This window comes from Dickeya oryzae, assembly GCF_009372235.1.
Taxonomy (GTDB): Bacteria; Pseudomonadota; Gammaproteobacteria; order Enterobacterales; family Enterobacteriaceae; genus Dickeya; species Dickeya oryzae.
Genome location: NZ_ML762923.1, coordinates 111,829 through 169,499, shown reverse-complemented (window position 1 = coordinate 169,499; position 57,671 = coordinate 111,829). Strand labels below are relative to the sequence as shown.

Genomic DNA, 57,671 nt, shown 5'->3' with positions numbered 1-57,671 from the left:
GGACGGTTTCAGTTTCGGCAGTTGTTGCCGCAGAAAGGTAATGATTATTTTCAACATAAGTGACCATTCAACTCCGAATGTCTTATTTCCTGCGGGACGCGCTCAGCCGCTCCAGTCGGCTGACCATTCCCGGTTCCCACTGCATCAGGCCCAATCGCTCGCTTTCCTGCCACAGGTGCTGATAATGCTGTGCCGCCAGTGCTTTCATGCCTTCTTCCGCCAGTAAATCTGCCAATACCAGCTCGGCCAAAAAACGCTCACGCGGTTCTTTCAAACGTCGAATACGTTCATCCAGTAGCGACAGCGCGGCACTCAGCCCTTGCTCGGCGCAGCACGCTGCCGCCTCTGCCGCCAGGTCATCCTGTCGCTGAATGCCACCGCCACCACGCCCTGGCTGTGCGGATTGCAGCCACTGGACGCATTTGGCCGACAGAAACGGCGACCCATCGCTAAACGACAGTTCGCGCAATTCCGGCAGCCGGGTGAGAAACGCCGACAGTTCATCGGCGATGGCGCTGGCGACAGCGCCATGCCCCAGCCGGGTCGCTACCGTCGCTGACAGCATGTGGCCGTCAAACCAGTACGGTGCCAGCGTCAGGCTCTGTTCAATCTTGTTCCACAGCGCCAGATCTGCCTGTCCAAGCGCGCTGTGGTATTCATCCACCCGGTCAGGCGATACCGGCGCTAACTGGGTTTTGTTACCCCGCGCCGCCATCGGTGGGGTGGTAATACCCGCCCAGATAGCATTGCGGCGCAGGCGATACCCCACCGGCGCTTCCGGCTGGCGTTCTACCAGCAACGCCGCCACGGTAAGTTGCGTCTGCTTCCAGCTACGATCGTCCGAACTGTTGATATCGACCGTCGCCGCCACACTGGCTGTACTGCTGTGACCACTGTTCCCGGTACCCCCCTCCGCGCTGGTTGCACCTTGCGCGCCCGACGTCGGTGCCGCCGCCGCTTGGTTGGCTTTTTCCTGCGCCTGATGGCGTTGCCGGGCACGCTGAAGCGCCGCCACCAGTTCATCGGTGAGGTCCGCGTTGCTGGCCGCAAGCCCACGCCAGCGCGAGGCCAGCTGTTCCGCCAGCTGATGCAACTGGCCTAATTCCGCCCCCGAGGCCTGCTCCGTCATACGGGGCAGCACGCCTTCAAAACGGCGGATGATTTGCACCATCAGCTTCTGTTTTTGTGCCGGACTGGCCGGAAACGCCACCGTCCAGTAAGCCTCCAGCCAGCTATCGAGCAACATGATGGCGGTGGCGAATGGCGTCGCCTTGGCCGGGTGTTGCAGACAACGCAGTAGTTGCACCAGCACCCGCATGTCTTTGGTTCGGCTCTCCAGCAACGTCAGGCATTGACCCGCCACCGCGTTAAGGTCCACCTGGCTGTGCGCCAGCGATCCCAACTTGACCAGCTCGGTTTCTACCTGCTCCCACAGCGGGTCATCCGCCGCTACCGCTGCGCGCAGCGCCTCATCAGGCAATGACGTCAGTAATCGTTTACACCAGGGGTGTGCATGCATACTCATCGTCCCTACCAGCGACACTGCTGGCGCAGCGGTGTCAAGGCGTCACCCAACCCGGTGAGGTCGATACGCAACATCTGGTTTTGTTCGCCGTTGAGCACCAGTTCCTGATGGCCGACCCAACGCTTGAGCGCGTCGATAGCGGGCAGACCACGGCCAAATTCCAGCAAGGTGCCACGATTACGCACGAACCAGTTATCCGGTGCGCTGGCTCCATCCAACTGAGAGGTCACGTTGTCACCTGACCACGGCTGGCTCAGCGTCAGCCGCAGGTGGGTAATGCTGCTGGCGCAACTGATAACCAGCGTGTTGCCATCCGCCAGCGTGCGCGTCAGAGTGATATCGCCATTGGCCGCCTCGCGGTTAAGACGAAACGCATTTTCCCCCGTACCGCCATGACTCATCGCGGACGACGGGTCGTTTGCACGCGCGCTCTCGCGTCCCAGCGCGTCATAACAGGCCAGACGCACCTGCGGCGACGTCTCATTACGGCACTGTTCCCACGGCGATTGCCACGCAGGGTCGGGCGAGCCGACTGCCGCCATCAGCAACGGCACCATCGTCAGCATCATCAATTGACCTCCAGTTTCTGGCACTTGTGATCCAGGGTTCGTTTAGGAATATTCAGGCTTTCCGCTACCAGCAGGCGGTTACCCTGAAACTGGCGCAGACGCGCGGCAATCACCGCCGCCTCGTACTGTTGGGTGGCGATACGCAGGTCCTGAATATGGTGGAACGCGTCGCTGTCGGCGGCAGCGCTACCGCATACCCGCTGGTGTAATTCAGGCGGCAACGACTCCAGGCGGATCGGCTCACCTTCCGGCGTATGGGCGCATGCCACTTCCAGCAGGTTGCGTAACTCGCGCACATTACCGGGGAAGTCATACCCCAGGAGTTGCTTAAGAAAGGTGCGATGCAGCGGCCCCAACGCTTTTTGCTGTTGTTGGGCGAACTGCCCGATAAAGTGCTCGCACAACAGGCTGATGTCGTCCGGTCGATCGCGCAGCGGTGCCACCTGCACCAGACACTGGCACAGCCGGTGATAGAGATCCTGACGGAACTGCCCTTCCACGACCCGCTGCTCCAGCGGTTGATGCGTGGCGGCGATCAGCCGAAAATCGGAGTGACTCTCCTGCCCGGCACCCAGCGGGCGGAAGCTGTGTGTTTCCAGCACCCGCAACAGTTTGGCCTGCATCAACGCTGGCATGTCGCCCACTTCATCCAAAAACAGCGTGCCACCGTTGGCCTGTGCCACCAGCCCAACTTTGTTGCTCTGTGCGCCGGAAAACGCCCCTTTCTCATAGCCGAACAGCTCGCTTTCAATCAGGTTTTCTGGAATAGCGGCACAGTTGATGGCGATAAATGGCCGCTCGGCGCGGTCGGAGCACTGGTGCAACAGCCGGGCCACCACTTCTTTGCCCACCCCGGTTTCGCCGTGAATCAACACCGCCAGACGATGAGCGGCCGCCTGACAAATCTGTTGATGTAACTGCCGCACCGCGACGGACTGCCCAATCAACGCGTCTGCCACCCGTTTTTCCCGTTCCTGTCGCAGTGCGCCTTCGTCTTTCATCTGGCGTAACGAATCACGCAATGCAGTCTGTTCACGCTGGCTGCGCCCCAGATCGCGGATCAGCGCCAGTTGGCTGCAAAATATCTGCGCCAGTTGCACGTAGTCATCACGTTGCCCCAGCGCCTGTAACCGCTCCGGCGTATCCAACAACGCCAGTACCGCCAGTGCACGGCCATCCTCGGCCAGCAACGGCATGGCATGCAAGCCACAGGCGGTGCCTGCATCTGCCAGTAACTGGCGAAACCCTTCGTGTTCAACACGGGCACCGCCGTACAGCGATGCCCAACTGCGAACCTGATTCTTAAGCAGCACATAGGCCAGCGGATGGCTGAAATCATCCACCCCGAGCGACAGCGACAATGGCGTGCGATGCACCCAGCCGTTACAAACCAACTGACGCCCGCTAACGTCCACCATTCCCAGCAACACCCCTTGCGGCTGCCATGCCGAGCGCAGCGTGCCGAGCAGCCAGTCACACAGACCGGCTTCATCCCGGTGGCGGGTTAGCGAGAACGCCAGAGAGAGGGCCGCTTGCATGCTCAGCCCTCCACCTCAGACCGGAACTGACCGTCTTCCACCCGGAAATGAATACGGCTGACCGGCTGACCGGCTGACAGACGTTGCAGCAACTGCAACGACACCGGCGGCAGCAGCGCACCGTCGATCACCGACTCCAGCATGCGCGCCCCGTTCTCGCTGCGGTTTGCCAGACGCAGAATTTCTTCCGGCACGGCGTCGTCGATGACTACTTCGGCACCAAAGCGCTGTTGCAGCAACGTCACCAGACGGGACAGCTTGCCCTGTACAATCTCAACCAGTGTGTCGTGGTCCAGCGGCAGGTAAGGGATCACTTCCATGCGCGCCAGCAACGCCGGTTTGAAGAACGCCGCCAGTTCCGGGTAGAGCGCATCCAGCAGCTCGCTTTGCCGATCTGCAAAATTAACAATCGTCTGGAACCCGAGGTTGGAGGTCAGGAAGAACACCACATTGCGACAGTCGATCAATCGCCCTTCGCCATCGGCCAGTTCGCCTTTATCAAACGCCTGATAGAACAGATTGAGGACATCCGGGTGGGCTTTCTCCACTTCATCCAGCAGCACCACCGAATAGGGTTTCTGGCGAATCGCTTCGGTCAGCACCCCGCCTTCGCCAAAGCCGACATACCCCGGCGGCGAGCCGATCAGGCGAGAAACCGTGTGCTTCTCCTGGTACTCGGACATGTTGATGGTGGTGAGGTAATGACGACCACCGAACATCAGATCGGCAATCTGCACCACGGTTTCGGTTTTACCGACCCCGCTCGGCCCCACCAGCAAAAAGGCCCCCAGCGGTCGGCCGGGACGGCGCAGGTCGGCACGGGCGGTCAGCAGGTGCTTGTGCAACTGGGCGATAGCCAGTTGCTGCCCTTTGATGCTGTCGCCAAGGTAATCCGGCAGGCGGGTGACCACGTCCAGCTCGCCCTGAGAAATGCGGTTTAGCGGCACACCGGTCCACTCGGCGATCACCGAGGCAATCTGGGTTTTATCCACATGCGGTGACACCAGCACTGACGGCTGTTGCAGTTCAGCCAGCGCCCGCTCGTTATCGGCCAGCTCCACCGCCGCGGCGGCGGCATCAAAATCCTCCGGCGGCGCATCATTGAGCAGCGCGGTACGCAGGGCGACAATCTGCTGCACCAGCGTTTTTTGGTGTTGCCAGTCGGCTTCCAGTTGCGCCAGTGTCGCGGCGTCGGTTTCACGAGCCTCACGCAGCGTGACCAGCCGCTCCTCTGTATCCCCCAGGCCAATGCGGCCCTGACGTTCCAACTGGGCGATTTCCAGCGCCTGTTGGTGCAGGCGGGTCTGCAACTGGCTGACCGCGCGCGGTGGTGTGGTCAGATTGATGGCGACACGCGCACAGGCGGTGTCCAGCACGTCGATAGCTTTATCCGGCAACTGACGCCCGGAGATATAGCGCGCAGACAAATTGGCCGCCGCCTGCAAGGCTTCTTCGTCAATCAACACGCCGTGTGACTGTTCGTAAATGCTGCGCAGCCCACGCAGGATCACCGTGGCTTGTTCGACGTTCGGCTCCCCCACCTTCACCAGTTGGAAGCGGCGTGACAGCGCGGCGTCTTTTTCCACGTATTTCTTGTACTCGCTCCAGGTGGTCGCCGCGATGGTACGCAACTCCCCCCGAGCCAGCGCCGGTTTCAGCAGGTTGGACACATCCAGCCCCCCGGCCTGATTACCGGCACCAATCAGTGTGTGCGCCTCGTCAATAAACAGGACAATCGGCTTTGGTGCCTCTTTGACTTCCTGCATCACCCCTTTAAAGCGCTTCTCGAACTCGCCTTTCACCGACGCACCGGCCTGCATGGCACCCAAATCCAGCGTCAGCAATTCCACATCCCGCAGCCGTTCCGGCACCAGACCCGCGACGATACGCAGTGCCAGCCCTTCAATCAGTGCGCTTTTCCCTACCCCGGCCTCACCGACCACGATCGGGTTATTTTTACGACGGCGCGAGAGGATATCGATCATCAGGTCGATTTCGTGATCACGGCACAATACCGGGTCCAGCTTGCCCTGACGGGCCGATTCGGTGACATTCTGGGTATAACGGGAAAGCTGGGTGGTCGCGGCGGCGGCCTGCTCCGGTGCGATGCCCGTGGCGGTCACCACCTCGGTTTCCGCCGAGTCTTTCACCCACTCGTCAAACTGCTGGCGCAGCAGTTCACGGTTGATTTGCGCTAGCTGGCGGGTTACCGCAGCGGACAGATAACGCGTCGGCGTCATCAGCAGCACCAGCAGCAGTACGCCACTGCGCAGGCGGGCGTGTTGAAGCTCGGCCGAAGCCAGCAACCAGCTGTCTTGTAACCACTCCACCAGCAGCGGTGAAAACGACGGGTAGCCTGACTCAAAGCCTTTATCCGCCGCATTGGGTTGCAGCAATGCCGCCAGTTCGTCGGCCTCTACCCCAGCGCGTTTGAGGATCTGGCGTACATCGCACAACGGTGTTTCCAGCATTTTCAGCAACAGGTGCTCAATGCGGATCTCCGCGCCCTGATGCTGAATACACAGCGCGGCCGCTTCTTCCATCATGTGGCGGCACAGCGGGTTGAGTCGCTCAACCAGGATCGGCAGTTCGATTCGAATCACGAGAATACGCTCCTGTTATTGTAATAATTCGCCCAGTTGACGCAGCACGTCCTGGGTCTGGTTGGTTAGCTGGTAGTGATACAGGCCAAACGCCACCGCCATCACCACACACAGGCCGAGGAACAAGGCGCGCAGCGAAATCTGTTTACGCAGGTGGTAACGGGAAGATTGCTGTCCCAGATTGAGGTGAAACACTGTCGGTGAGTTTTCCGGCTCCGGGCGCAGGGTGTCATGCAAGCGGCGCACTACCCGGTCCAGCTCTTCTCGCCCTTGCGTCATCACCCGGTAACGGCCTTCAAAGCCAAGGCACAAGCACAGGTAGATAAACTCCAGAATGTCGCGGTAACGCACCGGGTCATCCAGCAGTTTTTCCAGCAGCACGAACACCTTCTCGCCACCCCAGGTTTCATTGTGAAAGCGGGTCAGCAGCGAATGGGCCGACCACACGCTCTGGCCTCCCCACTCCCGCCCCATTACCGCTTCATCGATAAAGGTGCACAGAATGTAGCGAAACGACAGGATCACGCCGTTTTCGTAACCGTGGGAGTGCAGTTCCTGCTCGATGGCCTGAATCTCGGACTGCACGCGCTGGTACAACTCCGCTACGCCGTCGTATTCAGACAGCTGGCGCACCCGCTCCACCATGCCCAGCAGCGGGGTCACGGCGTCGATCATCGGGTTGATGCTCTGCCCGCGCAGGCGGAACCAGTAATCGGAATCCATATCCAGTTGCCGGGCGTTGTCATACAGCAGGTCGCCTAACTGGTCATTTTTAATGATGTCGGTACTCACAGCTTCCTCCTGTTAACTACTGGCCGCGGATGGCCCACAGTTGCATATCCAGTTCCGGGAACTCGCCAGCGATGTGGAACGCCAGCGTGTTGCTGGTGACCAGCGATTTCCAGGCCGGGCTTTGCCTGTCCAACTGGAAGTAGCTGTAACCGGCGTGGTACGGCAACTGACGCGGTGCCACCGGCAGTGGCAGCAACGGTACGCCAGGCAGTTGCAGACTGATGAGTTCGCGGATTTTGTCGCTGGAGGCGATCTTGGTTTGTTGCAGCAGTTGCTTGCGCAAATGTTCTTGCGGCATACGGGCGCGTACCGCCAGCACAAATTCGGCACTGGCCATCAGTTCGGCGTCTCCCACCAGCGCCACCCTGACGCCGTAAGGCTGTGCCTTCATCTGAATCGACACCGCACGCGGCGACAGCACGGTGCTCAACGCCTGACGCAACGCCATCATCAGTGGCTCAAAGCTCGATTGCTGATGCTCATGACGATAAGCGGGAAACTCCGGCGGCAGGCGTGATTCATCGGTAAAGGTCATCAGCTCGCCGCACAGTTGCACCAGCGCTTCATGCAACCGCTCCGGGTGTAACGTGCCGAGGCGCGCCAGATGCGACAGTTGCGGCTGGGCACGGTTAAGCAGTTGCAGCATCATGAATTCCGCCACATCCGCCACCCCTTGCTGACCGGGCGCAGCGATACGCTGGGCCAGGCTGCGGGCGCGTTCAGCCACCAGACCGGCCGATTCCCCCAGAAAGCGTTTCAGGCTCGGAATCGCCGTGACGCTGATGCTGCACGGCATAAAGTTAGGGTCAAGAACCAGCCCACCGTCTGGCCGTTTGTCGAGGATGTTGGCGATCGCCAGCGACGCGTAGGCACTGCGGTCATCACGCTCCAGCATCAGCCGCAGGCTGACCTTGCCCACTTCCACCGACACCACGTCACCGCCTTCGCTGTGCAAGTCACGCACATCATGCCGGTGGGATTGCAGACGGGTGGCAATACCGGCTCCGGCCTGCCCGACTTCGCTCACACCGTTCACCGCCAGCGGCAGCGCCAGATAGACCTTCTGGTTCGCCAGCGCCACATCGGTAATCTCCAGCGGTTGCGGCAACGCATCATCCCCTGGGATATTGAAGACCGTGCCATCCGGCATCACGCCGGTGGCGTTCACCAGCGCGATACGCCCGAAGTTAAGGTACTCTTCGTTAATAGCCAGCGATTGCAGGCCGTAGAAATAATCACTGAGCGCGCTAAGACGAGCGTGCAGTGCGTAGTCGGTGTGTCGTTGCTGTTGCTGGAAATGCTGCGGCTTGATGAACAGCCCTTCCCGCCAAATAATCCGATTTCGGCTCGACATAGTTATTCTTCTTCTTGATCTTTCTTGATTTCGACTTCTTCACGGCGCAGATGCACCAGAAGCTGATAAGTGCGGCCGGTGTTTTTCAGTTTGATAACCTTGCGCCACTCGGCGCTGTCCGGGTCGGCGTATTTGGCAATCACCCCGATGTAATGCACTTTCTCGTCCAGTTTGACCGGCGGCAGGTATTTGAACTGCCCTGGCAGCAGCGTGTAGTCCTGGTGGCTGACGTAGTTTTTAGCCAGCGCTTTTTCGATGTCGCCGGTCACCTGGTCATAGTCGGTCGCCAGCAGGCGGGAGTCTTCCGCCAGCATCACTATCTGAAACTCGATCGGTGCCGCGTCGCCGCTTTCACTGGGGTTAACGTCCGGCTCGGCCAGCAGACTAAAGCCGACGGTCGAAGGCTGGTTATCATTGCTGCCAATCTGAATATCTGGATTGGCCACCACCTTCGCCATCTTGCCGAGCGTGGTACAACCGGGAAGCAGCAGCATCAGGACGCATAACCACCCGGTTCGCCGCATTAAGGCTCGCAGCATTATTTCTGCTCCTGTTGCTGACGAACGGCGCGGTCATACGCCTGCGCATACACCTGATGGAACAGTTTCTGGAACCCTTGCTGACGCGGTGAGGTCAGTTCGCGGTAATAGTGCTGATACATCTGCCACGCCCAACCGTCATCCAGCGCCTGACGCTCGCCGCTGCGGCGATAATGCTCGAAACGCCCCAGCAACGCCGCTGGCGAAAACGCCTGCAAAATGCTCTCCAGCGCCACAGCGATCGCCTGCTGATTAGCCCTGTGATGCGCCTGCATATTACTCAGCACTTCACTGATGGCGGCCGGGGCGGACAGGTGCACCGGGCTTTTATCGTCAGCGAACAGTAGCGACAGGGTATCGGTATAATCCAGCCCCAGGCGCAACGGGTTATCTTCGATCGGCCGTAAATGGGTATCTGCCAGCGCGGCCTGATCGGCCTGCAACGTCAGCAAGCCTTCCACCATCGCTTTGAGGCTTTTGCCCATCTCTTCGAGCATCTCGCGCAGTTGTTGCTCATCGCCGGTATTGAGTGATACACCCAGCCCACGCAACAGTGGTGCCAGCGTCACCGCATCTACCGGTGCGCCAAACGCGGTACCGGCATGCGGATTGTTAATGTGCGGATTGTCAATGGTCGGTAATTCCACAAATTTCTGATCCATGGTGTCCTCAACGGCAGAAAAAGAAGAAAACGAGGTCGGCAGTTCATCACCGCGCTCAGCCTCCGTTGCCAGTGGCGAGCGGCTCTGTTCCTGCTGCAGCGCCCACAACGGGTCATTAAATCGGTCCGCCGCCGTTTCATCGGCAGGCGCACGGCGTTGTTCTTCCCCAAGCCATCCTTCCAGCACGTCACCGGGGCGTTGCCCCAGCACCTGATCGATATCCTGCTCGAAAGCGGGATCGTCGAGGTAAACCCCGAGCCGGAAGGGGCCAATCACCAGTTCGTCACCCTGCGCCAGACGTACCCGGCGATCACGACCGATGGGCGACAACGCGCCATTGATGAAGGTCTGGCCACTCAGGTCGCAGACGCAAAAATAGCCATCCTGTAATTCGATACGTGCATGCTCCGGCAAAACCGCACCGAGCCGATCGCGCAACTGCCATTGATCTTTTTCCGATGCGCCCAGCGTGCCGCCACGGTGGTCAAAGCGGTGTTGCACCTGCGAGTTGATATCCAGTTGTTCGCTGTTGAGCACCACCAGAGTGAGTGGGTTGTTTTCGTTCACAATTACTCCTGCACACAAATCGTCACATACGGGTCGGCGGGCGGCTGCCCGAGAAAGCTGCTCCATCCCAGGCGGCTGCTCTGGTCATCGCCCAGTCTTAGCCCTCTGGCCTCCCCTTCGGCGAAACCGAGGCGTAAGTCCCAGGCCAGTTGATCACGCAAAATGAAGGAAACAAAACGCACCAGCGGTTGAAAATGTTCGCCGTTGGGCAGGAAACTGAGAAAACGGCTGAAGCTGAGGTTATCCACCTTGAGCAGGAATTTACCGGCGCAGTCGTTCACTTTGTCGCCGATGACAAAATCCCCGCCCAGCAGGCTATTCGCGCGCCCAAGGCGATTTTGCTGGTCTTCAAAAATCGGTACTTTGCGGTGTTGCCAGGCGATGACTTCGACGTCTTCCAGGTCAAAGCAGTGAATCACCAGACCAGCCACCACTTCCGGCGAACGGCTGGGACTGGCCAACAGACCGGCGTAAGACAGCATCTTGGCGCGGTTGACCGGCAGACTGTCGCGCACCGCGTCGTTACCCAGCCCCACCAGCGCGAACATCAACCGGGAGAAGCCATCTTCGCCATCATTCTGGAAACGCACGTGATAGCGGTACTTACGCCAGGCACGGTGCAATAACGTCAGCAATCGGTGATGAAAGAAATCGAGGAACACCCCCAGTTTCTGCTCGCCCTGAGCGTATTCCCACGCCAGCTCTTCAAGGTAATACCCCGGCATCGGCGACTGGCTGCCATGCAGCCCGAGAAACGCCACTTCCAGCTCCTGCCTGCCGTCGGTATCTTCCCCCACCCGCAGCACATCACTGGGGTGAAAGCCAATCGAGGCGGTGGAGCGAAAGCGAATGCGCTCCAGTTCCGGCCGGAAGTCGAGCGCCTGCTCCAGATCGACGCCTTCCATCTGGTTGAGTAACTCCACCAGTTGGAAAAAGTTGAAGTGGCGCGCATCCTGGCGAAACATCGCCTGCCCTGCGGTCACATCATCGAGTGCTGACCTATCTGCACCGGCCATCGGTAGCGCTCCTTGTTATCGATGTTGACCACTTCCAGCAGGTGGAAGGCGTTAACGCTGGCGTACAACGAGAAGAAATGTGCCAGCACGGTGCTAAACAGATAGAGTTCGCCTTCACTGGCGAACGCCGACTGCCGCACAGAGAGAACTGATTTGAGTCCGCGTACCGGCATCCCCTGTACCAGCCGGTCGACCGGTGTGGTCTCAATCGTTTCAATCCCTGCCAGCCGTTTGCGCGATGCCTGCTCGGCCTGTTTGTCATGCAGTGCCGGGAAGTCGTAGGTACGCAGGATCTGCACCAGCGCATCGCGTCGCAGCAGCGACACGTAGTTCAACGACAGGTTGGAGATAAGCGTCCAGTGCAGGCTGCCATCGAGTGCCGGGCGCAATGGACGGGTCGGCCGAATCAGGTTACGGAAGGTGGCAAAAGACGGTGAGCTGCCGGTCGGCACACAAATCGCGCCCACGGGCAACTGCGCCGCCCGCGAACGGTTGGTGCAAGTCAGGCTCACCGAAATGGACTCGTCCAGATCGATGACTTCTTTTTCGTCGCCCCGCACGAACGACAATAAGTGATCGAAACCATCACCGTTGACGGCTTCGCGCACCCGAATGCGGTAATACAGCGCCAGTCGACCTTTGGCCCGCTCGATTTGGTGCTGAAAACTCTCGAAAGGTTGGTAAAGCCGTGGGATACCGCGCGCGCGCCCACTGTTACCTTCCACCCACCCCTCCACTTTATCGATGGAGAAAATCTCGAAACTGTCGGCGTGGCGGTAACTGGCTTTCAGCGGGTAGTCCGTCTGGCGACCATCCAGGTTGATCGGTTCGCTGTCATGGCGGAACAGGTTGATAGCCGGTACGCAGTTGAGCATGAACGAATCCGGGCGGATTTTCAGTTCCGCCGGCAGTGGCCGGTCAAAGCAGAAATGCAGTTTGAAATCCGTCACCATCAGCGGCTGGTCAGGCCAACTGGCACCAGCCAACTGAAAGAACAGGAAACTTTCCGGAAAACAGAAATACTCCTGCAAGATACGGTAGCCGGAGTACACATTACCGGGATACGGCAGCATCGCGTCTTCACGCTCAAAGCCGACGGTTTTGAGTACACTCGCTTCCTGACGAAAGCGTTTCCCGTCCACTTCCAGCTCAATGTGTGACAGTTGGCTGGCTATCCAGAAATAGAGTTCGTAGGCGGTATAGCGGTCGCCCCCCAGGAAGAAGCGCAGTTTATCCAGCTGCAAATCCCCCAGCGCCACCGGCCCGTGCAGACCAATATCCAGCGTGATGGCGGACATGTCGTTGCCGCTTTGCGCGTTGATCTGGCGGATATCCGCCGGGTAGATCCAGGCATCGTGGCTGGTTTGGAAATGGCAGACCACATCGTCTATTGGCAGGCTGTCCAGCTCGCAGCCACGCGCTACAAACGCCGGTTGCGCGATAGCACCGGGCAGCACCGAAAATTGCATGATGGTCATGCTGGGTACCGGGCGCAAATAGTTCGGCCACAGCATGCCCAGCAGGCCGTGAGTCAGCTCAGGAAATTCATCCTCGATCTTCGCCCGCAGACTGCCGGTCAGAAAGGCGAACCCTTCCAGCAATCGCTCGACATCCGGATCCGTGGTCTGTTCTGACAAAAATCGGGTAAGTTCAGGGTGTGCATTGGCAAATTCACGGCCTTGCAGACGCAAATAAGCGAGTTCATCCCTGAAGAAATGTTCCAGCGACATAATCACATCATTCTGTAATGGCGGTGGCTGTCCATATGAATATTGAAGGAGGTGACCTGTTCCAGTTCTTCCAGCCGCACATGGGCGGTGACCTGAAACGACATCTCCAGCGGATTGGACAGATAGTCCGATGCACTGACGTCCACATGGACAATGCGCGGTTCAAAGCGACAGATACACTGCCGGATCGCCTCACGGATTTTGCCCCGGATATCCGCGCCGCCCTGCGTAGCGTCATTAAAATCAATCACGCCAAGCTCAGGTGCGCTGCGACAACTGCCGGGACGCGTATTCAGCACTTGATCAAGCTGGCGTTTCACCGACGCGATCAAGTCTTCTAGTTCCGTTTCGGGGGAGGAGCGACGCTCCTCTCCCCGGATGCGATCAAACAGGCTGGCCGCAGATCCCCGCTCCCAGGCAGAGAGCGACGGCATCAGTCGTTATTCCTTATCCAGACGACCAACCAGGGACAGTTCAAAGTTCGCCCCCATGTACTTGAAGTGTGGACGCACGGCCATGGTCACCTGGTACCAGCCCGGTTCGCCTTCTACGTCCAGCACTTTGATTTGTGCCGCACGCAGCGGACGACGGCTGCGGACATCAGCAGGCGGGTTTTCCTGATCAGCGACGTACTGCTTGATCCAGTTATTCAGCTCGCGCTCCAGATCCTGACGCTCTTTCCAGGAACCGATCTGCTCGCGCTGCAACACTTTGATGTAGTGCGCCAGACGGTTGATGATGAACATGTACGGCAGCTGCGTACCCAGTTTGTAGTTGGTTTCCGCCTCTTTACCTTCTTTGGTATTGGCGAACACCTTGGGTTTCTGCACCGAGTTGGCAGAGAAAAACGCGGCGTTATCGCTGTCTTTGCGCATGGTCAGCGTGATGAAACCTTCTTCGGCCATTTCGTATTCACGACGGTCGGTGATCAACACTTCGGTCGGGATCTTGGCCTGCAACTGGCCCATCGCTTCATACACATGCACTGGCAAGTCGGTGATAGCACCACCGCTCTGTGGGCCGATGATGTTCGGACACCAGCGGTACTTGGCGAAGCTGTCGGTGATGGCGGTACCCATCAGGTACGCGGTGTTGCCCCACAAATAGTTTTCGTGACTGGCGCTGATGTCTTCCTTGTAGTTAAACCCTTTGATGGGGTTTTCTACCGGGTCATACGGCAAACGGGCCAGGAAACGCGGCGCAGTCAGCCCCAGATAACGGGCATCTTCCGACTCACGCATTGAGCGCCATTTGGTATAGGTCGGGCCTTCAAACACCGACTTCAGGTCTTTGATCGATGGCAGGTCGGTAAAGCTGTCTACACCGAAGAAAGTCGGTGCAACGGAGGAGATAAACGGGGCATGCGCCATCGCGCCTACCGCGCTGACATACTGCATCAGCTTGATGTCCGGCGAGCTTTGGGTCAGCGCATAATCGCCAATCACCCCGCCGATCGGCTGGCCGCCGAACTGGCCGTAGCCGCTGGAATACACGTGTTTATAGAAACCGGATTGGGTAATTTCCGGTGCAAACTCAAAGTCTTCCAGCAGCTCGTCTTTGGTCGCGTGCAGCAGCAGGATTTTGATGTTTTCACGGAAATCGGTGCGATCAATCAGCAGCTTCAGTGAACGCCAGGAGGATTCCAGTTCCTGTAGCTCCTGAGCATGCAGAATCACGTCGATTTGTTTGCTGAGTTTTTTGTCCAGCTCAACGATCATGCTGTCGACCAGCGCTTTGTTCACCGGCTCGGCTGCGTTGCCGCTATCCAGAATGTTTGCTACCAGTGCGGCAATACCCTGTTTGGCGACGTTATAACCTTCATCCACCGGGGTAATGCGCGCCTGCGCCATGATCTCTTCAAGCAGCGATGATGAACCACCGGCCGCGCTTGTCTGGGCCTGTTCTTCAACCATTGACATGTTTGTTTCCCTTCTCGTCAGTGACAATCAATTATTCGGCGGGTTTCACCAGATCCAGCTCTTTGAGCAGCTGCTCTCTGGCTTCTTCGCTGGACAACAGGTCCTGCAGGCGATTACGGAAAGCGGGAATATTACCCAGCGGCCCTTTCAAGGCGACCAGTGCTTCTCGCAATTCCAGCAATTTGCGCAGTTCCGGCACTTGCTGTGCGATACGATCGGGAGAGAAATCATTCAGCGAAGCAATGCTGAGTTTGACGGGAAGGTCATCCTGGCTGTCTTCTTCCAGACGGTTAGGTACGCTGAAATTCAACTCCAGGTTGGCCTCTTTCATGACCGAAGTGAAATTATTCTTATCGATAGACACCGTCTGACGTTCTTCAATCGGCGTCTCTTCTGTGCGTCCTTTCATATTTCCCACCACCATCAGCGTAAGCGGGAGTTCAATTTCCGCCTGCTGACCACCAGTGGCCGGGACATATTTGATATTAATACGTTCCTTTGGTGCGACAGATGCACCGTCAGTTCCTTTTGCCATATTTCAATACCAACGTGAGGGCACCCTGGCCCGAAAAAATAAGGTCGAATCCTACTGAAAACCCGCCAGAATCCATGACAGACCGGGCTATTCAGCGAACAAATAGACTATTTGTTTTTCGACCAACGATATGCACGAAATAGAACCCGCCGCCTCGGCGCATTCACTTACCGCATTCTTAAACCGTATGGAATCACTAAGCCAAATAAAAACGACAGAACTGTATTCAAAATGTGTAGATATATTTCTGCTTCGTTAGCCAATCATACACATAACGCCAACGCGTGGTCAACGCCAATGTATTTTTAACACTCTGAAGCTCCAAATAAACAAAACACATTAAAAAACAATAACATAATAAAAATACCAGTCCCAAAACACGAAATAAACCCACCAAATCACAGGCATAATTCCAGATTACAATTTTCTAAAAAGCGGGTATTTTTGGCCTCTCTAATTCCGTTAGATTCGAAAACAATTACCATACTAATCAATTTTAAGAATAAGCCTATTTTTAATGTGTGATATTATCGATTCAAAAAAACCGATTATCTTCATGCTATAACACCCTATCAGAGAACATTTCACCACTACTTATGCCGTGAAAAACAAATAAAAAACCAATGTGTTTTTCAATTTAAAAACGTGACAAATAGGCTAATCACCGCATAGGACACTTCATCAGTAAAAAATCGGGTGACATTACATAAACTGACAATACCCATGGGGAAAAATGGCTGTTTTATTTTCCGTTATTGCAATTTAAGACAAGAAGAAAATAAACAATCACTTTATGGAAAAATAGTTTCCATTACCTACCTTAAATTACTCGCATGACGTCATAACCTGTAGCATTGCTTAACAACACAGTCTGTTGTCCACGATAGGACGTTTCCACAAGCGCCCTGAGTCGGCTTATCGCCTGGTCCAACACTCGTCTGGCCCAATACCCCACAAAAAAGCACAAAAAAAACGGCCCATTCCAACAAGGGCCGTTAGCAGTGATGGGTATCGTCAGGGATTTCGCTGCCATCAGGCAGAACGACACGGAGTACGTGAGGAGTTCGAGCACTGCCCAGGGCCAAAATGGCCGGTGAAACAGCCTTAATGGGATAGGCTCTTAGCTAATTGCCAGGCGTTTTTCCACCAATGCTACCCACAAGGCAACGCCATGTGGAATGAGCGCATCATTGAAATCATAGCAGGCATTATGCAACGGGTGAGACGGCGTATCCCCATCAGCACCTAACCAGAAATAGGCACCGGGACACTGTTCGAGCATGCAGGCAAAATCTTCGGACGCCATTGACGGCGCAATATCCCAGTGCACCTGGTTTACGCCACATGTTATTTCGGCCACCTCCCGCACGGTTTGTGCGACCTGTGCGTTATTGTGGGTGACCGGATAGCCGGGATAATAGGTTATGGCACCGGTGACGCCGAATGTCTCTGGAATTTGCGCCACGAATTGGGCAATGAATGCCTTGACCTGATCACGCACTGAGGATTGCAAGCAGCGCAACGTACCTCGCAGCACGACCTTTTCCGGGATCACATTGATAGCTTCGCCCCCGGCAATCTGCGTGATGCTGATCACCGCAGACGACTGGGGCGACAGACGACGGGAGGGAATAGTTTGTAACGACAGCACCAGTTGAGAAGCCGCCATAATCGGGTCTGCGCCGTTTTCCGGCATCGCCGCGTGACAGCTTTTTCCCGTCAGGATAATTTCAAACGAATCCAGAGAGGCCATCATCGCCCCACTACTCAGCCCAACATGCCCGACAGGTAGCCCCGGCCAATTATGCAATGCATAAATGTCGTCCATTGGGAAACGCGTAAACAGCCCTTCTTCTACCATACGACGCGCGCCCCCCAGGTTTTCTTCCGCAGGCTGGAATATGACGTGTACCGTACCGCGAAAACGGCGGGTCTCACCAAGGTGGCAGGCGGCCGCTAGCAGCATAGCCGTATGACCGTCATGGCCGCAGGCATGCATCACACCAGGGTGTCGGGATTGATAGGGGGTGTTGCCCAGCTCGGTGACCGGCAGCGCATCCATATCGGCACGCAACCCAATGACCGGCCCCGGCTCATTCTCCAGCGTGCCTACCACCCCCGTTCCCGCCAGTCCGGTATGAACCTGAAAACCAAACTGGGTCAGTAATTCAGCCACCATCTGGGATGTCTGGTGTTCCTGATACCCCAATTCCGGGCTGGCATGCAGAGTGCGGCGCCATTCAATGGCCCGTGTAATCAGCGCTGGAGCAATGCTCATACGTCTCTCCTTATTCATTCACACCTCAGCCACCTGCTGTGGTGTTTATTTTCCCATCCAGAGCGGCGCTCAGGGAATAATCTACTCTACCCCAGCCCTCCCTACCGGCAAAGATTATCTACCGCGCAATAATGATGTTTTGGGTATAAGGCACGGGCATATTCGCTGTAAGGGAAATATCATGCTGTGTGAAGATGGCTGGAGAAGAAGAGCGAAAAATCGGATAGTAAAAATCGAATAGGTAAAAATCGGATAATGCCAGCGCCAATAGAGCAAATGCCAATTCACGCCAAATGAGAAACCAGGAGAGTATCAATGATCAATTTCTTAAAGACGCTTTTTGGCGGCAAAGAAACCGGTGCCACTCGCGACACCGTAGTGCTTACAGACCCCCACCTGACGATTGCACGCGCAAATCACGAGATGCAATTGCGTACACAAGCCGCCGTGGAGATGTGGGGTCTTGATGTGGCTGAAGGATGACCCCGGCTTTGCATGAAAGCACCGGGGTGTGAACTGGCGAACGGGGAAGGAGCCTGCAACTGCGCCCCCACGCAGCCACGCGGGCATAACGCCCTGCAACGGAGGCCGTCAGGTCGAAGGACTGCCCGACGATGCAGTGTTCTCAGTCTGCCTCATCCGTGAGCAGGTCACGTTCATAGTTCTGACCACCGTGCCAGATACCCAGTACCGTTACCCGCTTTTTCTCATCCTCCACCATAAAGGCAATGACCGTTCTTTTACGGTAGTTCGTTACCCGCAACCCTGCCAGAAGGTCATTACGGGTGCTTCCCCTCTCCGGGAACAGGGATAATGATTCACAGTAATCAACCACGCTTTCCGTGTAGCTGAGTGCCGTATTGGGTGTCGCAGCCTCCGCGATATAGCGATACAACGCCGCCAGTTGCTCTTCTGCTTCGGGGGCGAACACCACTTGATACTCCATTATGACTCTCCGGTCGCCTTCTTGTGCTCGGCTTTCAGTCTGTTTCTGATGTCGCTACCACTGAGGCTGTCCGTTTCTTGCAGCGCATTCCAGGCCGGAACAACCTGCTCTTGCAACCATTTTTCCACCGCATTATCACGTGCCAGCAACGCCCGAAGACCCTCACGGATAACTTCGCTTTCCGACGCATATTCGCCGCTGGCGACGCGCGCTTTGACCAGTGCCGCCATCTCATTCGGCAACGTGATACTCATCTGCTGTGTCGTTCTCATTGGTAACCCCCTTCTCCCGCCACGTAGGATTTAATCATACTCGCTCTTTTAACCCTTGTCAGGGCTGTACGCGTCGTTCTCTTTCGGCATGACCGCCGTTTCTGCTCTGTCGGAGCGCTTTACCCGTGTCGGCTACCGACCGGTTAAAGGCAACCACGACACCCCCGCCATCACCCTGGCAGGCCACTGGCTGAAGGAAGCCGGGTTCTGCACCGGGCAGCCGCTGAAGCTGCGCGTGATGCCCGGCTGCATTGTCATCACCACGCAGGATATCCGCTCACTGTGGCAGGACCTGCACGCGCTCAGTATTGCCGCGTTCGATGAACAGGCAGTGGCTCGGTGGCTGAGGGGGTTTCCCGGCGGGCTGGATGTTGGGGGTGTACAATGAGCGTCGATATTGATATTGCATGGCAGCAGGGCGACCTGCCGGAACTGACCCTGAGCGGCACCGCGCTGGCACAGGCCGGTTTTACCGGCGGGGCGTTGTTTCGTATCAGCCTGTACCGTAACGGGTTGATGCTGACCCGGCTGGACGACGACACCGATATCGCCGCGCTGGTGGCCGAACTGGATGGCAGCGAGACAGAAGGGGCTGATTGGGTAAGTGACAACGGCGAACTGACGCTGGCAGGCGACTGGCTCACCCAAAGTGGCTTACTCACCCCACCGTTCAGCATTGAAGCGCTGCCCGGTAAGATCATTATTCGGGCTGAACCGGATGTGATGCTGGCATAATCACGCTGACAGTTAAATAGAAAAAAGCCGGAAGGATCGTTGGATCACTTCCGGCTTTTTATTAAACAGCGTTGTAATAATCGTGTAGATCTTCGTCCTTATTTAAAATCACTTCTTCATTTTTCTTATAAATTAGAGAAAGAGTTCCTTTTTCTTCCTCATCTTCAATAGCTCTCACACCATCCAAAACACATAAAAAACCAAAAACCGCATTATCTACGGAGAGTCTTATTATTTTATTTATTACTTCCTTTTCCTCATCCGTTCTTTCATTGTAGTACGCTGACATTTCTAATAAATCCTTCCTTGGCTTCCGCCCAGGTGGAGACTCTAATATCGATTCAATACCTTTAACCGATGATTCCGTAACCACTTTTCTTATAACATCAACAAATTGTTCAGCATTCATATATTCACCTTCATTTTCTAGGAAGCTTTTTAAAAGCGTCAGGGAACATTTCTTTATTAAGTTTGATCAGTTCTTTTATAGAAGAAGCAGGGGCATTTGTATATTCTCTAAGATCCTTAATATCTTTTGCTAAAAGATCTCTGGCTGATCCAGTATATGGACCTTTCATCGTTGGAATCTCTTGGTGCTCTACCTTCGGAATAGCAATAGATGGAGCAGTTTTAGGATCGTAGCCAGGAACAACTTGTCCAGCAGGATGTTTCTGCATAGCGTGATGTATATCCAATTCATCACCACTCACCGAACGATTTTTCAGATCATTATAAGTACTGACCTCATATTTCTTAACTGGACATCCAACCAACCCTAGCGGGTCAATCCATTCCATCGGATTTGTCACATACCCCTGCGGCCTCAGCCCTCCCGCTAAACCTATCGGGTCCGCCGAGATATACTGCCCCAGCGTCGGGTCGTAGTACCGATGCCGGTTATAATACAACCCCGTCTCGCTATCGTACACCTGCCCCTGATAGCGCAGCTCGCAGTACACTTCCTCGTTCGCCGCATCGCCCAGCCAGCGCCGTAACGGGACAGGGATTTTCTCTTCCCGGTGCGCCCCCCACAGCCCCTGCTCGCCCCGCCAGTGTACTTCGCCCGTCTCGCTGCACAGCTCCCGCGCCGTTCCCGTCAGGTCCGTCACGATGTAGTGCAGTTGCGTGCGCTCTCCCTTCTCCTCTACCTGCGCCAGCGGCCGGAAACTCCCCGGCTCGTACACCCACTGCACCGCCCGCGCCACACTCCCGTCCGCACAGTACTGCGTCTGGCCCGACAGCTGGTCGCCGTCCCACCGGTACGCCACCCGCGCTACCGCCTGCGCCGACGGCGCCTGGCCCTCGCACACCTTGCTGATTCGACGGCCGAACGCGTCGTAACGGTACCGCCACCGCGCCCCGTCCGGCAGCCTCACCCTCACCAGCCGGTCCTGCGCGTCCCACTCGAACTGCGTTTCCCGTGGCCGAAAACCGGCGCGGCTTTCCCGTTTGTTCACCAGCCGACCGCAGGCGTCGTACTGATACCGGCTGTCGCCACGCATCACCACCCGCCCTGCCGCATCATAACCCGAAGAGGCCTGCACCACCGCATTGGCCGTCGACAGCCTGCCTGCCCCGTCCGGCACTATCGCCGATATCTCGCACAGGTTCTGCTCACTGTCGTAACCAAACAGCCGCGCCTGCTGCTGCCGACCCTGCTCACGCCGCTCCGCCACCACCTGGCCCGTGCCGTTCAGCCGCAGCGCCTGCTCGCCCCAGTGGCTGTCGCTGATGCCCGTCAGACGGTCCAGCGCATCGTACTGGTAACGCCGCTCCAGCACCCCGCTCACGCCGTCCAGCGCCTGACGCGACAGCAACCCCGTCGCACTCCACTCGTGCCGCAGCGCGAAGCCCGCCCCGTTGCTGCGCTGCCGCTCCTCCCCCGACGCCGTGTGGCTGAACGTCAGCGGCTGGTGCGAACCGATGCCCAGCGTCGTCAGACGGCCACCCTGCCACCCCAGGCTCAGCGACGCCAGCAGCCCCGACACCGCACTGCGCTGCCCCGCCGCGTCATACCCTGACGCCACCACCTCGCCGTTGACCGTCTCGCTCACCACCTGTCCGGCGCGGTTGTACGCATACTCCACCACCGCGTCCGGGCTCGCCGCCTTCAGCAGCCGCCCCGACAGGTCATAGGCAAAGGTTGTCGTGCCCTCGCTGGCCCCGTCGGCCCGCACCGCCGCAATCACGCTCAGCCGACCGACCGCGTCATACCCGTACACCAGTCGGCTGCCGTCCGGTGCCTGTCGGCTCGCCAGTTGCCCCGCCACGTCATAGTCATAACGGTACACCCGGCCATCGTAATGCCGCTCCTCGCTGAGCCGGCCCGCCGTGTCAAACCGGTACTGCCACGTCTGACCCTGGCTGTTGGTCACCCCGGCGAATTCCGACTCCGCATTGTAATGATAGCGGACGCTCGCCCCCAGCGGGTCGGTCGCCTCCAGCAGGTTGTCGAACGCGCCGTAGCGGAACTGGTAACGCTGGCCCAGCGCATCCGTCACCGACGTCAGGTTCCCTTCACCGTCGTAACCAAACCGGGTTTCGCTGCCGTCTTCGTAAATCACCTTCTCCGGCGTCTCACGACCGCCTTCGTACACCCACCGCCGCACCTGCACGCCCTGTTCATGCGCAATGTGCCGCTCCGTCAGCCGGTCATGGCCGTCGTAGAAGAAGGTCACCGGTGAGGTGCCTTCCGCTTCCAGACGCTCCAGCAGCCCACGACGGTTGTAGTGATAACGCTGCACCCGGCCGTCCGGCCCGGTCACGCCCGATAACAGCCCCTGCGATGAATAGCGGTGCTGCCACGTCCGCCCTTCCGGGTCGCTCGCTGTTTCCACCCGCCCTGCCGCATCGCGGGTATAACGCCAGGTGCTGCCCATCGGGTCGGTATAGGCCAGCAACTGGCCGTCATCATCGTAATCATAGCGATGCGTGGCCCCGTCCGGCAGGGTCACCGCCGTCACCTGCCCCCAGTCGTTGCGCTGATATTCGGTGCGTCCACCCAGCGGGTCAATCTCCGCCACCAGCTGGTTATCCACCCACTCGAAGCGGTATTCCCCGCCGTCCGGCTCCCGGCGCAGCAGAATGTTGTTGCGCGCATCGCGGACATAGGTGGTGACGCCACCAAACCCGCTGTGGTAATGGCTGGTGAAGGCGTCATCGTCGTAACGAAACTCGCCCGGCCAGAACCCGCCCGCCGTGCGGTCACGCCGCGAGCGCCCCGCGGCGTCGTACTCGTGCTCAACCCAGGTGTGCGCTAAATCTGACCAGCGCAGCAGCCAACCCTGCGGGGAGTAGTGATAGTCGAAATTGCGCCCTTCACCCGCCCGCACGTTCAGCAAATAGCCTTGCGCATCATACTGATAACTGACCAGCGTTTTCAGCGGCTGGCGGTGCTCGTCGCACAGCGTCAGCCTGGTTATCCGCCGCCGTTGTGTTTCCACGTGGACCAGCCGCCCGTCCGGCAGGCTAACCCAGCACAGTTCGGAACGATCCCACAATAAGGTGATGCGATTGCCCGACCGGTCTTCAATAGCGGTCAGGCACAGGTGCAGCCCCAGTGCGTGCTCAAAGCGGTAGCGCAGCCCGTCTACGTGCTGTAACACCAGTTGCCCTTGCTGGCGGCTCAGCCGCCATGACGGGTTGGACGCCGCCCGGCTCTGTTCCCCCTCTTCGGGCAGCACAAATACCGCCTGGTTGAATTCACCGTCGGTCAGGGTGGCGACACCGTTTTCCAGCGTCAGGCTCATGTCCCAGTTGCTGCGCCACAACGCCCCCAGCAGCCCCGGTTTGCGCTCGCCGCCAGAGCGGTAATAGCGCTTCATCACCAGCGGCAGCAGGCCACCAAGTGTGAAATCGGTGCGCCAGTCCACCACGTAGCCGGTCGCCATATCCACCGGCTCACCCTCACTCTGGCAGTGTTTGCTGTTGGCGCTGCACGCCTTGTCGTCCTCCCCGGCTTTTTTCTTCTGTGGGGTGTTATCCGGATGCTCGCCCTTATTACTCCCGGCGTTGATGTCTTCCATCCCTTCCGATGACTGACGTGTTTTTTTCTTACTGGCGGCTTCTTTCGGTTTCGCTGCCGGAGTCGCTTTACTCTCACCCTGTGCCGAGGGTTTAGCGGACTGGCTTTCTGCGTGCGTAGGGTTTTTGGGTGAAGCAGTGGTTTTGGGTGCAGCGGTGGCTTTCGCGATGCTGCCTTTCGGTCGGGGGGTGCCGGTCACACGGGTGACAACCTTACCGATGAATTCATCGAATTTGGCTTCGATGTATGCCAGCGCGTTGTCATATTTGGCGATCAGCTTTTCCAGCGCGGTGATCATGGCGCTGAAGCTGTCTTTCATCAGCGATACGATCCAGTTGTTCTTCAATTTTGACTCGGCCAGCACCTGTTTGAGCGCCGCATGAATTTTCAGCAACAAATCTTTGGCCTGCGCGCCGTAATGTCGCAGTTCAGAACGCAGTTTGGTCAGCCCTTTGACCAGATTACCGTCAGACAGGCTGCGGATGGTCTTGATGGCAAACTGCAGCTCTTTGGGGGTGGATTTTTTGAGCGCACGGATGATCGCCCGTCCGCTGACCTTCAACGCATCGCCCAACCCAGGAATGACGCCGATCGCACAAAGCGCGCCTTCGGCGAGATGTAACGGGTCATCCAGTTTTGCCGGTTCTTTATACGACTGCCAGCTCCACTCGCCAATCGCGTACACATCCATGGCCTGCCCAACCACGGGAATAAACCCCAGCGCGATTTCGCAAAACAGCATCAGTGCCGCATTATCATCCCCGCCTTTGTCCGCCACTTCTGCCGCCAGACTGTGGTGAATTTTATTGACCGCCCGTTTAAGATCGCGGCTACCGCGATTAACCCGCTTATCCAGTTCCCAGAAGCGGTCATAGGATTTGCGGTACTCTTTGGGAATGGAGGTAAACAGCCCGGCACCGTCCACATCCACATGGCGATCGCTGCTGTCGTCGGCGTCATAGCTCACCAGTCCTTGCTTACGCAGCAACAGAAACAGCGTGAAATACTCACCTGCCAGCGTGGCATACGCCGGGTTGGACTGTAATACCGGGTTGTTTTCCACGGTTTCACGGGGGGTAAAGTCATCCGAGCCTTCATCCAGCATCAGCGTAAAACCATCACAGCCCATGTCGTAGATTTTGCACAGCCCGTTGGCATCAGTTTTACCGTGAATTTCAGTCTGATTGCTGTCAATCAGTACAAACGGTGCGTTGGGCACCGGTTTTCCCGAGTCATAGTGGTAATGAATCAGCACTTCGCAGCCACATTTGGCGCACCCACCCGAGATTTTGTTATCGGTGGAAAAATTCTGACTGGCGGCTTCTTCGCTCGACATCAGCGTTGCTTTTTTATTCTCGCTCATGAAAACGTCCTGTTAGATTATGCGTCGTCCAGTTGGTCAATTGCTGCCTGGTATAGGCGATCCATCCGGTTGTGCGCGCCAATATACTCCGGCTGCGACAAAATGGTTTGTGCCCACGGCTGCTGAATGAAGGCTGGCGTCAGTTCGGTGGCCAGCGCCAGATAACGCACGATATCGCGGTCGTTGTTGAACCCCTGAATACGGGCTTGTTCGGTTTGCTGGTGGGTAAAATCCAGCAAGCTGTCGTCGTCGCTGTCCTGCCAGCGCGTATGATGCTCTCGCAGGTGTGCCATGTACCCTTCCAGCGTATTGCGCAGCGAGGGAGCCAGCAGCGCCTGCCACTGCGCCTCACTGAGCGGGCGCGGCAAGGTCTCCGGCAGAGGGTGTGCGACGCGTTCCGTCAGGCTCAGAGTTTGCAGGCTGCCGTCTGGCGCTAGCGCGCAAAATGTGGCGATCGGCCCGTACAGCGCGGTGGCTTCCTGCACCGTACTGGCGAACAACAACGGCTGAACCACCTGCCAGTCACTGACGCGCAGAATCGCGCTCTCGCCTTCCTGCGTCGTAACCAGGCTCCACTGGCGCAGGTGTTTCACCAGTTCCCGCAGTTGATCGAGCGGCGAGTAGGCCTGCATAAACCACGCCAGTTGCACACCGATGCCCCATCCTTCCTGCGTTAGTACGTGCTCGCGTACCTGTGCCCAGTTGGTGGCGTGAACGGGAATGCAATAAGGCGAGACCGACGCATGCACCCGCCCGGCCTCCCCCCAATACAACCGGGTCTGTTCCAGGCTTCCCCCCCATCGCTCCGCCAGCCAGGGCACGGCGTCGTTGAGTGCCGCCTCAGCAATCACAAAACATCCTCCGGCGTTGAGCCGCGCCAGCCAGTCGGCTTCGGTTTCCGGTTGCAGCGTCAAAAAAGAGTGAGACAGACTCACGGCATAACCTCCGTCGTATCCGGTAATTCGTCCCGCATCCAGCCGGGCCGGTGATAATGAAGGCGAACATCGTCCACCCTGGCGGAGTCGGATTTGAAAATCCGAATGCTGTCGCCCAGTGAATAACGCTCAAGCAGGTGTATAAAAACCGGGTGGTGATAAAACTCGCTGCCAATCACCCAGCGGTGAGCCGACCAGGCTTCACATTCCGCTTCCGAGGCTTGTGGGTACCACGCTTGTGCCAGCGCAATACCGCTGAGAAAGCGGCGTTTTACCACCTCGACATCCAGCTCGGCCCAGTACAGCGCACTGACATGCAGAAACAGTTCATTTGCCAGCCGGTGTAAGCGGTTGTCGTTGGATAACAGATAGAATTGGTAGCGATTCAGGGTGATCAGGTAATCATCGGACAGCGATGTCGGCTTCAACGGCGTCTCATCCGGTTTCGTTAGCACCTGATAGCGGCAAGGTACGTCCGGCTCATCCTCTTTCAGCGGTAGATAGAGGCAGGTCAGCAGCCCCATAAACGCCGCCTGTTCGTCGTGATTCAACGTTTGCCACCAGAGTTGAAGCACATCCGCCGCATAGCTGCGCAGCAGTGCCAGCGTGCCATCCGGATAACGGCACCGCAGGCGTTGTTGCCAGAAATCAACCACACGACTCAGGGGTTGATCGCTATGCATCAGCATCACCCCCTGATGGCGCGCCGGTTGTGTGTCCGCCAGCCAGTGCAACAGGGTTTCTCCCGGCTCGCCTTCTTCCACCAGCACCACCATCGGTGCCCAGTTCTGCCAGTCGTCACCGGCACCGTCAAAACGCAAGGGATGCCATATCTGCGCCGCCCGTGGCTGAAAGGCACGCCAGAAATCCGGCAACGCCGGATAATGCATCGGGTCGACAATGGCATAGAGTGGCTGCGCGCAATGCTGACTGAGTTCAAACAGGGTATAGCCCGTTATTGGCATGATGTTCACTGGGATAATGAATAGAGTTAACAAGCACGCCCAGTAGCGTTATTCAGTTTTAAATAACGCTATTGGGTCAGGAAAAATGAGAAAGAACCGTAGAAAAAATTGGCCGTACCGCGTTACAACGCGATGAAATAGAATACGAGACAACCCGAAATGCTTTATTTACAGCGATTCACCTTTAGCACGACGTTCCCGTACTTCCGCTGGCGATAATGGGGGAAACTTAATGCCACGCTGTTGTAATAACTGTTTTACTTTCAGCGCCCAGGGATAATGTGGTGACCGATGATCCATAAGCGATAAACTGTCTTCTACCGTCCATGCCAGACTCGCCCCTGTCGCAGAATACGTATTAATATTAGCGCCGTGCTCTATTAGCCAATATGCGATTTCATATTGATTAATATAAGCAGCGTAATGTGCGCTCGTCGTTTTTTGACCATCAGTCAAATTCACGTCTGCACCACGCTCGACCAATAATTTGATATCAGCCCAACGTTCTTCATTAATCGCACTAAATAAGGCAGGTACCTTGTTGTGATCGAGGGAATTCGGATCACCACCGGCATCGAGCATCATTTTCAACCATTCAGGTGATTTCGCACCAGCGGCCATATTGACAGCCGTCGTGCCTGTCCCCGTTCGAAAATTAGGGTCCGCACCCAGCTTTAACGCCAGTCTGGCACCGTCCTTGTCCTGCTGCATCATCAGCCACAATAGAGGGGTAATCCCTTCAGCACCCAATACGTTCAGGTTTACCCCTTGCGCCAGCTGTTGTCGGGCTGCGGCTTCATCACCTTTCTGGATATTGGATAACACATTCACCATCGGTGGTTTAAAAAACTCACTGGCCTGCATATTCTGCCCTCCTGTCTGGCAGGCGGTTAACAGCGGCAGGCAAGCCAGCAGCCAGTGCCACCATCTCAAAGGGATTCTCCTTTTTCCCACTTATCCTGAACCTCTGCCGGAGATAAAGGAGGGAATCTAATGCCACGTTGTTGTAATTGCTGTTTAACCTTTAATAACCAAGAATACTGCGGTGAACTCTGCGCCATAATTGACAGGCTTTCATGCACCCGCCACGCCAGACTCCCCCCTGTTGCAGAATAAGTATCAACTTTAGCACCATGTTCAATAAGCCAATACGCAATATCATACTTATTTAAATAGGCTGCATAATGGACACTTGTTGTTTTTTGTCCATCGACTAAATTGACATCGGCTCCACGCTCGACCAACAGTTTAATATCTGCCCAACGTTCTTCACCTATTGCACTAAATAATGCCGGTTGACCAAGTCGTCCTATCGAATTCGGATTTCCACCTTCATCCAGAACCATGCGCAGCCAGTCTGGATCCCGAGCACCTGATACCCGATTTACTGCGCTGTCGCCTGAACCATCTTTATAATTCGGGTCAGCACCCAGTTTTAACGCCAGCCGTACCGCATCCTTATCCTGCGTTTCATAAATTAGCCACAGTAGCGGTGTAATCCCTCCCTTACCCTGAGTATTTAAGTTCAGCCCCTGAGCAAGCTGACGCCGGGCTTCCGCTTCATCACCTTTGCGGATAGTTTGCAGTAATGTCGCCATCGGCGGCTGGAACAATTCACTGGCCTGCATACTGCGCCCTCCTGCCTGACAGGCGGTTAACAGCGGCAGGCAAGCCAGCAGCCAGTGCCACCACTTCAAAGGGGTTCTCCCTTAGCGCGACGTTCCCGTACTTCTGCAGGAGATAACGGAGGAAATTTCACCCCGCGTTTCTGTAGCAATTCTCTTACCTTAATACCCCATGGATACGACGCCGCATTATGTGACATGACAGATAAACTATCTTCCACAGTCCATGCCATATTACTACCTGTCGCATCATATATGGTAATATCAGCGCCCTTTTCTATTAGCCAATATGCAATTTCATATTTATTCAAGTACCCAGCATACAACACACTATTTCTATCCAAACTATCTTTTAAATTTATATCAGCCCCTCGTTCTACCAACAGTTTGATATCAGCCCAACGCTCTTCACCTATCGCACTAAATAACGCCGGTTGCTCAAGTCGTCCTATCGAATTCGGATTTCCACCTGCATCCAGAACAATACGCAGCCAGTCTGGATCCCGAGCACCTGATACCCGGTTTACTGCGCTGTCTCCTGAGCCGTCTTTATAATTCGGGTCAGCACCCAGTTTTAACGCTAGCCGTACCGCATCCTTATCCTGCGTTTCATAAATCAACCATAGCAGCGGCGTAATCCCTTCCTTACCCTGAATATTCAAGTTCAGCCCCTGAGCAAGCTGACGCCGGGCTTCCGCTTCATCACCTTTGCGGATAGTTTGCAGTAATGTCGCCATCGGCGGCTGAAACAATTCACTGGCCTGCATACTACGCCCTCCTGCCTGACAGGCGGTTAACAGCGGCAGGCAAGCCAGCAGCCAGTGCCACCACTTCAAAGGGGTTCTCCCTTAGCACGACGTTCCCGCACTTCCTCTGGCGATAATGGGGGAAATTTGATGCCACGTTGTTGTAATTGCTGTTTAACCTTTAGCAACCATGAGTAATTTGGAGAGTTATTAGCAACTATCGATAGACTGTCATGGACTCTCCATGCCAGGCTTCCACCTGTTGCAGAATAAGTATCTACTTTCGCACCATGATCAATAAGCCAATATACCGTTTCATACTCGTTAATATACGCTGCATATAGAGCACTATTCCGCTTTTGTGCATCTTCTAAATTAAGATCAGCACCTCGTTCAACAAGAAGCTTAATGTCATCCCATCGTGATTCATTGATTGCACTGAATAACACAGGTGATTTATTGGCATCCATAGAATTAGGATTACCACCGGCATCTAACATCATCTTCAACCATTCAGGCGATTTCGCACCAGCAACCATATTAACAGCATTATTTCCATTACCTGCACGGAAATTAGGATCTGCACCTAGTTTTAATGCTAATTGAGTAGCAGATTTATCCTTTTGCATGACTAACCAAAGTAAAGGTGTAATACCTTCCTTACCCTGAATATTCAGATTCAGCCCCTGAGCAAGCTGATGCCGGGCTTCCGCTTCATCACCTTTGCGGATAGTTTGCAGTAATGTCGCCATCGGCGGCTGAAACAATTCACTGACCTGCATATTGCGCCCCCCTGCCTGACAGGCGGTTAACAGCGGCAGGCAAGCCAGCAGCCAGTGCCACCACTTCAAAGGGACTCTCCTTTTTCCCACTTATCCTGAACCTCTGCCGGAGATAAAGGAGGGAATCTAATGCCACGTTGTTGTAATTGCTGTTTGACTTTCACGGCCCATTGATAAGCCGTATTTTGATGGTCGATTGTCGACAGGCTGTCATGAACTCTCCATGCCAGACTACTCCCAGTATCTGAATAATTATCGATTTTTACTCCGTGCTCAACTAACCAATAAACGATTTCATATTTATTCAGATAAGCCGCATAGTGCGCACTGTTGATATTGTGCTTATCAACCAAATTAATATCAGCACCTCTTTCTACCAGTAGTTTAATATCAGACCAACTCTCTTCACCTATAGCACTAAATAACGCTGGTTGCCCTCTTCTATCTATAGCATTTGGATTTCCCCCTGAATCAAGCATCATTTTTAACCATTCAGGATCTTTTGCACCAGAAACGGTATTGACCGCACTATCTCCAAAACCATCTTTATAATTCGGGTCAGCACCCAGTTTTAACGCCAGCCGTACCGCATTCTTATCCTGCGTTTCATAAATCAGCCACAGTAGCGGTGTAATCCCTTCTTTGCCCTGAATATTCAAGTTCAGCCCCTGAGCAAGCTGACGCCGGGCTTCCGCTTCATCACCTTTGCGGATAGTTTGCAGTAATGTCGCCATCGGCGGCTGAAACAATTCACTGGCCTGCATACTGCGCCCCCCTGCCTGACAGGCAGTTAGCAGCGGCAGGCAAGCCAGCAGCCAGTGCCACCACTTCAAAGGGATTCTCCCTTAGCGCGACGTTCCCGTACTTCCGCTGGCGATAAAGGAGGGAATTTGATACCACGTTGTTGTAATAACTGCTTTACTTTCAGCGCCCAGGGATAATATGGCGAGCTATGATCCATAAGTGATAAACTATCTTCTACCGTCCATGCCAGATTACTTCCTGTTGCATCATAGGGGTGAATGTCAGCCCCCTTTTCGATTAACCAGTAAGTCACATCATATTTGTTCAAATAGGCTGCATAATGTGCACTGTTACGGCCTGGCCCATCGACTATATTGACATCAGCACCACGCTCAACGAGCAATTTGATATCCGCCCAACGTTCTTCCGCTATCGCATTAAATAGCGCTGGTACCTTGTTGTGATCGAGGGAATTAGGATCACCACCAGCATCGAGCATCATTTTCAACCATTCAGGTGATTTCGCGCCAGCGGCCATATTGACAGCCGTCGTGCCTGTACCCGTTCGAAAATTAGGGTCCGCACCCAGTTTTAACGCCAGTCTGGCACCGTCCTTGTCCTGTTGCATCATCAGCCACAATAGAGGGGTAATCCCTTCAGCACCCAATACGTTCAGGTTTACCCCCTGCGACAACTGTTGTCGGGCTGCGGCTTCATCACCTTTCTGGATACTGGATAACACATTCACCATCGGTGGTTTAAAAAACTCACTGGCCTGCATATTCTGCCCTCCTGCCTGACAGGCGGTTAATATTCCAATAATCAGTATCCCCAACCATTTGAGCCATTGCATTACGCCCCCTTAAGTGCCTTAGTAATACTACCAATATCATCCTTTTTCTGGCTCTCAATACCCGCAATAACCTGATCCATACCATGGCGTGCTAACGGAGAGCCGCCTGATGCAGGCAACGGCATCATATTCCCGGCCGCTTTAGGCAAGGCCCCACTCAATAATGTCGCAGCGCCAGCAATTCCACCCACAACAGCACCGACACCGCCTCCAATCAATGCCCCTGCACCCGACAACAGTCCCGGCAATGCCGCTTTACCATACGTCTGAGCCATAGTCAGGATTTCACCATCTACTGCTTGAGTTTTAATAAGTGACCCGATTTTATCTAATCCCATACCACCTACACGTGCCACTGTATTTTCATGCAATCCAGCCGCATTAAAGGTGTATCCTTTTAATCCGGTAACACCAACCCCAGAAGAAGCTAGCCCACCACCTAATGAATGACCAACAATTGATGGTGCCGGTGACATTGAGCGTTTCACCATTTTTGCTAAATCCATAGCCTGACTATATTGAGCTGATTCTTTCCCCATTCCTTGCGATAAATTGGTCATCCAATCTTGTTTTCCTGTCACAGCATTATTAGTTCCCCGGTATGTCAGCATGGTTTCGCCATTTATCGAGGATTTAAACAGCGCTGCGCCAAAGCCGGTATTTTTATCCATAAATACCGCATCTTTTAGCCCTGTCACGCTATCTGGATTAATCAAATCCAATCCGACGGGGGATTTAGGTAATACCGACCTCGCACCTCGGCGGAATTCATCCACAGAGTAAACATACTGCGCCGCTTCAGCACGCAAGATACTGTCATTATTAAACGCCAGTCGGGTGGCGGCATATTTCAGGCCCGGCATAGCCGATGCTTGTTGCGCCAGCCTGGCCCGCGCCAGATAGCGATCTTTACGCTGTAATACGGTCAGCGCTTCATCCAGCACCGGTAGTTCGGCAGTCGCGGCCCACTCCATCATGGCGGGTAGTAACATCGGCGTAAGCGCCAACAGTGGGGCCCGACTTTTTGCGGACTGTTCCGCACAGGATTTCACCGGCGACTGGTAAGGTGTGTCGCCAATAATCACATCCCCGCTTCCTGCCGCCACTGACCCGCCGCAACCGATGGCATCACCGATACGGGCGGCCAGCTTACCGTTGATAATCACCGTGCCGGAACCGGCGGAAATCGCCCGACTGTGCACACCGTGCGGCATGTTCGGGCAGGGACAGGCGTGCAGTAACACCGCGTCGCCTTTACGCGCCGCCGGTTTGCCATTGATAATCACATCGCCACTGCCCGCAATGACCGGGGTAGCGGGAAAACAGCCGTGACCAGCACAACTGTCTCCTAAACGTGCAGCTCCTGGCATGATGGCTCCTTAACGCCGGTCCGGCGCATCAGGCAGCGTCGGTCTGGTGGGGGACTCGGGTTCGATGGACACTGGCGCCGTACCCGCCCCGGCGGAACCACCGTCGTTAATTTTCACCAGCGTGCCAGAAATGATGACACCCGCGCCGTCAATCTTAATAAACCCGCCGGGCGCTTTAATGGTCAGCGATTGTCCGGCTTCCAGCACGATATCCGCCGCTTTGAGGTAACTGTCGGTATTCACCAACACGCGCTGATGTGCGCCGATTAAGGTCTCTTCCGAACCGGACAACGTGGTCTGGCGGCTGCCGTCAATACGGGTAATCTCGCCGCCACCAATAAAGCGCTTGAATGACTGGGTGATGCGTTGCACGAAATGACGCCCGATTGACTGATGGTGATCCTGACCAATCTGCTCAAAGTCATCCTGCCCGATGGTGCGATGGCTATGACGATCGACCCGCTCGAACTGGTCATTCGCCACGCTCAGATGTTGATCTAACCCGACACTCTGGCGATGAATGTTGTTAATCACCGCATCCATGTCTTTTTGCGCGTGTAGATAGATTTGCTCCCGGGTCGCTTCATCTTCAAACCGCAGTTCGTTGAATCCGCTGCCTTTGTGCGTATCGGTACGCAAGGTGGTGCGGGTTTTATGCTCCGGTAAGACATACGGCGTCGGGTTAGTCGCATGAAAGGTGCGACCGGTGATAATCGGCTGATCCGGGTCGCCTTCAAGAAAACTCACCACCACTTCATGACCGATGCGCGGAATGGCGATCAAGCCGTACTGACCACCGGCCCAGCCCTGACTGACCCGCACCCAGCAGGAGCTCTGGTCGTCGCTGGCGCCGTAGCGGTCCCACGGGAATTGCAGTTTCACCCGGCCAAATTTATCACAGTAAATCTCTTCACCCGCCGGGCCGACGACCATGGCAATCTGCGGGCCGTCCACCATCGGCTTGTACGGCATGGCCGCACGCCAGGTGGTGGTGGCTTTCACCACCTCGAAGCTGTTGCTAATGGTGGTCGGCTCGCCGCCGCTTTCTTCTTCCAGCGCCTGCGGCTGCTGGCCGCTGTGGGTCACCGCCACCACCTGCCAGGCCAGGTTAAACACCGGGTTCGGGTGCTCGGTCAGGGTAAAGGTGCTGCCCGGCCTCAGTTCGGCGGCATTCGACTCGCCCACACCGGTTATCGCATCCGCACGCAGCGCATCCAGCCGGTAGCCGGTAAACGCCTTGCCGCTTGGGTCCAGTTTGAAGCGGCCGGGGTAATCAAAGTGCTGGTAGGATTCGCGCTGGTGCGCCAGTTCGTTGCTGGTTTTCTTGTGCGACAGGCCATATGCCGGGGTTTTGAAGCTGTAATCCTTCAGTTCCACCTCAGCGGTGCTCACCGCCTCGGCATAACGGAAACGGCGCACATACGCCCCTTCACTCAGCCCCTGTGTAGCGAGATTGAAGAACAGCTCCGGGCCTTTGGTCAGCGCACCGGCATCGTCGGCGAACACCACCCGGTGCTTGCCAGCCTCAAATTCGTGGTAGTAGAACATCCCTTCTTCTGCGGCCAGCCGGTTGATAAACGCCAGGTCGCTTTCGCGGTACTGCACACAGTATTCACGTGCCGCATGCTCATGGCGCAGGGCAAAGGCAAAATCGCTGATACCGGCTTCCTGCAACAGTTCGGTGATGATCTCATCCGGTTTTTTGGTCTGGAAGATGCGGGCGTTGGTACGCAGACCGAGCCGCCACAGCGCCGGGCGCACCTCGGCCTGATAGCGGGTGCGGCGAAAACCGGTGTCGCCCTGGGCAAAGCGGCTGACGATACCGCTGACCCGGCGCTGCAGTTCGCCTTCGTACCACACCAGCAGCTCGCATGGCTGGTCCAACACCGCGCCAAAGTCGATATCCGCCTGACTGCTGGCAAGGCTCAGCGACAGCGCAAACGGCTGGTTCAGCGCCTCGCTCAGCTCAAAATCCACCACCGCGAAGGTGGTGTCCGCCAATGCGCCGATTTTCACGGTAAACTGCAATCCTGTACTGTTGGCCACCCTGTTTCCTCCTTTCCCCGGCTCCATAGCTACCGCACACCCGGTCTGTGCCGTGTGTCAGTGCACTATCACAATGAATGCGCCTGCACTCAGCGATGGGGTCACCATCGCTCAGCACAGACAAAAACAGAAAAACCCGGACCGGAGTCCGGGTTGATGGCCATTACGCTTCGATCGGCGCGCGCCAGTCGTCAGAGCCGGAAGTCCCGGCCACGGTGTGTTCCCAGTCGATTTTGCGGTACGCCAGCGACACTTCGATCAGCTGGGTGTAATCCTGCTTGGACGGGTCCTGGCAGTGCGGCATCTGGTTGTTGATGTCGACGATGGTGGCGTCGGTCAGTTTGGTGGTGAAGAAGTGCTCCTGCTTGCCTTCGACAGAGGTGCGGTACCACTTCAGGGTCACGGTCGGCAGCATTTCGCCGGAGGCCAGCGCGTTATACAGCAGCGGGACGGCCTTGTTCAGCGCGACGGTGAACTTGAACGGTTTGTGCACGCGCTGACCGGCAGGCTGGCCGGACTGCGGGTCGGTCGGGACGGTGACGATGTGTTTGAATTCCTGCACCAGCATCTCGTCTTCGTGGCCCTGCACGTAGATGTTACCTACGGAGTCGGAGGTGAAGGCACCGGCGGTGATGTTGCCCTGAGTTTTACCTTCGATGCTGATATAACATGGGGTTGGCATAGTCTTGCTCCTTGTTGTTGAACGATTAGATGTGACTTCACCGTTCATAAAGCAATGACTATGCCAACTTTTATTGCATTGTTTTTAAAGGGAAAAATAATATCGTCATTTTCCCTAAGTCAAATTTGAGCAAAAAATTGCGCAGACTTCCCGAAAAAACGGCATCCATTGCGCAAACAGGGATTTATGCTGGAAAGTGAGCAAGAAATTGCGCAGATTTTGCATTTGTTCTGCAATGGATTAAAAAACGACCTGATGGATAGCCACTTTTTGTGACATTAATCACATTTGGCTTTCCTGCAAAAATGCCAGCCCCCACTTTTCAAATTCACTTTTCTCCCATCGTGCCGTGATGTGCGCTGTGCCACAATGAGCCTACGGCATGGCATCCGCCATCGCATTAATCGCATGACAAGAAAGGAGCGAAGATGAGTTGTGCACCAGGCGCTGGCTTGTCCGCCAGCGAAGCGCTGGACCAGTTGGAAGCGCTGTATGAGCGCTCAGTCAAAGCGCTGCGCACCGCAATCGGTGATTTTATTACTCACGGTACTCCGCCAGATGCCGAGGCTCGCGCCAATGGGCTGTTTGTTTACCCGGAACTGCGTATCAGTTGGGATGGGCTGTCGCAAAAGCACAGCAAGACCCGTGCCTACGGTCGCCTTACCCACGGCGGCAGTTACCGCACCACGGTCACACGGCCACAGTTGTTCCGCCACTATCTGGCAGAACAGTTGGCTATTTTGGAAAACGATTATTCAGCGACTATCGACGTGGTGCCGTCAGACAAGGAGATCCCTTATCCGTATGTGATCGATGGCGCGAACCTAAAGCTGGACCGTTCGATGAGTGTCGCACTGGCGCAGCATTTCCCTACCCCGTCGCTGGCACTGATCGGCGATGAAACCGCCGATGGTTTGTTGCAGACACTCGATCATTTCCCGCTGTCGCATTTCGATGCACTGCGTACTGATTTCTCGCTGGCTCGCCTGCGCCACTATACCGGCACCCGCGCCGAGCACTTCCAGCCGTTCGTGTTGTTTACCAACTACACCCGATACGTCGATGAGTTCGTACGCTGGGCTTGCGACCACATTGCCGATCCCGCCAGCCCGTATCAGGCATTAGCCTGCGCAGGTGGCGCGCTGATCACCGCCGATACGGAAAACCCGCAGCAGGCGGTATCCGACCTGGCATGGAAAAACCACCAGATGCCAGCTTATCACCTTATCTCACGCGAAGGACGGGGCATTACGCTGGTGAACATCGGCGTTGGGCCATCGAATGCAAAAACCATCTGTGACCATCTGGCGGTACTACGACCGCACGCCTGGCTGATGATCGGCCATTGTGGCGGCCTGCGGGAAAGTCAGAGCATCGGCGATTATGTACTGGCGCACGCTTACCTGCGCGATGACCATGTGCTGGATTCAGTACTGCCGCCGGATATCCCGATCCCCAGCATCGCCGAAGTGCAGCGCGCGTTGTACGATGCCACCAAGCAGGTTAGCGGCATGCCGGGCGAAGAAGTGAAGCAGCGCCTGCGCACCGGCACAGTAGTGACCACCGATGACCGCAACTGGGAGTTGCGCTACTCCGCCTCGGCGTTGCGTTTCAACCTCAGCCGGGCAGTCGCGGTCGATATGGAAAGCGCGACTATCGCCGCACAAGGGTATCGCTTCCGAGTGCCATACGGCACCTTGCTGTGCGTGTCAGACAAGCCACTGCATGGGGAGATTAAGCTGCCCGGACAGGCAAACCGCTTCTATGAAGGCGCGATTTCCGAGCATTTGCAGATTGGCATCCGCGCGGTAGACCTGCTGCGCGCTGAGGCAGAACACCTGCATTCGCGCAAACTGCGCACCTTCAACGAGCCGCCTTTCCGGTAATATCCAAGCCGCTCCCGGCCCACGGGAGCGGTTAGCGCGGATTACCGGCCCGGATATATATTGATGTGATGACGTATTACATGCACCCGGCACAGCTGGTGCAGCGCCAGTCATGCGGATTCACCGCCTGATAGAAAAAGCGAAAATAGTCTTCCTCAATCGGTACCTGATGCTGTTCAAAACAGTCCGCCAGCCAGTCAACGTTTTCCAGTATCCAATCGTCCTCATCCACCCCATCCCGGTAAAGCTCATCGTCAGGGTCAATCACCGAATAAATCCCCAGCGTTCCTAAATGCTGATCGCGATATTTCTCCGGCAATTCAACTTCGCGTTCCAGATAACGAATGATCCAATGACCATGACACAAAAGATTACCATTTCGACTCCATGACGCCGTAAAAGGATTTACCCTCATTTTCTAAAACCCGATAAATATCATTATAATTCTCCCTAAATAACTAGGGTATTCATCCAACATCCCGATAATCCCTGGATGAATATCCCGGCGCGAATAATACGATCAGTCGGGGAAGAAAAATATATGGATATAAACCTATAACCTTCAATGGGTAAATGATGAATGCATTGATAAAACACAGTGTACTTGCCATTCCCGGAAATCAATTCCCCTCTCATGAGGGATGACGAGCCAGGTTGTGGTCAGAACATATTCTGTTCAAAGGTATGTGCTTTTTTTACTCATACCACGAATGAATAACCTACCGGTGCGCTTCCCCTCCCAACAGGTCTCTTCGGTTATCAACATGGGATGCCGTACAAAAATAGTGATGCGCTGCAAACGTTTATCCACAGAATCGTTTTATAAATGACTGTCAGGTTTACCTGTGGTAGTCAGATTTTACAAATGAGAGTCAACCCGTCGTGCCCAGCCGGTAGAGTGGGTAAGACTTATGGTCTATGATGTGAAAGCTGTCACGCCGCCCGGTAAGTGAGCATATGCCGGACGGCTGTTCATAGCGAATACATACGCGATTGACACAAAGGAGAGCGTTATATGTCAGGCAGTAAGAAGAAAAAAAGTCCGATTGGTCTTGATGTACAGCAATCTGAGAAAATTTCCGCCAAACTGAACACCTTGCTGGCCAACTACCAGATTCTTTACATGAATGTACGCGGCTATCACTGGAATATTTCCGGCGCAGCTTTCTTCGAACTTCATGCTAAGTTTGAGGAAATCTACAACGAACTACTGCTGAAAATCGATGAACTGGCAGAGCGTATTCTGGCGCTGGGCGGACAGCCGTTGCATGCGTATAGCGACTATCTGAAAGTGGCCGATATCAAAGAAGACGTCAACGCTACTGATGGAAAGAAAACGCTGGAAGGGTTGCTGGCTGGTTACGCCGTGCTGTTGCAACAACAGCGGGAAATCCTGCCACTGGCGGCAGAAGCCAGTGATGAGGGCACCGCGTCGCTGATGACCGATTACATCCAGGAGCAGGAAAAACAAATCTGGATGTACAACGCCTACCTGAAATAATGCGAGCCTGATAGATCATCATTACCCCGTCCAATGAGGGCGGGGTCACCCATCGATACTGTAACGATTATCCCATTGCTAAGATGGCATTACTCTGTACAGATCCCGTATTGTAACGCACCTTCGGATATAAAGTTTAAATCAACCCCAAACAGAATGACGATAAGCCGGTATTTATTATTTTCGCTAAATCAATACTCAACAGCCAGGGGGTTATGATTTTTATTTTTTTCACCATCACTATAATCCCCAGCCATATACAGTGCGAGTGTTGATGATATCGCCTGTTAGCATGACAGGGTTCTTGAGCTTGAGTATTACGGTAATGCATTGTTATCGGGCATCCGCTCCCCTGTGGTTATTTTTAGCACGCTTTCACAGGGGTATGCTCATGGAAAACACATCTGCACTATCATTATTTGTTCATCTTCTGAATGGCAACTTTCTCTCTGAGAAAATCTGGCGTGCAACGGATATAAAAGCGAAATTCTTATTTCGCTCCTTGTTAATGCCATCGATAACTTTACGTCATCTGCAAAACATTATTGATATTCCTGCAATGCAGAAAGCGGTAAGAATTCACCCAATGCTGCCTACCAAAGTCCATCGACCTTACCTGTATGCTACGTTGCGTGCAGATGAACGGGCCGATGCTATCTGTACGCACTACACCTTCGTGCAGCAACTGGTTAATCCATTTCTGAAGCAGGCACTGCTCAGTCAGGATGATTACTGCCTGGCACGTTTTTCCGGCAAGAATGGCGAAAACTTTTCCCTGATTTGCAGCAATTCACGCTACGACAAAGAAGGAGAGGCCACACTGCGTATTCGCTTTAACGATGTGGTCCTGGCTTCACTGACGTTTTCAGTGATTAGCAACCAAAATCAGCTCACTATAATGATTGGTGGTTTGCAGGGAAAGGGCAACGAACACACACGGGAACTGACTAAAGATGCGTCAAAAGCCTGCTTTGGACTGTTTCCCAAACGTCTACTGCTGGAATGTCTGTTGACAGTTGCGGCGCTCACCGGTATCAAGTGCATTCTAGCGGTCGGTGATGAAAACCATGTGTATCAAAACCTGCGTTATAGCTACCGTAAAAATAAAGTCCGCTTTTCCAGTTACAGCGAATTCTGGTTTTCCGTAAACGCGAGCAGAAACGCACAGGGGTTGTACCAGCTTCCGCTGACGATTACACGCAAAACGCTGGAAGAAGTACCCAGCAAGAAGCGGGCCCAGTACCAACGCCGTTATCAGTTACTCGATGACATCAACGCCCAAATCAAAAACAATTTGGGGCATGTTGCGTCATCAGATACTTGACATAATATCGCCAATTAATCCCTACCGATACCGGGGAAAAGGACATTCCTCGGTATTTCGCACAGACTACGCAATACCACCATTGTTGCGGGTACCGGACAGTGATACCAGCTACCTGCTCCTTGGCTTTACTGTTAAAAGCTGATCGGTAGCCACCAGTCCCAATCCTACAGTATTCATCATAATCTCGACTCAGTTATGGATCGCATAGCGGTGCATCACGGCAAGTGTCGCCGGTACTGGTACAGGAAGAGCGTCGCAGGCAACCGTATCAGGCAGCAAGGCCGCTTGACTAATCGCGTGCTCAACCGAAGCGGCAACACCACCACGCTGCCATCCGTGTTGCCCGAGCACGGCAAACCGTAGCGTACATTCCGTGCCATCTTCCTGGCTGTCGATCACCGCCAGTTGGCTATACTGCGCACTTTCTCCGATATAACGCGATAGCGCTGCCGCGCCAAAAACACGTACCGTTTCCCATATACCCAGCGGTGTTTCCTCGGCAGACACCTCCAGATACATCAGCGCATCAGCGGATACCACGATGAGGGGCGGCTGATGCCGCAGAAAAGTACAGGCTACCCGCCCCAGTCCTGGAATAGCTAACCATTCAAACGGGTGACCGGTAATCAGTAAAGGATGTGTGGATGGTGTCACTGATCGTCTCTTCCTATTTTCACTGGGTGTTTACCTTGTCATCATATTGCATTTTATCTTTAAAAAAGACAATAAATGGAATGACACCACTTCATAGAAAGCTAGAAAACATCGAACCTGTATTTCATGGCCGCTTTTAACGCTGATAAAAGACAATTTTGCGCACAGCACTGCCAGCCTGAAGGGGAACAGGTATAATCACCGACTGGTTATTCAGGCAGGTAAGGAACCATGACAACCCTCACTCCGTTGCAGGCACGCATCGTGCGTGATGTCATCAGTTATGTCAGACGTGAACAACTCGCGGTGGGGCATCATCTGGTCGAGTCAGCATTGGCGCAGGCACTTAATACATCGCGCACACCGGTTAAACAGGCGATGCACTACCTGATGGATAAAGGCATGGTGACTTATGATCGCAATCGCGGTTTTTTCCTGGCTCAACATGCTTCACAACTGGGTGAACTGGTCGCTGAAGTACTGGAGCAAGCTGAAGACCCGCTCTATCGCCAACTGGCGGAGCGGCGAATCACCCGCCAACTGCCGGAACAATTTTCAGAAATGGAGTTGATGCTCGAATTCAGCGTTACCCGTCCAGTATTGCGCAAAGTGTTGCTACGCTGTCAGCAGGAAGGCTGGTTGGAGCATATGGCGGGTCAAGGCTGGCGCACACTGCCGGTGATCGACTCCGTAGAAGCCTACGAAGAAAGTTACGCGCTGCGCGCCATCATCGAACCGGCAGGTTTGCTGTCCGCGACGTTTCATATTACGCCGCATATGCTGGCACATTGTCGCAGGCAACAGGAGTATCTGGCCGAAGACGGTTACCTGACGATGACGGCCATGGAGATGTTTGATACCAGCTCCGGGTTCCATGACACGCTGGCCGTCTGCTCAGGCAATCGTTTTTTGCTGCAAACCATTCGCCATCTGGCACGATTGCGGCGACTGGTGGAGTACCGCAAAGAAAGATTCCGCCCTCAACGCAGGCATCAGGCGCAGGAGCATCTGCAAATTATTCACTACCTGGAGCAAGGCGATCGGTTAAGTGCCGCCGACTTTATGCGTACGCATCTGGAACAAGCACGACGCAAAGCGGTCACTCCCACACTGTTTATGCCGCTGTAATTGGGTTCAGGCACAGACCGTACAACCACGGCCATTATCCTTAGCCTGATACAACGCCGTATCCGCCGCTTTCAGCCAGACCCGGTAATCTTCCATACCGGGATGAAACTCAACCAGTCCAACGCTGATGCTGACCCGCAGCGCCGGGGCGTGGTGCAGTTGTATATCGTGCAGATATTCGCGTAATTGCTGGATAATACATTCTGCCTCAGCAGTTGCCGTCTGTGGCAGCACCATACCAAATTCATCACCGCCAAAACGGCCAGTGATGTCTGATTGCCGCAACGTCGACTTAATACCGCAGCTCAGCAATAAAATCACATCATCACCAACATGATGGCCGAAGCTGTCATTAATACGCTTGAAGTGATCGATATCCAGTAATGCCAGTGTCGCCACCTGCGGCCTGTGCACACACAGTTCAAACTCACTTTTTAGCAACTGCTCCCAGTGGTGCCGGTTGTACAACCGGGTCATGCCATCAAGTTGGCTGATCTCCCGCAACTGACGTTTATGTTCAGCCAGCTTGATGGCGGTACGATACGTCACCAGGCCCACCAGTATGGGGTAGATAAGTAACATCGGCAGGCAAAAGTAGATCTGCTCAGGTGTTGTCGCAAACACAATCGGCCGATGAACCAGACAGAGGATTGCCACCACGGTGATCAGTTGAATAGCCAGTCCCTGCACAAAAAGCCGCAACCCACCGGCAGCAATATTGTTCATCCCCATCATCGATATGATCAGCACAGACGGCAGAGAATTCAGGCCCATCATACCAATCCAGACGCCCCCCATGAAGGCATCAAATCGCAGATTGACCTGTTCGAACTGCATCGGGTCATCTGCCCGGCTGGCTAGCCACAACGCCAGATGTGGCCAGAGAAAACCGTTGAAAAACAATACACCCCACACCCACATCGGTTGGGTCAGGTCATACAAAACAGCGGCTACATAGAAAAAACCGAGCCCTAATCCCATCAGGCGAGGAACATAAACACGTCTGGCAAACGCCAGTCCCGAGCGGCGTTGATCACGTTCAGCCGGTGTAAAGACAAATGCCGAACTCATGCCCATTCTCCTTTTTATAATCATTATCATGGGGACATGCCGACATTATTCCAAATTCCCGTTCAGAGCGCTTCATTTAAGAGACAATTTCGCTTAAAACAGGGTGAACCCATGTAATGGGTTAAATAATCCGCGCGATAACCTGAATATCGCGCAGCACATCACCAGAGAGCACGCATTATCGGCATGGTATCAGACGATTACATGACAGGGAAAAGAGAAAGAAGGGAAAAAAGAGGGAAAGACAGTAAGGAAGAACACAGCAGAAGGGTGTTGATACGCGGCCAGTCCACAGGGGGAGAACCGGCCGCAGGGACATCAGGGATGATCCGCTCCGTTTACGGGCTGATAATGGAAACCACCGTGGCCGCCATGCCCGCCACCGGGTCCTCCCCACGGGGGTGGAAAGATACAACCGCTCAGGCTTGCAATTAATGCCAGAAAACCGACCATTTTGACGACATTTCTCATGATTCACCTCACTATCAACGGGTGCCATCATAGGGATGCCGCTCACCGGCAACAAGTCAGGTATTAATAAAAAATCAATTAGTTACACAACCTTTCATTGCCTACATCCCACTATCGTAAAACGCTCACATTCCTTACATCTGGCTCGGCCATCAACAACTGATCAGTTTCAGTTCATGCATATCCAGATAATCACCCACACTGGCCGAGGAAAGATTGAATGACAACGCAAACAGCCAGGCGCTGCGCGGAACCTTCCAAAGCGTACCGGAACTGCCCTTCTGTAACTGATCACTACGCTGAATACAATCTTTACCGTCACGCGTCAGATCCATCATGACCGGGCCGGGACCATTCTCACCATAGGCGTGGAGGGTTTTAGTAATGGCGACTTTATTGGTCGCGGAGGTTTGCGCCTGCCAGACCACACCGATTTGATCATGCCCATTGACCGGTATCAGAAACTGCACCTGTACGTTGTCGCTGGCGGCGATTTTGACAAACCGTCCCTTGTCTTCTTTGATGTGCGCCGGATCGTAGCGACAGGCACAACCGGCGGCACCAGGATAAACCACGGCACTGCCGTTATCGTTCAGGGCGATCAGCTCTGCCATCTGATTGGTGAAAATCAGGTTATTCTTCCAGCACGGTCGATTGGAGATCACACAAGACGTGACATTAATGCCATCGGTCGCAAAACGCACACTGGTCAGTGTGGTCTGATAGTCAAATGCCTGATCAAAAATCACATAGGGTTGTTCGGGATTCTGACGCACGAAAATCGCCCCACCATTAAATACAAAACTGGCATTCTTTTTTCTGAGCACAACCACCGGTTGTTTACGCTTCACGTACTCGACATGGCCGTTAATCTCGACATGGCCTTCATTAATCAGCGCTATCCCTTCACAATAATCAAAGCTGCCCGCCTGCCAGTAGACCACACCGTCCGGGTTATCGATTTCAAACGCATAGCCGCCGTTTTGCCAGATGCAGCCGATGAACGTAAAACGCTCATAAGAATCCGGCTGACGGGTCAGGTACAGCAGGCGATCACAGTTATTAAAACCGCAGGAAAACCAATTCCAGCCCCATCCACCAGCACCATTGGAAAAAACCCGCCTGAATCCGGTAAAGCGGCAGGAATAAATACTGAGCAGACAGGACGCATTACGGTTGGAGTTGTTCTCCGGGTTATAGGCAAAAAACAGATCTAACGTTCTCTTTTCCGAAATAAAATGCACACCGGAAAAAAAACTGTCAACGATATTACTGTAAGCGGCATCCACATCTGGATTACCTGTCACCACAATCGCGTAGTTATCAAAATTACCATTTTTGGTAAAAATAATTGTCAGCGGACCATGAATAGAAACTTTCGATGCATCGATTTTAATTGTGGAAGAAACCTGTACGACACCCTGTAGCATTAACCTGATTTTTTGCTGTGCATTTGATAACGACTTTGATTGCTCCAGCATATCATTAAGAAGCGTCTGAAAAGGCCCGGTGGAATCATTCTTTCCAGAGAAATCAATATTGTAATTCCTGATATCACGGGTAAAGGCAACAGCATCATTATTAAGGGTATTATTATTTTGTGATGCCGCCGCAGATGTCGCCGCCAGCGATGCCAGGCTACCGGCAAGGAAATCTCTTCTGTTCATAACCATTTCTCCAACATCAATTAATTCAATACATTAAGATTAACAATCTCGCCTGGTGAAACGTCATTTATTGATACATGCCATGATAAAAAATCACGTCAACAACTGTCATAACCCTTCTGAAAAAATAATTAAAAATTCAATTCAATCTGCTTTATCATCACTCATAATAAAATAGTAATTGAGATAGGGAGAATAGAAAATTGAAAGCAACCATAAAGCATGATCCTCTTTACTGGACAATGCTTTGCATTTTCCTGATACCGCAGTTTGTGTTTGTATTTCTACAACAATCCTCATTGGCACCAGGGATGATGGTGGCTATCGTCCCCATTTATATTTATGGCCTGCGACATATGAAAGCGCTGTCATTTTCCAGTGGAAAAATCTTACTTTTCTCGATAGTGGTATTTATATTACTGGCACAGTCCGGTTATATCGCTGCGATGTCTGATAATTACAAGCCTTTATTTACCTTACCTGCACTGATTATTATTTTTCTTGGTGCCATACTGTTATCTAATCGCTTGTTAACGGTTTCTCCCGCTACGCTGGCTAGCGTGTTTCGCGCCGTGACCTATACGCTATTGTTGCTGGGCTGGCTCTCGGTTATCCATCGCATTGACATCGGCAGCTATGCGGCCAAACCCAAAGCGGTATTTCCCTTTTCCGAAGAGAGCCATTACGCACTGACGGTAGGCCTGTTTGTGTGCGCCAGCGGCATTCTGATGAAAAACCGGGAACGCCTGGTACTGCTGGGGAACCTGCTGTTGCAGGCGTTGATTTTCCCTAGCCTGACGTTACTGGTGTTCTGCATGATGGCGATTTTCGTCTTCTGGATGGCACGCCGTGTCACGCTGATGTTAACGGTGCTCGTCATCGTGGTTGTCGCAGTCTATATCATGTTGACCTACTTCTCCGATCTGCCCGCCATCGCCTACTTTGGATCACGTCTGGCTATCAGTGACGATACCGATAACCTGACCACGCTGGTGTTCCTGCAGGGGCTGGACGATGCGAAGAACGCCTTGCTGGAAAGTCACGGTATCGGTCTGGGGTTACAAATGGCTGGCACCAATGGCGTGGGCCAATACGGGTATGTCATCCAGTCGCTGGCGGGTAGCGATTTCAACCGCAACGACGGCGGTTTTCTGGCGTCGAAAATCGTCAGCGAATTCGGTGCTGTCGGCCTGCTACTGAGCGCCGGTTACTTGTGGGTTCTGAAAAAAGCCGTCAATACCATCAACCGCATCCGCGATAATACGGACACAGAGTCGACACTGTTGAAAATCGCCATGGCGGTCGTGATAGGGTATGCCGTCGAGTTTTTCCTGCGCGGTTATGGTTACTTTTCGCCAGGGTTATTCCTGTTCGTCACCATGATGATGGTCAGCAGCACACTGCATCGTCGTCAGGCCACTGCCCTGCACCCACTGGCATCCCAGCCGTCACTCCAGTTCCAGCGCTGATACGTCCCGACACCTCCAGTTTGGTTTGAGAGGTGTCGGCAACGATTCGGGCTGCGCGTGTTCCATGGGGGGCTCATCCCCCCCAAACGCGATATTCCCTATCACCCATTTATTCTTTATCAACCATGTTGTACAGCACATCACGTCTATCCAACATCTGGCCGCCATCTCGGGTGAGCGGTACCCAACCAATGGAACCGCGGCGGGTCGTCGGCGAACTAAACAGCAAATCAAACGGAATCGTAAAGTAGATGCCCTTGGTGAAACTGCCTTCGCCGTACTCACTGGCACTGACATTGGTGACGGTCGCAAAAGCACCAGCCACAATCCCGCTGTCGAAACGGCGTGACAGATCCAGCGTGATACCTTTATCGCCCGCCAGATAGCGCCCGACACTGATTTTCGCCAGCCCACCTTTGACAAACGGCAACGACCAGTAGGTGGTGAAATGACCGGTGGTGACGCTGTAATCCCTCAGCCGTTGCGGGTCGTCCCAGTCGCGTTGCTTAACGTAGTTAACATCCATCCCGACCGCCCAGTTGCTACCAAATGGCCGATACAGTACTTCTCCCCCTACCCCGGCATACATCATTTCCAGATAACCGCCATAGACCTGGGTATACCAGTCACGGGCGGGGTGATCGTAACGAGACAGTTGCAAATTGGTCAGCAAGACATCTGACGACGTCACATATTCACGGATATGGGTACGAACACGGGGTAACGCCGCGCCATCCTGCGGCGGTGATTTAAAATTGAATTGATCGTAGTTGTTGAGCAGGTTGATGTTCAGCGTACCGCCCAACCGCCAGTTGTCCGTAATGCGGTAATCCGCGCTGGCATTCGCGGACAACTGATACATATAAAACGATTCCGGGCCGCCAAACGACTGCTGCAACGACGGGTCAATACCGTAGGAAAAACGCGGCGGCGTGGTATGCAACACCTGCTGGCCAAGCGGCTCCGACAATGGCTCAACACGATAGGGATCCGGTTCATCTACCCCCAGCGGGGTGCTGCCGGATTCCAGTTGACGAAATGCAGCCGCATCCACACGGGTACTGGTGGTGGTCAGCGGGCCGCTACGCGTTACAATATGATATTGCGCCACACTCTCCGGCAGGTTATTCGCCAGCACCGTTGCCGCCCGTCGGCTGGCCTGCGCATCACTGTTATATTTATACTGAGCCGCCACCACTGTGACCTGCTGACCATCAGTATAAATATCTGGTTCGCTAAAACCGGCCTGTTCATCAAGCTCTTGCGAGACACGCCGCCAGTCGGTGCCGCCAGCTGCATTTTTCGATGGCAGATAGACCGGTGGTTCATCATCCGGGTGCTGTGGTCTGAGCCGATTAAAGTTGGTTCGCAAGGTAAAGCCCCACATCAGGGTATTGCCACGTTCCCACGACAGCGAGGTATCCAGCCAATCGGTAGCGCGATACACCAGGCCGACGTTAATCGGCGAATCCTGCCTGATATGCTGTGAGGCGGTGCGAGTCTGATCAGCGGCCTCCTTACTGTAATCGTTACTGTCGTATTCCAGCTTGATGCGCAGTGGGTCCCAGGGAGTCTGGTATTCCAGCCCAGCGAACAGTGCTGCTGGCCCGTGGAAAAAATTCTTCGCCGCGAATTGCCCGGTTTCGGTGGAGGCGGAGCGGGTACAGAATCCCGCAGACAACCGACAGGCGGGGTTGATGATATTCCCGCTCTGCGCCATATTGCCCCAGCCCATTCCCACTGAGAGATCGAACGGCCCCCAGCGTTTACTGGCCACCAGATATTCGCTATCGAACAGGCCAGTCCCGGCGATATCCCTCAAGCCCAGAGAAACCTGCGGCAACCAACGACTTTCCTGCCATAGCCGCGCTTTGACGTCAAAACTCTTGTCTTTATAGGTTTGATGTCCGCTGAACGAAGGAGAGGTGCTGTAAGGCCGGGTACGAATATCGGTATAGCGTAGGGTCATTTCCAGCCAGTCGAGCGGCTGCAGTGAGATGGCATAACGACGATACTCCTGATTATCACGGTAGCTGGCGCTAAACTCACCGGTGTCCGCCATGCGCGCGCTCGGCATCTGCCATAACCCTACGCCACCAAAATCCATCTGCGACACGCCAGCGGGTTGGTAATAACCGCTACGATTCACTGCGTCGTTATTATCCCTATCCGCCGCCTGAGCCGACGTTCCCAATGCGCTACCTATCGCCAGTGACAGGCAGCGTAGTTTCAACATGGTGTGATTAGCCATTAGTGTGGAATCCGATTGGCAAGATAGTCGGCAATCTGCGCATTCAGCGAAGAGAAGCCGTCAGGCAAAATGGAAGGATCGAAACCGATGAACAGCGTTTCTCCGGCCGCCGGTTCATGGTGCTGGCGATTCCAGATAGCCAGTGGAACCTTGCGCCAGTGCCCGTCACCCGAGATCAGATACCCTTCCCGGTTATCACCGCCCGGCAAGAAACGTCGCCTGCCAATGTATTGCTCGACCGACCAGCCTGGCTGAAGGTCGATGTCCTTAAACACGTTTGGTGTGCCGATATCAATGCCGGTACTGATTAACCCAAACAGGAAGAACTGTTGCCGATACGGCGATAGATAGAGGGTGTAGTTCCCCACCAGCGGGCGATTCTTCCGCGGTGATAAACGGATGATGTCCGGCGTGATACTGGCGCGAATGCGGCCAACGGCGTTCACCTGTTTTAGCGCCTGCGCCATATACCAGGCGGCTATCGCCCAGTCGCCATCGCCGTCAATCTGCCAGGCCAGTTGCAGTTGATAGAGCCGGGCCTGTAATTTCTCTCCCGCTTCTTTGGCTTGCTGCGTCACACTCTCATTGGTGAGTAATGCCGTCTGCCAGTTAATATTGTCCGCAAACGTTATCCGGCTGTAGAACTGATCCAGACGCGTACCGTCATCCTGCACGACGGCAGGCAACGTTTCATTCGCAACCTTGACCGTTAACTGCGCTGCCCCTGATGTTCCGGCCACCAGCAATAACAGGGCAGCCAGACGATTGAATGACAACATAAAATAACCCTATTTATTGTATGGCTTAAGCGCAGTGAACTGAACCTGAGCCATGTTTGGCCCCATGTACTGGTAGCTTTGGATGACCTGCCCGGAAGCCGGATCCAGCCAGTATTGGTTGGTGTAATGTGTGCCCAGCGCCGGAACGGTTACCTGCTCATCAAAACGCACTGCCTTTATTGGGGTGTTCAGTACCGTCAGGGTTTCCAGACCTTTGTTCTCGAATACAGATTGCAGGTCATAGCCGCCTCGCAGCACCTGTGACCAATTCACGACGGTGTGCCAATTTTTGGGAGTACCAGGTTTGAGCAAACCGAGGCTCAGCGGGTCTGACTCCAGTTCGGTAACATGACGAATGTCTTCTCCCCACCCTTGCGTTTTCACCAGTCGCCCAAAACGCGTCGTCACACTGTTTTTATCTTCCGTCACCCATTGCAACTGCTGGTTATCAACAAACGCCAGTACGACAAAAGCACGCGGTGCCTTACCTACTTTCAGATACGCCGAGGCATAGGGAAGTTGTGCAACCTGTTGTGGCGTCATGCTTACGTCTTCCCTTCCCCACAACGCCAGCCGAAAGTCCCGCCCAAGTTGACTGATTTGCTGAGAACACCCTGTCAGCCCCGGTATGAAGCAAAACATCACCAGTATCCTGAACAGTGTTAACTCAAGGATTCTTTTCATTGTTCGGGTTCTCGCCTGAACATCCTGAAGCAGAAAAAAGGCCACCGGAGTGGCCTTGGTGAATAGCCCATCATTAACCGCGAGTTGACGTCACGGTTGAGGTGCTGGTTCCTACGGTACTGGAGGTCGTACTGGTGGAGGCAGATACGACGCCAGCCGCGACGGCACGGCCAAACCCATAGCCATAGCCGGTACCGCGGCCATGAGCCGCACTAAACGCATGAGAACCAGCCGCGATACCGCTGCCCTGGAAGGTCACCCCTCCAACAGGCTGGCCGCCATTGACTGCCGGCTGTTCAGCCGCCAGTGCGCCCGCCGGGATGGCCAGAGCCAACACCAGGGTCGCCAACGTTTTCTTCATCATTACCATTTCCTTTTATTTCCCGTTAAGGAGATAGGACAGGGATAATTCGAAAATTATTCCCTACCCCACGACTGGCCGAATTAATCAGCCAGGTTGGATCTTCCCCATGACTGATGAAGTAATTATTTCAATTCATCCTTTCCGAAATAATCACCCGCATACGGGAAGTATCCGAACCAAGACTCAGATAAAGAATAAGAAAAGCAGGATTAGACAGATAAGAAAATAAGACAAGTCGCAAGAGCGCTAATTTTTCCTCATTGGTTACAATGAGATGAAATATTCTCGGAAAAGTCTTAGTTATTTACGATGAGATATTGAGAAAGAAAAACCGGATATTTCTATCCGGTTTTGAGATGGGAAAATATTTCAGAATATTATTCCAACCATTCAGTATGGAATACGCCTTCTTTATCAATACGTTTATAAGTATGCGCACCGAAATAATCGCGCTGAGCCTGAATCAGGTTAGCCGGTAATACCGCGGAGCGATAGCTGTCATAATAAGCGATTGCCGCAGAGAAAGTCGGCGTCGGGATACCCTGCTGTACCGCATAAGACACCACATCACGCAGCGCCTGCTGATAGTCGTCGGCGACCTGGCGGAAGTACGGTGCCAGCAGCAAATTAGCGATATCGGCGTTTTCGGCATAAGCATCGGTGATCTTCTGCAAGAACTGGGCGCGAATGATACAACCGGCACGGAAGATCTTCGCGATCTCACCGTAGTTCAGGTTCCAGTTGTTTTCGTCAGAAGCCGCTTTCAACTGAGAGAAACCCTGCGCGTAGGAAACGATTTTCCCCAGATACAGCGCACGACGCACTTTTTCCACAAACCCGGCTTTGTCGCCATTGAACGCCTGCGCTACCGGGCCACTCAGCACCTTAGAGGCAGCCACACGCTGGTTTTTCAGCGAAGACAGGTAACGGGCAAACACCGATTCGGTAATCAGAGACAGCGGTTCGCCCAGATCCAGCGAGCTCTGGCTGGTCCACTTACCGGTACCCTTGTTAGCCGCTTCATCGAGAATCACATCGACCAGGTATTTACCGTCTTCATCTTTCTTAGTGAAGATATCGGCAGTTATCTCAATCAGGTAGCTGCTCAGTTCGCCCTTGTTCCACTCGGAGAAGGTGCTCGCCAGTTCTTCGTTGGAAAGCCCCAACGCCTGCTTCAGCAATGCATAGGCTTCCGCAATCAACTGCATGTCACCGTATTCGATGCCGTTGTGCACCATTTTCACATAGTGGCCAGCACCGTCTGCGCCAATATAGGCCACACAAGGTTCGCCTTCGGCACGAGCAGCAATCTGCTGCAGGATAGGCGCCACCAGATCATAGGCTTCTTTCTGACCACCCGGCATAATAGACGGCCCCTTCAGTGCGCCTTCCTCACCACCAGACACGCCGGTGCCGATGAAGTTAAACCCTTCGGCAGACAGCTCACGGTTACGGCGGATAGTGTCTTTATAGAAGGTGTTGCCGCCATCGATCAGGATGTCACCTTTTTCCAGATACGGTTTCAGTGATTCAATGGTTTTGTCCGTCGCTTCGCCTGCTTTAACCATCAACAGGATACGGCGCGGCTTTTCCAGAGATTCAACAAACTCTTCAACGGTGTAGCACGGTACCAGTTTTTTACCTGGATTCTCTGCAATCACCTCATCCGTTTTGTCTGCGGAACGGTTAAAGATGGAAACGGTATAGCCGCGGCTTTCAATATTGAGCGCCAGATTGCGCCCCATTACCGCCATACCGACAACGCCAATTTGCTGTTTGGACATTAAAACAACTCCTGTCTGAAGGTAACCTGCCTGCGGCTACTTGCGCCCCAGGCAACAAAAAGCAGGCCGACATGGTAACCCAGCTAACGGCTGAGTGGGTAGTTATTGGTGCAACAAGGGATCTGGTAGGTGTTCGGCCACAGAGGATAATTTTGTGCGAATCAAAAAAAACAAAAGCAACACAACAAATTACCTAGCTATTAATAATGAAGATAACGATGTGCAATAGTCAGAAAAAACCCGATAACACCAACGTGTTATCGGGCATCAGGCACGGATTAATATTTCTCCAGCAATGCCTTGATTTTGGTTTTGAAGGCATCACCCAGTTCCGGATTACGCAGGCCGTAGGAGACAAACGCCTGCACATAACCCATCTTCCGGCCGCAGTTGAAGCTGCGTCCCGTCATCTGAACCGCATCCACCTGCTGGGTTTTGATAAGCTCAGCGATAGCGTCGGTCAGTTGGATACGACCCCACGCGCCCGCCACGATGTTTTCCAGAATCGGCCAGGCTTCGGCCGTCAGCACATAACGGCCAACCGCGGACAGATCAGAACCTTCCACCGGCGCCAGTTCCGGTTTCTCAATCATGGAGGTGATCGCCGACGCGTCGCCCGCCTGATTCAGCGGCGTCTCGCATTCCACGATGGAGTATTCTGGCAAGACTTCGTACGGGCGGTGTTTTACCAGCACCTGGCTGTGGCCGGTTTCTTCAAAACGGGAAATCAGCAGCGCCAGATTGTCTTTCGACTGATCGGCGGAGCTGTCGTCCATCACCACATCCGGCAGCACCACGACAAACGGCGCGTTGCCGACAATCGGGTGAGCGCAGGACACCGCATGCCCCAGGCCCAGAGTCTGCCCCTGACGCACGTTCATGATGGTCACGCCCGGCGGGCAAATGGACTTAACTTCCGCCAGTAACTGACGTTTGGCGCGCTCTTCCAGCATCGACTCCAGCTCGAAAGAGGTATCAAAATGGTTTTCAATGGCATTTTTAGAGGCGTGCGTGACCAGCACAATCTCTTTAATCCCCGCATTAACGCATTCGTTGACAATCTTTTCGATTACCGGCCTGTCAACCAGAGGAAGCATCTCTTTCGGAATCGCTTTGGTAACCGGCAACAAGTTCATCCCTAAGCCGGCAACAGGGATAATCGCTTTTAATGCTGTCATTTCGTGTTCTCTCAAAAAACATGCTGCTGTTTATCGCGACGAGGCAACGACCGCGCCACATTGATTTTTCTGGCGCCAGAATACACCTAATCAGCCCCAAAGAGATCGCGGGTATACACTTTTTCCATTACATCGGACAATTCCGGTGCCATTCGGTTCGACAGAATGACATCAGACATCTGTTTGAATTCTTCCAGGTCATGAATCACACGGGAACGGAAGAACTCCGACTCTTTCAACGCAGGTTCATACACCACCACATCGATACCTTTAGCCTTGATTCGCTTCATCACCCCTTGAATCGCAGAGGCGCGGAAATTATCAGACCCGGTTTTCATCACCAGCCGGTAAATACCCACCACTTTCGGACCGCGTCGAATCACTGAATCAGCAATGAAATCCTTACGGGTGGTATTGGCATCGACAATCGCCCGAATCAGGTTATTCGGCACGGATTCATAGTTAGCCAGCAGTTGCTTGGTGTCCTTCGGCAGACAGTAGCCACCATAACCAAACGATGGGTTGTTGTAGTGCTGGCCGATTCGCGGATCCAAACCAACGCCTTCGATAATCTGTTTGCTATCCAATCCCAGTGTCTGAGCATAGGTATCAAGCTCATTGAAATAGGCGACACGCATTGCCAGATAGGTATTGGCAAACAATTTGATCGCTTCGGCTTCGGTTAACCCGGTAAACAGCACCGGAATATTGGTTTTGATGGCCCCATCGACCAGCAGACGAGCGAAACGCTCAGCACGTTCAGAACGCTCACCCACCACGATACGGGAAGGATACAGGTTATCGTACAGTGCACGGCCTTCACGCAGGAACTCCGGCGAGAAAATGATATTTTCTGTGCCAAACTGCTCACGAACCTGTGCGGTATACCCCACCGGAATAGTGGATTTGATGATCATAACGGCGTCTGGGTTCACGTCCAGTACCTTGCTGATCACCGCTTCCACCGAGCGCGTGTTGAAGTAATTGGTTTTCGGATCGTAATCTGTCGGCGTGGCGATAATCACGAACTCCGCCCCCCGATACGCGGATTCAGCATCCAGCGTGGCGCGAAAATTCAGCGCAGGGTTGCGCAGATAAGCTTCGATTTCTTTATCCACAATCGGGGAGATGCCTTTATTAAGCATGTCCACTTTTTCGGCGATGATATCCACCGCGACGACTTCATTATGCTGCGCCAGCAGCATGGCGTTGGACAAGCCAACATAACCGGTACCCGCAATTGCAATTTTCATCATCTGTCCACATTCATCCTACCGGGTAACACACTGTACCCGTCACAGAACATAGCAAAGCCGCAGAAATGTCCGCCGCCTAATGCCGTCTATACCCGTCATACTTCAAGCTGCAGATGCGTTGGCTTTCTTACTCGGCCCATAAATGGACCTCGCCCTACGGGCCGCAGCAAGCAGCGTTCAAATCGGCGAGTGCCGATTTGTCGCTCACCCCAGTCACTTACTTATGTAAGCTCCTGGGGATTCGCTGCGTCGCCGCCTTTCTGCAACTCGAATTATTTGGGTATACATTTCTCTTTATGTCGTTCAGGCCTGATAGAAATCCCGATACCAGTCTACGAAGGCGCGCACCCCTTCGTTCACCCCAACTTGCGGCCGATAGCCTGTCACTGCGAACAGATCGCTGGTGTCGGCATAGGTCTGATAAACATCGCCAGCCTGCATCGGCATAAAGTTTTTCACCGCCTCACGTCCCAATGCCGATTCCAGCGCAGTAACGAAATCCATCAACCGCACCGGACTGCCGTTGCCAATGTTGTAGAGCCGGTAGGGTGCGGAACTGGTGGCTGGCGAGCCGCTTTCCACCGTCCAGTCAGCCTGACGCGTCGGTATCTGATCCACCACACGCAGAACACCTTCCACAATATCCGTCACATAGGTGAAATCACGCCACATATCGCCCTGATTGTAGATATCGATCGGTTCGCCAGCCAGAATACGGCGGGTGAACTTGAACAACGCCATATCCGGACGCCCCCACGGCCCATACACCGTGAAAAAGCGCAACCCGGTAGTCGGCAGGTCATACAGGTGCGAGTAGGAATGCGCCATCAGTTCGTTGGATTTCTTGGTCGCGGCATACAGCGAAATCGGGTGATCGGTCGAGTCGGTGGTTTCGAACGGCGTTTTGCTGTTCAATCCGTATACCGAACTGGAAGAGGCATAAATCAAATGACCGACGCCGCTGTGGCGGCAACCTTCCAGCACATTCAGGTGGCCGATCAGGTTACTTTCCGCATACACCATCGGATTTTCCAGCGAGTACCGCACCCCGGCTTGTGCCGCAAGATGGATAACACGCTCGAATTTTTCCGCCGCGAACAACGCTGCCATTGCCTGACTATCGGCAAGATCAATGCGTTCAAAACGAAAACCGGCCAGCGAGCGCAGTTTTGCCAACCGCGCCTCCTTAAGCGATACCTCGTAGTAGCTGTTGAGGTTGTCTATCCCCACCACCGTATGGCCGGCAGCACAGAGTGACTGACAGGTAAAGAGACCGATAAAGCCGGCTGCTCCGGTAACAAGAAATTTCATTCAGAAACTCTTAACGTGACTTGAATGGCAGAGATAATACCATCCACCACCTTGATTCAGCACCCGCTAAGCGCGGAAAACTGCAAGAGGGTGCCAGAAATCACCTCAACATTGACGCAACAGCGCCAGAATCGTCCGGGTTTTTTCTTCCATTAGCCGAACATCCTGCCGTGATTCGACATTAAGCCGCACCACGGGTTCAGTGTTGGAACTGCGCAGATTAAAACGCCAGTCGGCAAATGTCAGGCTGATGCCATCGGTTTCATCCACCGCCAGTGCCAGTGGCTCCAGGGCGGCGCGCACACGGGCGATAGCGGCTAGCGGGTCAGTCAGCAGGGAATTGATCTCGCCGGAAGCGGGATAGGCACGCATACGTTCGCTCACCAGTTGCGACAGTGATTGTCCGCGAACACTCATCAATTCCGCCACCAGCAACCACGGAATCATACCGGAGTCACAATAAGCAAACGAGCGGAAGTAGTGATGCGCACTCATTTCACCGCCATAAATGGCATCCTCCTTACGCATCCGCTCCTTGATAAAGGCATGACCGGTTTTCGACATCACCGGATTTCCACCTTTGCCGGTCACGATATCCACCGTGTTCCAGGTCAGACGGGGGTCGTGAATGATGGTGGAACCCGGTGCCTTATTAAGGAAGGATTCCGCCAGTAACCCGACAATATAATACCCTTCGATAAAGCGTCCCTGATGGTCAAACAGGAAGCAACGGTCAAAATCGCCGTCAAACGCCACACCAAAATCGGCCTGATGCTCCACAACGGCACGGGCGGTATCGGCACGGCATTCCTGCAGTAACGGATTAGGAATGCCATTCGGAAAAGTACCATCGGGTTGATGATGGACTTTGATAAAGGTGACTGGCGCACCATGGCGGCCTAACGCCACCTCCAGTGCATCCACCACATGACCTGCCGTTCCATTACCGCTATTGATGACGATCTTCATCGGTGTCAGGTTACGCGGATTAATGTACGACATCAGATGCTCGATATACGGCGACGATATCGCCAGCGTTTCATAGCGACCGCGATGCTGAGGATTAACGGGAGCAAAACGGTTTTCCTGCGCCAGACGTTGAATGTCCTTGAGTCCACTGTCGCCACTGATAGGTTGAGAACCGGCGCGCACCAGCTTCATGCCGTTATAATTAA

The 57,671-nt window shown here is 54.3% G+C and carries 51 protein-coding genes (2 of these 51 only partly in view); 8 read left to right on the top strand and 43 right to left on the bottom strand.

Translation table 11 applies throughout. The annotated features are described in order from the left end of the window. The 15 genes from tssM to FAZ14_RS09560 all read right to left on the bottom strand — a co-directional run. Window positions 1-57, bottom strand: the start of a protein-coding gene (tssM, locus tag FAZ14_RS09630) for a type VI secretion system membrane subunit TssM (protein WP_153508453.1). It extends 3,441 nt beyond the left edge of the window; the window shows 57 of its 3,498 coding nt (coding positions 1-57); the start codon lies at window positions 55-57; its stop codon lies off the left edge, out of view. 25 nt (window positions 58-82) lie between these two features. Continuing rightward, a complete protein-coding gene (gene tssA / locus FAZ14_RS09625; RefSeq protein ID WP_153508473.1) occupies window positions 83-1,519 on the bottom strand; it encodes a type VI secretion system protein TssA in 1,437 nt (478 codons plus the stop codon). 11 nt (window positions 1,520-1,530) lie between these two features. Beyond that, window positions 1,531-2,094 (bottom strand): type VI secretion system-associated protein VasI, encoded by a 564-nt coding sequence (gene vasI, locus FAZ14_RS09620; RefSeq protein WP_153508452.1) that lies wholly within the window; start codon window positions 2,092-2,094, stop codon window positions 1,531-1,533. Beyond that, window positions 2,094-3,632: a sigma-54 interaction domain-containing protein gene (locus FAZ14_RS09615; RefSeq protein ID WP_153508451.1), complete on the bottom strand. Its 1,539-nt coding sequence runs from the start codon at window positions 3,630-3,632 to the stop codon at window positions 2,094-2,096. Before FAZ14_RS09615 ends, vasI begins: the two co-directional genes overlap by 1 nt. A gap of 2 nt (window positions 3,633-3,634) precedes the next feature. Next, window positions 3,635-6,235, bottom strand: a complete 2,601-nt coding sequence (gene tssH / locus FAZ14_RS09610; RefSeq protein WP_153508450.1) for a type VI secretion system ATPase TssH — start codon at window positions 6,233-6,235, stop codon at window positions 3,635-3,637. 15 nt (window positions 6,236-6,250) lie between these two features. Beyond that, the gene (gene icmH, locus FAZ14_RS09605; RefSeq protein ID WP_012884014.1) at window positions 6,251-7,027 is read right to left on the bottom strand and encodes a type IVB secretion system protein IcmH/DotU; all 777 of its coding nucleotides are present in this window, start codon (window positions 7,025-7,027) and stop codon (window positions 6,251-6,253) included. Between the two features lie 16 nt (window positions 7,028-7,043). After that, window positions 7,044-8,381, bottom strand: a complete 1,338-nt coding sequence (gene tssK, locus FAZ14_RS09600; RefSeq protein ID WP_012884013.1) for a type VI secretion system baseplate subunit TssK — start codon at window positions 8,379-8,381, stop codon at window positions 7,044-7,046. 2 nt (window positions 8,382-8,383) lie between these two features. Further along, entirely contained in the window at window positions 8,384-8,920 is a 537-nt protein-coding gene (gene tssJ, locus FAZ14_RS09595) for a type VI secretion system lipoprotein TssJ (protein WP_153508449.1), read from the bottom strand. Further along, a complete protein-coding gene (tagH, locus tag FAZ14_RS09590; protein WP_029456596.1) occupies window positions 8,920-10,149 on the bottom strand; it encodes a type VI secretion system-associated FHA domain protein TagH in 1,230 nt (409 codons plus the stop codon). The genes tssJ and tagH overlap by 1 nt, the downstream gene beginning before the upstream one ends. A gap of 2 nt (window positions 10,150-10,151) precedes the next feature. Continuing rightward, window positions 10,152-11,165 carry a type VI secretion system baseplate subunit TssG gene (gene tssG / locus FAZ14_RS09585; protein WP_012884010.1) on the bottom strand — a complete coding sequence of 338 codons (1,014 nt, stop codon included), beginning with the start codon at window positions 11,163-11,165 and terminating at the stop codon, window positions 10,152-10,154. Next, entirely contained in the window at window positions 11,129-12,895 is a 1,767-nt protein-coding gene (gene tssF / locus FAZ14_RS09580) for a type VI secretion system baseplate subunit TssF (RefSeq protein WP_153508448.1), read from the bottom strand. The genes tssG and tssF overlap by 37 nt, the downstream gene beginning before the upstream one ends. A gap of 2 nt (window positions 12,896-12,897) precedes the next feature. Continuing rightward, window positions 12,898-13,329, bottom strand: a complete 432-nt coding sequence (gene tssE, locus FAZ14_RS09575; protein WP_012770484.1) for a type VI secretion system baseplate subunit TssE — start codon at window positions 13,327-13,329, stop codon at window positions 12,898-12,900. Window positions 13,330-13,335: 6 nt separating this feature from the next. Next, entirely contained in the window at window positions 13,336-14,814 is a 1,479-nt protein-coding gene (tssC, locus tag FAZ14_RS09570) for a type VI secretion system contractile sheath large subunit (protein WP_012884008.1), read from the bottom strand. A gap of 31 nt (window positions 14,815-14,845) precedes the next feature. Beyond that, a complete protein-coding gene (tssB, locus tag FAZ14_RS09565; RefSeq protein WP_012770486.1) occupies window positions 14,846-15,349 on the bottom strand; it encodes a type VI secretion system contractile sheath small subunit in 504 nt (167 codons plus the stop codon). 1,120 nt (window positions 15,350-16,469) lie between these two features. Beyond that, on the bottom strand, window positions 16,470-17,627 hold the full coding sequence (locus tag FAZ14_RS09560) for a M20 aminoacylase family protein (protein WP_153508447.1): 1,158 nt from the start codon (window positions 17,625-17,627) through the stop codon (window positions 16,470-16,472). A gap of 315 nt (window positions 17,628-17,942) precedes the next feature. Between FAZ14_RS09560 and FAZ14_RS09555 the strand changes: the two genes are divergently transcribed. Beyond that, window positions 17,943-18,110: a hypothetical protein gene (locus FAZ14_RS09555; protein WP_016943507.1), complete on the top strand. Its 168-nt coding sequence runs from the start codon at window positions 17,943-17,945 to the stop codon at window positions 18,108-18,110. Between the two features lie 142 nt (window positions 18,111-18,252). Here the strand turns inward: FAZ14_RS09555 and FAZ14_RS09550 are convergent, their stop codons facing one another. Further along, window positions 18,253-18,573, bottom strand: coding sequence for a type II toxin-antitoxin system RelE/ParE family toxin (locus tag FAZ14_RS09550; protein ID WP_016943506.1), 321 nt, complete (start codon window positions 18,571-18,573; stop codon window positions 18,253-18,255). Continuing rightward, window positions 18,573-18,845: a type II toxin-antitoxin system ParD family antitoxin gene (locus tag FAZ14_RS09545; RefSeq protein ID WP_016943505.1), complete on the bottom strand. Its 273-nt coding sequence runs from the start codon at window positions 18,843-18,845 to the stop codon at window positions 18,573-18,575. The genes FAZ14_RS09550 and FAZ14_RS09545 overlap by 1 nt, the downstream gene beginning before the upstream one ends. 88 nt (window positions 18,846-18,933) lie before the next feature. On the opposite strand from FAZ14_RS09545, the gene FAZ14_RS09540 reads away from it, so the two are divergent. After that, complete coding sequence (locus FAZ14_RS09540) at window positions 18,934-19,233, top strand: SymE family type I addiction module toxin (RefSeq protein ID WP_153508446.1); 300 nt, start codon at window positions 18,934-18,936, stop codon at window positions 19,231-19,233. Next, complete coding sequence (locus FAZ14_RS09535) at window positions 19,230-19,580, top strand: SymE family type I addiction module toxin (RefSeq protein WP_153508445.1); 351 nt, start codon at window positions 19,230-19,232, stop codon at window positions 19,578-19,580. Before FAZ14_RS09540 ends, FAZ14_RS09535 begins: the two co-directional genes overlap by 4 nt. 61 nt (window positions 19,581-19,641) lie before the next feature. Here the strand turns inward: FAZ14_RS09535 and FAZ14_RS09530 are convergent, their stop codons facing one another. From FAZ14_RS09530 to FAZ14_RS09470, 13 genes are all read right to left on the bottom strand, one after another. Further along, entirely contained in the window at window positions 19,642-19,989 is a 348-nt protein-coding gene (locus tag FAZ14_RS09530; protein WP_016943503.1) for a hypothetical protein, read from the bottom strand. Window positions 19,990-19,999: 10 nt separating this feature from the next. Further along, entirely contained in the window at window positions 20,000-24,967 is a 4,968-nt protein-coding gene (locus FAZ14_RS09525) for an RHS repeat-associated core domain-containing protein (RefSeq protein WP_153508444.1), read from the bottom strand. 17 nt (window positions 24,968-24,984) lie between these two features. Continuing rightward, window positions 24,985-25,902, bottom strand: a complete 918-nt coding sequence (locus FAZ14_RS09520; RefSeq protein WP_153508443.1) for a DUF4123 domain-containing protein — start codon at window positions 25,900-25,902, stop codon at window positions 24,985-24,987. Then, window positions 25,899-26,867: a DUF4123 domain-containing protein gene (locus FAZ14_RS09515; protein ID WP_153508442.1), complete on the bottom strand. Its 969-nt coding sequence runs from the start codon at window positions 26,865-26,867 to the stop codon at window positions 25,899-25,901. Before FAZ14_RS09515 ends, FAZ14_RS09520 begins: the two co-directional genes overlap by 4 nt. Before the next feature lie 168 nt (window positions 26,868-27,035). Next, window positions 27,036-27,800 carry an ankyrin repeat domain-containing protein gene (locus tag FAZ14_RS09510; RefSeq protein WP_153508441.1) on the bottom strand — a complete coding sequence of 255 codons (765 nt, stop codon included), beginning with the start codon at window positions 27,798-27,800 and terminating at the stop codon, window positions 27,036-27,038. Beyond that, a complete protein-coding gene (locus tag FAZ14_RS09505) occupies window positions 27,797-28,564 on the bottom strand; it encodes an ankyrin repeat domain-containing protein (protein ID WP_153508440.1) in 768 nt (255 codons plus the stop codon). Before FAZ14_RS09505 ends, FAZ14_RS09510 begins: the two co-directional genes overlap by 4 nt. Further along, window positions 28,561-29,328: an ankyrin repeat domain-containing protein gene (locus FAZ14_RS09500; protein ID WP_153508439.1), complete on the bottom strand. Its 768-nt coding sequence runs from the start codon at window positions 29,326-29,328 to the stop codon at window positions 28,561-28,563. Before FAZ14_RS09500 ends, FAZ14_RS09505 begins: the two co-directional genes overlap by 4 nt. Continuing rightward, complete coding sequence (locus tag FAZ14_RS09495) at window positions 29,325-30,089, bottom strand: ankyrin repeat domain-containing protein (RefSeq protein WP_153508438.1); 765 nt, start codon at window positions 30,087-30,089, stop codon at window positions 29,325-29,327. Before FAZ14_RS09495 ends, FAZ14_RS09500 begins: the two co-directional genes overlap by 4 nt. Next, entirely contained in the window at window positions 30,086-30,853 is a 768-nt protein-coding gene (locus tag FAZ14_RS09490) for an ankyrin repeat domain-containing protein (RefSeq protein ID WP_153508437.1), read from the bottom strand. The genes FAZ14_RS09495 and FAZ14_RS09490 overlap by 4 nt, the downstream gene beginning before the upstream one ends. Further along, on the bottom strand, window positions 30,850-31,617 hold the full coding sequence (locus FAZ14_RS09485; RefSeq protein WP_153508436.1) for an ankyrin repeat domain-containing protein: 768 nt from the start codon (window positions 31,615-31,617) through the stop codon (window positions 30,850-30,852). Before FAZ14_RS09485 ends, FAZ14_RS09490 begins: the two co-directional genes overlap by 4 nt. Next, window positions 31,617-32,987, bottom strand: coding sequence for a PAAR domain-containing protein (locus FAZ14_RS09480; protein ID WP_153508435.1), 1,371 nt, complete (start codon window positions 32,985-32,987; stop codon window positions 31,617-31,619). Before FAZ14_RS09480 ends, FAZ14_RS09485 begins: the two co-directional genes overlap by 1 nt. 9 nt (window positions 32,988-32,996) lie before the next feature. Then, a complete protein-coding gene (locus FAZ14_RS09475; RefSeq protein WP_153508434.1) occupies window positions 32,997-35,033 on the bottom strand; it encodes a type VI secretion system Vgr family protein in 2,037 nt (678 codons plus the stop codon). A gap of 163 nt (window positions 35,034-35,196) precedes the next feature. Further along, entirely contained in the window at window positions 35,197-35,715 is a 519-nt protein-coding gene (locus FAZ14_RS09470; protein ID WP_012883992.1) for an Hcp family type VI secretion system effector, read from the bottom strand. Between the two features lie 428 nt (window positions 35,716-36,143). Between FAZ14_RS09470 and FAZ14_RS09465 the strand changes: the two genes are divergently transcribed. Further along, window positions 36,144-37,601, top strand: coding sequence for an AMP nucleosidase (locus FAZ14_RS09465; protein WP_038926044.1), 1,458 nt, complete (start codon window positions 36,144-36,146; stop codon window positions 37,599-37,601). A gap of 76 nt (window positions 37,602-37,677) precedes the next feature. Here FAZ14_RS09465 and FAZ14_RS09460 read toward each other — a convergent pair whose 3' ends face one another. Beyond that, complete coding sequence (locus FAZ14_RS09460; protein WP_016941868.1) at window positions 37,678-38,016, bottom strand: hypothetical protein; 339 nt, start codon at window positions 38,014-38,016, stop codon at window positions 37,678-37,680. A gap of 600 nt (window positions 38,017-38,616) precedes the next feature. Between FAZ14_RS09460 and FAZ14_RS09455 the strand changes: the two genes are divergently transcribed. Next, on the top strand, window positions 38,617-39,102 hold the full coding sequence (locus FAZ14_RS09455) for a Dps family protein (protein WP_016941869.1): 486 nt from the start codon (window positions 38,617-38,619) through the stop codon (window positions 39,100-39,102). A gap of 274 nt (window positions 39,103-39,376) precedes the next feature. Beyond that, window positions 39,377-40,426: a VirK/YbjX family protein gene (locus FAZ14_RS09450; RefSeq protein WP_338084610.1), complete on the top strand. Its 1,050-nt coding sequence runs from the start codon at window positions 39,377-39,379 to the stop codon at window positions 40,424-40,426. Window positions 40,427-40,618: 192 nt separating this feature from the next. Here the strand turns inward: FAZ14_RS09450 and FAZ14_RS09445 are convergent, their stop codons facing one another. Continuing rightward, window positions 40,619-41,083, bottom strand: coding sequence for a hypothetical protein (locus tag FAZ14_RS09445; protein ID WP_153508433.1), 465 nt, complete (start codon window positions 41,081-41,083; stop codon window positions 40,619-40,621). 231 nt (window positions 41,084-41,314) lie between these two features. On the opposite strand from FAZ14_RS09445, the gene FAZ14_RS09440 reads away from it, so the two are divergent. Then, window positions 41,315-42,211 (top strand): GntR family transcriptional regulator, encoded by an 897-nt coding sequence (locus FAZ14_RS09440; RefSeq protein ID WP_153508432.1) that lies wholly within the window; start codon window positions 41,315-41,317, stop codon window positions 42,209-42,211. Between the two features lie 6 nt (window positions 42,212-42,217). On the opposite strand, the gene FAZ14_RS09435 is transcribed toward FAZ14_RS09440, so the two are convergent. Beyond that, window positions 42,218-43,282 carry a diguanylate cyclase gene (locus FAZ14_RS09435; RefSeq protein ID WP_153508431.1) on the bottom strand — a complete coding sequence of 355 codons (1,065 nt, stop codon included), beginning with the start codon at window positions 43,280-43,282 and terminating at the stop codon, window positions 42,218-42,220. A 623-nt stretch (window positions 43,283-43,905) separates the two neighbouring features. Continuing rightward, window positions 43,906-45,420 carry a hypothetical protein gene (locus FAZ14_RS09430; RefSeq protein ID WP_153508430.1) on the bottom strand — a complete coding sequence of 505 codons (1,515 nt, stop codon included), beginning with the start codon at window positions 45,418-45,420 and terminating at the stop codon, window positions 43,906-43,908. Between the two features lie 203 nt (window positions 45,421-45,623). Here FAZ14_RS09430 and FAZ14_RS09425 point away from each other — a divergent pair, with 203 nt between their 5' ends. Beyond that, window positions 45,624-46,889 (top strand): hypothetical protein, encoded by a 1,266-nt coding sequence (locus tag FAZ14_RS09425; RefSeq protein ID WP_235914505.1) that lies wholly within the window; start codon window positions 45,624-45,626, stop codon window positions 46,887-46,889. A 109-nt stretch (window positions 46,890-46,998) separates the two neighbouring features. On the opposite strand, the gene FAZ14_RS09420 is transcribed toward FAZ14_RS09425, so the two are convergent. The 9 genes from FAZ14_RS09420 to cpsG all read right to left on the bottom strand — a co-directional run. Beyond that, window positions 46,999-49,140 (bottom strand): YjbH domain-containing protein, encoded by a 2,142-nt coding sequence (locus FAZ14_RS09420; protein ID WP_153508429.1) that lies wholly within the window; start codon window positions 49,138-49,140, stop codon window positions 46,999-47,001. Further along, window positions 49,140-49,919 (bottom strand): capsule biosynthesis GfcC family protein, encoded by a 780-nt coding sequence (locus tag FAZ14_RS09415; RefSeq protein WP_038926050.1) that lies wholly within the window; start codon window positions 49,917-49,919, stop codon window positions 49,140-49,142. Before FAZ14_RS09415 ends, FAZ14_RS09420 begins: the two co-directional genes overlap by 1 nt. A 9-nt stretch (window positions 49,920-49,928) precedes the next feature. After that, on the bottom strand, window positions 49,929-50,561 hold the full coding sequence (locus FAZ14_RS09410; RefSeq protein WP_276529260.1) for a YjbF family lipoprotein: 633 nt from the start codon (window positions 50,559-50,561) through the stop codon (window positions 49,929-49,931). A 115-nt stretch (window positions 50,562-50,676) separates the two neighbouring features. Continuing rightward, window positions 50,677-50,967: a hypothetical protein gene (locus FAZ14_RS09405; RefSeq protein WP_023639288.1), complete on the bottom strand. Its 291-nt coding sequence runs from the start codon at window positions 50,965-50,967 to the stop codon at window positions 50,677-50,679. Between the two features lie 377 nt (window positions 50,968-51,344). Further along, a complete protein-coding gene (gene gndA, locus FAZ14_RS09400; protein WP_016941880.1) occupies window positions 51,345-52,751 on the bottom strand; it encodes an NADP-dependent phosphogluconate dehydrogenase in 1,407 nt (468 codons plus the stop codon). 278 nt (window positions 52,752-53,029) lie between these two features. Beyond that, window positions 53,030-53,929, bottom strand: coding sequence for a sugar phosphate nucleotidyltransferase (locus FAZ14_RS09395; RefSeq protein WP_016941881.1), 900 nt, complete (start codon window positions 53,927-53,929; stop codon window positions 53,030-53,032). Between the two features lie 86 nt (window positions 53,930-54,015). Continuing rightward, window positions 54,016-55,182, bottom strand: a complete 1,167-nt coding sequence (locus FAZ14_RS09390) for a nucleotide sugar dehydrogenase (RefSeq protein ID WP_029456403.1) — start codon at window positions 55,180-55,182, stop codon at window positions 54,016-54,018. Between the two features lie 306 nt (window positions 55,183-55,488). Next, window positions 55,489-56,496 (bottom strand): NAD-dependent epimerase, encoded by a 1,008-nt coding sequence (locus FAZ14_RS09385; RefSeq protein WP_016941883.1) that lies wholly within the window; start codon window positions 56,494-56,496, stop codon window positions 55,489-55,491. Window positions 56,497-56,601: 105 nt separating this feature from the next. Continuing rightward, window positions 56,602-57,671 carry the 3' portion of a phosphomannomutase CpsG gene (cpsG, locus tag FAZ14_RS09380; RefSeq protein WP_153508427.1) on the bottom strand. It continues 304 nt past the right edge of the window, so the window shows 1,070 of its 1,374 coding nt (coding positions 305-1,374); the start codon falls outside the window, past its right edge; its stop codon occupies window positions 56,602-56,604.

Excerpts from the sequence above, each read along its gene's own strand:
- FAZ14_RS09465 (WP_038926044.1), top strand. The coding sequence starts at position 36,144 with ATGAGTTGTGCACCAGGCGCTGGCTTGTCCGCCAGCGAAGCGCTGGAC.
- FAZ14_RS09560 (WP_153508447.1), bottom strand. The coding sequence starts at position 17,627 with ATGAGCATTGCTCCAGCGCTGATTACACGGGCCATTGAATGGCGCCGC.
- FAZ14_RS09405 (WP_023639288.1), bottom strand. The coding sequence starts at position 50,967 with ATGATGAAGAAAACGTTGGCGACCCTGGTGTTGGCTCTGGCCATCCCG.
- vasI (WP_153508452.1), bottom strand. The coding sequence starts at position 2,094 with ATGATGCTGACGATGGTGCCGTTGCTGATGGCGGCAGTCGGCTCGCCC.
- FAZ14_RS09410 (WP_276529260.1), bottom strand. The coding sequence starts at position 50,561 with ATGTTTTGCTTCATACCGGGGCTGACAGGGTGTTCTCAGCAAATCAGT.
- tssG (WP_012884010.1), bottom strand. The coding sequence starts at position 11,165 with ATGGCCGGTGCAGATAGGTCAGCACTCGATGATGTGACCGCAGGGCAG.
- FAZ14_RS09455 (WP_016941869.1), top strand. The coding sequence starts at position 38,617 with ATGTCAGGCAGTAAGAAGAAAAAAAGTCCGATTGGTCTTGATGTACAG.
- FAZ14_RS09540 (WP_153508446.1), top strand. The coding sequence starts at position 18,934 with ATGACCGCCGTTTCTGCTCTGTCGGAGCGCTTTACCCGTGTCGGCTAC.
- FAZ14_RS09615 (WP_153508451.1), bottom strand. The coding sequence starts at position 3,632 with ATGCAAGCGGCCCTCTCTCTGGCGTTCTCGCTAACCCGCCACCGGGAT.
- FAZ14_RS09550 (WP_016943506.1), bottom strand. The coding sequence starts at position 18,573 with ATGGAGTATCAAGTGGTGTTCGCCCCCGAAGCAGAAGAGCAACTGGCG.
- FAZ14_RS09440 (WP_153508432.1), top strand. The coding sequence starts at position 41,315 with ATGACAACCCTCACTCCGTTGCAGGCACGCATCGTGCGTGATGTCATC.
- tssJ (WP_153508449.1), bottom strand. The coding sequence starts at position 8,920 with ATGCTGCGAGCCTTAATGCGGCGAACCGGGTGGTTATGCGTCCTGATG.
- FAZ14_RS09545 (WP_016943505.1), bottom strand. The coding sequence starts at position 18,845 with ATGAGAACGACACAGCAGATGAGTATCACGTTGCCGAATGAGATGGCG.
- tssK (WP_012884013.1), bottom strand. The coding sequence starts at position 8,381 with ATGTCGAGCCGAAATCGGATTATTTGGCGGGAAGGGCTGTTCATCAAG.
- tssE (WP_012770484.1), bottom strand. The coding sequence starts at position 13,329 with ATGCCGTCGCTCTCTGCCTGGGAGCGGGGATCTGCGGCCAGCCTGTTT.
- FAZ14_RS09515 (WP_153508442.1), bottom strand. The coding sequence starts at position 26,867 with ATGCCAATAACGGGCTATACCCTGTTTGAACTCAGTCAGCATTGCGCG.
- FAZ14_RS09535 (WP_153508445.1), top strand. The coding sequence starts at position 19,230 with ATGAGCGTCGATATTGATATTGCATGGCAGCAGGGCGACCTGCCGGAA.
- FAZ14_RS09450 (WP_338084610.1), top strand. The coding sequence starts at position 39,377 with ATGATATCGCCTGTTAGCATGACAGGGTTCTTGAGCTTGAGTATTACG.
- FAZ14_RS09390 (WP_029456403.1), bottom strand. The coding sequence starts at position 55,182 with ATGAAAATTGCAATTGCGGGTACCGGTTATGTTGGCTTGTCCAACGCC.
- tssA (WP_153508473.1), bottom strand. The coding sequence starts at position 1,519 with ATGCATGCACACCCCTGGTGTAAACGATTACTGACGTCATTGCCTGAT.
- FAZ14_RS09385 (WP_016941883.1), bottom strand. The coding sequence starts at position 56,496 with ATGAAATTTCTTGTTACCGGAGCAGCCGGCTTTATCGGTCTCTTTACC.
- tssF (WP_153508448.1), bottom strand. The coding sequence starts at position 12,895 with ATGTCGCTGGAACATTTCTTCAGGGATGAACTCGCTTATTTGCGTCTG.
- FAZ14_RS09470 (WP_012883992.1), bottom strand. The coding sequence starts at position 35,715 with ATGCCAACCCCATGTTATATCAGCATCGAAGGTAAAACTCAGGGCAAC.
- FAZ14_RS09460 (WP_016941868.1), bottom strand. The coding sequence starts at position 38,016 with ATGAGGGTAAATCCTTTTACGGCGTCATGGAGTCGAAATGGTAATCTT.
- FAZ14_RS09480 (WP_153508435.1), bottom strand. The coding sequence starts at position 32,987 with ATGCCAGGAGCTGCACGTTTAGGAGACAGTTGTGCTGGTCACGGCTGT.
- tssB (WP_012770486.1), bottom strand. The coding sequence starts at position 15,349 with ATGGCAAAAGGAACTGACGGTGCATCTGTCGCACCAAAGGAACGTATT.
- FAZ14_RS09525 (WP_153508444.1), bottom strand. The coding sequence starts at position 24,967 with ATGAGCGAGAATAAAAAAGCAACGCTGATGTCGAGCGAAGAAGCCGCC.
- FAZ14_RS09435 (WP_153508431.1), bottom strand. The coding sequence starts at position 43,282 with ATGAGTTCGGCATTTGTCTTTACACCGGCTGAACGTGATCAACGCCGC.
- FAZ14_RS09430 (WP_153508430.1), bottom strand. The coding sequence starts at position 45,420 with ATGAACAGAAGAGATTTCCTTGCCGGTAGCCTGGCATCGCTGGCGGCG.
- gndA (WP_016941880.1), bottom strand. The coding sequence starts at position 52,751 with ATGTCCAAACAGCAAATTGGCGTTGTCGGTATGGCGGTAATGGGGCGC.
- FAZ14_RS09485 (WP_153508436.1), bottom strand. The coding sequence starts at position 31,617 with ATGCAATGGCTCAAATGGTTGGGGATACTGATTATTGGAATATTAACC.
- tssC (WP_012884008.1), bottom strand. The coding sequence starts at position 14,814 with ATGTCAATGGTTGAAGAACAGGCCCAGACAAGCGCGGCCGGTGGTTCA.
- FAZ14_RS09530 (WP_016943503.1), bottom strand. The coding sequence starts at position 19,989 with ATGAATGCTGAACAATTTGTTGATGTTATAAGAAAAGTGGTTACGGAA.
- FAZ14_RS09555 (WP_016943507.1), top strand. The coding sequence starts at position 17,943 with ATGATCAATTTCTTAAAGACGCTTTTTGGCGGCAAAGAAACCGGTGCC.
- FAZ14_RS09415 (WP_038926050.1), bottom strand. The coding sequence starts at position 49,919 with ATGTTGTCATTCAATCGTCTGGCTGCCCTGTTATTGCTGGTGGCCGGA.
- FAZ14_RS09420 (WP_153508429.1), bottom strand. The coding sequence starts at position 49,140 with ATGGCTAATCACACCATGTTGAAACTACGCTGCCTGTCACTGGCGATA.
- FAZ14_RS09395 (WP_016941881.1), bottom strand. The coding sequence starts at position 53,929 with ATGACAGCATTAAAAGCGATTATCCCTGTTGCCGGCTTAGGGATGAAC.